The sequence below is a fragment of the Microbacterium rhizomatis genome (assembly GCF_008710745.1).
In the GTDB taxonomy this organism is placed as follows: Bacteria; Actinomycetota; Actinomycetes; order Actinomycetales; family Microbacteriaceae; genus Microbacterium; species Microbacterium rhizomatis.
Genome location: NZ_VYSA01000005.1, coordinates 172,726 through 229,697, shown reverse-complemented (window position 1 = coordinate 229,697; position 56,972 = coordinate 172,726). Strand labels below are relative to the sequence as shown.

The 56,972-nt window shown below is 69.4% G+C and carries 50 protein-coding genes and 2 tRNA genes (2 of these 52 only partly in view); 12 read left to right on the top strand and 40 right to left on the bottom strand.

What is annotated here, in order from left to right; genetic code table 11:
• Positions 1-5 carry the end of a transcription elongation factor GreA gene (greA, locus tag F6B43_RS18130; RefSeq protein ID WP_150450406.1) on the top strand. 487 nt of this gene lie to the left of the window's left edge, so 5 of the gene's 492 nt are visible here — the last part of the coding sequence; its start codon lies off the left edge, out of view; it ends in the stop codon at positions 3-5.
• Between the two features lie 23 nt (positions 6-28).
• Here greA and ilvA read toward each other — a convergent pair whose 3' ends face one another.
• Positions 29-1,249, bottom strand: a complete 1,221-nt coding sequence (gene ilvA / locus F6B43_RS18125; RefSeq protein WP_150450430.1) for a threonine ammonia-lyase — start codon at positions 1,247-1,249, stop codon at positions 29-31.
• A gap of 47 nt (positions 1,250-1,296) precedes the next feature.
• Positions 1,297-2,481, bottom strand: coding sequence for an AI-2E family transporter (locus F6B43_RS18120; RefSeq protein WP_150450405.1), 1,185 nt, complete (start codon positions 2,479-2,481; stop codon positions 1,297-1,299).
• 102 nt (positions 2,482-2,583) lie between these two features.
• On the opposite strand from F6B43_RS18120, the gene F6B43_RS18115 reads away from it, so the two are divergent.
• A complete protein-coding gene (locus F6B43_RS18115) occupies positions 2,584-3,885 on the top strand; it encodes a winged helix-turn-helix domain-containing protein (RefSeq protein WP_150450404.1) in 1,302 nt (433 codons plus the stop codon).
• Positions 3,886-3,897: 12 nt separating this feature from the next.
• Here F6B43_RS18115 and F6B43_RS18110 read toward each other — a convergent pair whose 3' ends face one another.
• The 13 genes from F6B43_RS18110 to F6B43_RS18050 all read right to left on the bottom strand — a co-directional run bounded on the left by F6B43_RS18110 (position 3,898) and on the right by F6B43_RS18050 (position 16,595).
• On the bottom strand, positions 3,898-4,995 hold the full coding sequence (locus F6B43_RS18110) for a DNA glycosylase AlkZ-like family protein (RefSeq protein ID WP_150450403.1): 1,098 nt from the start codon (positions 4,993-4,995) through the stop codon (positions 3,898-3,900).
• 39 nt (positions 4,996-5,034) lie between these two features.
• On the bottom strand, positions 5,035-5,925 hold the full coding sequence (locus F6B43_RS18105; protein WP_150450402.1) for a M48 family metalloprotease: 891 nt from the start codon (positions 5,923-5,925) through the stop codon (positions 5,035-5,037).
• 132 nt (positions 5,926-6,057) lie between these two features.
• On the bottom strand, positions 6,058-6,627 hold the full coding sequence (locus F6B43_RS18100) for a LemA family protein (protein ID WP_150450401.1): 570 nt from the start codon (positions 6,625-6,627) through the stop codon (positions 6,058-6,060).
• Between the two features lie 82 nt (positions 6,628-6,709).
• A complete protein-coding gene (locus F6B43_RS18095; protein WP_150450400.1) occupies positions 6,710-8,023 on the bottom strand; it encodes a D-arabinono-1,4-lactone oxidase in 1,314 nt (437 codons plus the stop codon).
• On the bottom strand, positions 8,020-9,255 hold the full coding sequence (locus tag F6B43_RS18090; RefSeq protein WP_150450399.1) for an alanine racemase: 1,236 nt from the start codon (positions 9,253-9,255) through the stop codon (positions 8,020-8,022). Before F6B43_RS18090 ends, F6B43_RS18095 begins: the two co-directional genes overlap by 4 nt.
• 292 nt (positions 9,256-9,547) lie before the next feature.
• Positions 9,548-9,621: transfer RNA gene (locus tag F6B43_RS18085), tRNA-Leu, on the bottom strand.
• A 54-nt stretch (positions 9,622-9,675) separates the two neighbouring features.
• Positions 9,676-11,115, bottom strand: a complete 1,440-nt coding sequence (locus tag F6B43_RS18080; RefSeq protein WP_150450398.1) for an NAD(P)/FAD-dependent oxidoreductase — start codon at positions 11,113-11,115, stop codon at positions 9,676-9,678.
• A gap of 22 nt (positions 11,116-11,137) precedes the next feature.
• Entirely contained in the window at positions 11,138-12,463 is a 1,326-nt protein-coding gene (locus F6B43_RS18075) for a S8 family serine peptidase (RefSeq protein ID WP_150450397.1), read from the bottom strand.
• Entirely contained in the window at positions 12,460-12,978 is a 519-nt protein-coding gene (locus tag F6B43_RS18070) for a DUF501 domain-containing protein (RefSeq protein ID WP_150450396.1), read from the bottom strand. Before F6B43_RS18070 ends, F6B43_RS18075 begins: the two co-directional genes overlap by 4 nt.
• Positions 12,979-13,051: 73 nt before the next feature.
• Positions 13,052-13,510: an FtsB family cell division protein gene (locus F6B43_RS18065; RefSeq protein ID WP_246160044.1), complete on the bottom strand. Its 459-nt coding sequence runs from the start codon at positions 13,508-13,510 to the stop codon at positions 13,052-13,054.
• Between the two features lie 110 nt (positions 13,511-13,620).
• Positions 13,621-14,901, bottom strand: coding sequence for a phosphopyruvate hydratase (eno, locus tag F6B43_RS18060; RefSeq protein ID WP_150450395.1), 1,281 nt, complete (start codon positions 14,899-14,901; stop codon positions 13,621-13,623).
• Between the two features lie 113 nt (positions 14,902-15,014).
• Entirely contained in the window at positions 15,015-15,728 is a 714-nt protein-coding gene (locus F6B43_RS18055; RefSeq protein WP_150450394.1) for an O-methyltransferase, read from the bottom strand.
• Positions 15,729-15,791: 63 nt separating this feature from the next.
• Positions 15,792-16,595, bottom strand: a complete 804-nt coding sequence (locus F6B43_RS18050; RefSeq protein ID WP_150450393.1) for an SGNH/GDSL hydrolase family protein — start codon at positions 16,593-16,595, stop codon at positions 15,792-15,794.
• 72 nt (positions 16,596-16,667) lie between these two features.
• Between F6B43_RS18050 and F6B43_RS18045 the strand changes: the two genes are divergently transcribed.
• Positions 16,668-17,921 carry an APC family permease gene (locus F6B43_RS18045; protein ID WP_211368203.1) on the top strand — a complete coding sequence of 418 codons (1,254 nt, stop codon included), beginning with the start codon at positions 16,668-16,670 and terminating at the stop codon, positions 17,919-17,921.
• A 7-nt stretch (positions 17,922-17,928) separates the two neighbouring features.
• Here F6B43_RS18045 and hisS read toward each other — a convergent pair whose 3' ends face one another.
• The 3 genes from hisS to F6B43_RS18030 form a co-directional block, all read right to left on the bottom strand.
• A complete protein-coding gene (gene hisS / locus F6B43_RS18040; RefSeq protein ID WP_246160048.1) occupies positions 17,929-19,194 on the bottom strand; it encodes a histidine--tRNA ligase in 1,266 nt (421 codons plus the stop codon).
• A 180-nt stretch (positions 19,195-19,374) separates the two neighbouring features.
• On the bottom strand, positions 19,375-20,031 hold the full coding sequence (locus tag F6B43_RS18035) for a nucleoside triphosphate pyrophosphohydrolase (protein ID WP_150450390.1): 657 nt from the start codon (positions 20,029-20,031) through the stop codon (positions 19,375-19,377).
• Entirely contained in the window at positions 20,028-21,221 is a 1,194-nt protein-coding gene (locus tag F6B43_RS18030) for a Na+/H+ antiporter NhaA (RefSeq protein WP_150450389.1), read from the bottom strand. The genes F6B43_RS18035 and F6B43_RS18030 overlap by 4 nt, the downstream gene beginning before the upstream one ends.
• A gap of 172 nt (positions 21,222-21,393) precedes the next feature.
• Between F6B43_RS18030 and F6B43_RS18025 the strand changes: the two genes are divergently transcribed.
• Entirely contained in the window at positions 21,394-24,075 is a 2,682-nt protein-coding gene (locus F6B43_RS18025; protein WP_150450388.1) for a phosphoenolpyruvate carboxylase, read from the top strand.
• 28 nt (positions 24,076-24,103) lie between these two features.
• Here the strand turns inward: F6B43_RS18025 and F6B43_RS18020 are convergent, their stop codons facing one another.
• Positions 24,104-24,703: a gamma carbonic anhydrase family protein gene (locus tag F6B43_RS18020; RefSeq protein WP_150450387.1), complete on the bottom strand. Its 600-nt coding sequence runs from the start codon at positions 24,701-24,703 to the stop codon at positions 24,104-24,106.
• Between the two features lie 138 nt (positions 24,704-24,841).
• Complete coding sequence (gene mfd / locus F6B43_RS18015) at positions 24,842-28,465, bottom strand: transcription-repair coupling factor (protein WP_170285736.1); 3,624 nt, start codon at positions 28,463-28,465, stop codon at positions 24,842-24,844.
• A gap of 79 nt (positions 28,466-28,544) precedes the next feature.
• On the opposite strand from mfd, the gene F6B43_RS18010 reads away from it, so the two are divergent.
• Entirely contained in the window at positions 28,545-29,363 is an 819-nt protein-coding gene (locus F6B43_RS18010) for a hypothetical protein (protein ID WP_150450386.1), read from the top strand.
• 104 nt (positions 29,364-29,467) lie between these two features.
• On the opposite strand, the gene F6B43_RS18005 is transcribed toward F6B43_RS18010, so the two are convergent.
• The 3 genes from F6B43_RS18005 to F6B43_RS17995 form a co-directional block, all read right to left on the bottom strand.
• On the bottom strand, positions 29,468-30,325 hold the full coding sequence (locus F6B43_RS18005) for an endonuclease domain-containing protein (protein ID WP_150450385.1): 858 nt from the start codon (positions 30,323-30,325) through the stop codon (positions 29,468-29,470).
• 183 nt (positions 30,326-30,508) lie between these two features.
• Positions 30,509-31,093, bottom strand: coding sequence for an aminoacyl-tRNA hydrolase (gene pth / locus F6B43_RS18000; RefSeq protein WP_150450384.1), 585 nt, complete (start codon positions 31,091-31,093; stop codon positions 30,509-30,511).
• Positions 31,094-31,184: 91 nt separating this feature from the next.
• Positions 31,185-31,805: a 50S ribosomal protein L25/general stress protein Ctc gene (locus tag F6B43_RS17995; protein ID WP_150450383.1), complete on the bottom strand. Its 621-nt coding sequence runs from the start codon at positions 31,803-31,805 to the stop codon at positions 31,185-31,187.
• A 276-nt stretch (positions 31,806-32,081) separates the two neighbouring features.
• On the opposite strand from F6B43_RS17995, the gene F6B43_RS20050 reads away from it, so the two are divergent.
• Positions 32,082-32,204 (top strand): hypothetical protein, encoded by a 123-nt coding sequence (locus F6B43_RS20050; protein WP_281349568.1) that lies wholly within the window; start codon positions 32,082-32,084, stop codon positions 32,202-32,204.
• A 242-nt stretch (positions 32,205-32,446) separates the two neighbouring features.
• Here F6B43_RS20050 and F6B43_RS17990 read toward each other — a convergent pair whose 3' ends face one another.
• The gene (locus F6B43_RS17990) at positions 32,447-32,974 is read right to left on the bottom strand and encodes a gluconokinase (RefSeq protein ID WP_246160043.1); all 528 of its coding nucleotides are present in this window, start codon (positions 32,972-32,974) and stop codon (positions 32,447-32,449) included.
• 85 nt (positions 32,975-33,059) lie between these two features.
• The gene (gene uxaC, locus F6B43_RS17985) at positions 33,060-34,460 is read right to left on the bottom strand and encodes a glucuronate isomerase (RefSeq protein WP_150450382.1); all 1,401 of its coding nucleotides are present in this window, start codon (positions 34,458-34,460) and stop codon (positions 33,060-33,062) included.
• Between the two features lie 190 nt (positions 34,461-34,650).
• Here uxaC and gndA point away from each other — a divergent pair, with 190 nt between their 5' ends.
• A complete protein-coding gene (gene gndA / locus F6B43_RS17980) occupies positions 34,651-36,132 on the top strand; it encodes an NADP-dependent phosphogluconate dehydrogenase (protein ID WP_150450381.1) in 1,482 nt (493 codons plus the stop codon).
• 5 nt (positions 36,133-36,137) lie between these two features.
• Here the strand turns inward: gndA and F6B43_RS17975 are convergent, their stop codons facing one another.
• Positions 36,138-37,463, bottom strand: a complete 1,326-nt coding sequence (locus F6B43_RS17975; protein ID WP_150450380.1) for an FAD-binding oxidoreductase — start codon at positions 37,461-37,463, stop codon at positions 36,138-36,140.
• A 72-nt stretch (positions 37,464-37,535) separates the two neighbouring features.
• Between F6B43_RS17975 and F6B43_RS17970 the strand changes: the two genes are divergently transcribed.
• Positions 37,536-38,561, top strand: a complete 1,026-nt coding sequence (locus F6B43_RS17970) for an NAD-dependent epimerase/dehydratase family protein (protein ID WP_150450379.1) — start codon at positions 37,536-37,538, stop codon at positions 38,559-38,561.
• On the opposite strand, the gene F6B43_RS17965 is transcribed toward F6B43_RS17970, so the two are convergent.
• The 3 genes from F6B43_RS17965 to F6B43_RS17955 all read right to left on the bottom strand — a co-directional run bounded on the left by F6B43_RS17965 (position 38,558) and on the right by F6B43_RS17955 (position 41,888).
• Entirely contained in the window at positions 38,558-39,571 is a 1,014-nt protein-coding gene (locus tag F6B43_RS17965; protein ID WP_150450378.1) for a magnesium and cobalt transport protein CorA, read from the bottom strand. The two genes, F6B43_RS17970 and F6B43_RS17965, sit on opposite strands and share 4 nt — an antisense overlap.
• A 102-nt stretch (positions 39,572-39,673) precedes the next feature.
• Positions 39,674-40,405, bottom strand: a complete 732-nt coding sequence (locus F6B43_RS17960; RefSeq protein ID WP_211368200.1) for an ABC transporter ATP-binding protein — start codon at positions 40,403-40,405, stop codon at positions 39,674-39,676.
• A 34-nt stretch (positions 40,406-40,439) separates the two neighbouring features.
• On the bottom strand, positions 40,440-41,888 hold the full coding sequence (locus tag F6B43_RS17955; RefSeq protein WP_150450377.1) for an ABC transporter permease: 1,449 nt from the start codon (positions 41,886-41,888) through the stop codon (positions 40,440-40,442).
• 205 nt (positions 41,889-42,093) lie between these two features.
• On the opposite strand from F6B43_RS17955, the gene F6B43_RS17950 reads away from it, so the two are divergent.
• The 3 genes from F6B43_RS17950 (at position 42,094) to gad (ending at position 46,013) form a co-directional block, all read left to right on the top strand.
• Positions 42,094-42,828 carry a response regulator transcription factor gene (locus F6B43_RS17950; RefSeq protein ID WP_150450376.1) on the top strand — a complete coding sequence of 245 codons (735 nt, stop codon included), beginning with the start codon at positions 42,094-42,096 and terminating at the stop codon, positions 42,826-42,828.
• 53 nt (positions 42,829-42,881) lie between these two features.
• Positions 42,882-44,513 carry a sensor histidine kinase gene (locus tag F6B43_RS17945; protein WP_343030107.1) on the top strand — a complete coding sequence of 544 codons (1,632 nt, stop codon included), beginning with the start codon at positions 42,882-42,884 and terminating at the stop codon, positions 44,511-44,513.
• 87 nt (positions 44,514-44,600) lie between these two features.
• Entirely contained in the window at positions 44,601-46,013 is a 1,413-nt protein-coding gene (gad, locus tag F6B43_RS17940) for a glutamate decarboxylase (RefSeq protein ID WP_150450375.1), read from the top strand.
• A 105-nt stretch (positions 46,014-46,118) separates the two neighbouring features.
• Here gad and F6B43_RS17935 read toward each other — a convergent pair whose 3' ends face one another.
• The 7 genes from F6B43_RS17935 to F6B43_RS17905 all read right to left on the bottom strand — a co-directional run bounded on the left by F6B43_RS17935 (position 46,119) and on the right by F6B43_RS17905 (position 52,443).
• Entirely contained in the window at positions 46,119-46,757 is a 639-nt protein-coding gene (locus tag F6B43_RS17935; protein ID WP_246160042.1) for a hypothetical protein, read from the bottom strand.
• A complete protein-coding gene (locus F6B43_RS17930; protein ID WP_150450374.1) occupies positions 46,757-48,325 on the bottom strand; it encodes an FAD-dependent oxidoreductase in 1,569 nt (522 codons plus the stop codon). The genes F6B43_RS17935 and F6B43_RS17930 overlap by 1 nt, the downstream gene beginning before the upstream one ends.
• Positions 48,322-49,203, bottom strand: a complete 882-nt coding sequence (locus F6B43_RS17925; RefSeq protein WP_150450373.1) for an FAD:protein FMN transferase — start codon at positions 49,201-49,203, stop codon at positions 48,322-48,324. The genes F6B43_RS17930 and F6B43_RS17925 overlap by 4 nt, the downstream gene beginning before the upstream one ends.
• Positions 49,203-49,700, bottom strand: coding sequence for an FMN-binding protein (locus F6B43_RS17920; protein ID WP_150450372.1), 498 nt, complete (start codon positions 49,698-49,700; stop codon positions 49,203-49,205). The genes F6B43_RS17925 and F6B43_RS17920 overlap by 1 nt, the downstream gene beginning before the upstream one ends.
• Positions 49,701-49,867: 167 nt before the next feature.
• A complete protein-coding gene (locus tag F6B43_RS17915; RefSeq protein ID WP_150450371.1) occupies positions 49,868-50,902 on the bottom strand; it encodes a ribose-phosphate diphosphokinase in 1,035 nt (344 codons plus the stop codon).
• Positions 50,877-52,370, bottom strand: coding sequence for a bifunctional UDP-N-acetylglucosamine diphosphorylase/glucosamine-1-phosphate N-acetyltransferase GlmU (gene glmU / locus F6B43_RS17910; protein WP_150450370.1), 1,494 nt, complete (start codon positions 52,368-52,370; stop codon positions 50,877-50,879). Before glmU ends, F6B43_RS17915 begins: the two co-directional genes overlap by 26 nt.
• Before the next feature lies 1 nt (position 52,371).
• Positions 52,372-52,443, bottom strand: a tRNA-Gln gene (locus F6B43_RS17905).
• A 69-nt stretch (positions 52,444-52,512) separates the two neighbouring features.
• Here F6B43_RS17905 and F6B43_RS17900 point away from each other — a divergent pair.
• Entirely contained in the window at positions 52,513-53,010 is a 498-nt protein-coding gene (locus tag F6B43_RS17900) for a MarR family winged helix-turn-helix transcriptional regulator (protein ID WP_150450369.1), read from the top strand.
• Positions 53,011-53,092: 82 nt separating this feature from the next.
• On the opposite strand, the gene F6B43_RS17895 is transcribed toward F6B43_RS17900, so the two are convergent.
• The 4 genes from F6B43_RS17895 to F6B43_RS17880 form a co-directional block, all read right to left on the bottom strand.
• Entirely contained in the window at positions 53,093-54,889 is a 1,797-nt protein-coding gene (locus tag F6B43_RS17895) for an ABC-F family ATP-binding cassette domain-containing protein (RefSeq protein ID WP_150450368.1), read from the bottom strand.
• Positions 54,890-55,009: 120 nt separating this feature from the next.
• The gene (locus F6B43_RS17890; RefSeq protein WP_150450367.1) at positions 55,010-55,924 is read right to left on the bottom strand and encodes an ABC transporter substrate-binding protein; all 915 of its coding nucleotides are present in this window, start codon (positions 55,922-55,924) and stop codon (positions 55,010-55,012) included.
• Between the two features lie 76 nt (positions 55,925-56,000).
• Positions 56,001-56,762: an ABC transporter permease gene (locus F6B43_RS17885; protein WP_150450366.1), complete on the bottom strand. Its 762-nt coding sequence runs from the start codon at positions 56,760-56,762 to the stop codon at positions 56,001-56,003.
• Positions 56,759-56,972 carry the end of an ABC transporter permease gene (locus tag F6B43_RS17880; RefSeq protein ID WP_150450365.1) on the bottom strand. 473 nt of this gene lie beyond the right edge of the window, so the window shows 214 of its 687 coding nt (coding positions 474-687); its start codon lies off the right edge, out of view — the gene reads right to left on this strand; its stop codon occupies positions 56,759-56,761. The genes F6B43_RS17885 and F6B43_RS17880 overlap by 4 nt, the downstream gene beginning before the upstream one ends.

Below are 56,972 nucleotides of genomic sequence, written 5' to 3'. Positions count from 1 at the left end.
AGTAGAGCGCGGTCGGGAGAGCGCGCACTCAGTCGGCGACGACGGTCGGCGCGAATCCGGCATCGATGAGCGTCTGGATGACGTGTGCCCGATGGTCTTCGCCGCGCGTTTCGACACTGAGCTGAAGGATGACCTCGCTGATCTGCAGTCCCTGGCCGTGGCGGGTGTGCAGCACCTCGATGACGTTCGCACCCGCCTGCGCGAGGAGTTCGGACACCCGAGCGAGCTGGCCGGGACGATCGGGCAGCGGGATGGCCAGCGACATGTAGCGGCCGGATGCGGCGAGTCCGTGCGCGACGATGCGTTGAAGCAGCAGCGGATCGATGTTGCCACCCGACAGGATCGAAATGGTCGGGCCGGACGCCCTGATCTTTCCTGCGAGGATCGCGGCCACCCCGACGGCACCAGCGGGCTCCACGACGACTTTCGCGCGCTCGAGCAGAACGAGCAGCGCGCGGGCGATGTCATCTTCTGTGACGGTGACGACCTCGTCGACGAGCTCGTGGATGATGCCGAAGGGGATATCGCCCGGTCGAGCCACGGCGATACCGTCGGCGATCGTCGGACGGGTCGCGACTTCGAGGGGGTGCCCGGCGACCATGGATTGCGGGTAAGCGGCCGAGTTCTCCGCCTGAACCCCGATGATGTGCACGGTGCGCCCGACCGCCGCCGCGCGGGCGCGCGTTGCCGCCGCGACACCGGCGGCAAGGCCCCCTCCGCCGATCCCCACGAGGATCGTGTCGACCTCGGGCAGATCGTCGATGAGCTCCAGACCGAGCGTTCCCTGCCCGATGACGACGTCACGGTGGTCGAACGGATGGATCAGCACCGCCCCGGTGCGCTCGGCGAACTCTGCCGCGAGGCGCAGCGGGGTCTCGACCGTGGCGCCCTCGAGCACGACCTCGGCCCCGTACCCGCGCGTGGCGAGCAGCTTGGGCACGGGCACCCCGAGAGGCATGAAGATCGTCGCCGGGATCCCGAGCTTCTGCGCGGCCAGGGCGACGCCCTGCGCGTGGTTCCCGGCGGATGCGGCCACCACTCCCCTGGCGCGCTCCTCGGCGGTCAGTCGCGACAACCGGTATGTCGCCCCACGGATCTTGAAGGAGCCGGTGCGCTGGAGGTTCTCGAGCTTCAGATAGACGGGCACGCCGAGCACGTCGGACAGGTGCTGCGACTCTTCCAACGGCGTGTGCGAGACGACGCCGTGGAGCAGCGCGGCGGCGTCTTCGAACTCGGCGAGGGTCGGCATCGTCAGGAGCTGTCTTTCGGGTCGCGAGTCATTCGTTGCGGGCAGAGTCACGCGGGGTTCCTTCGGGTGGGAATGGTGTTCCAGATCAAATCGGCCGACGTGGGATCGTCACCGGTGCGCCAGCTCTTGGAGCCGAGATAGACCGCGACGACGTTGACGAAAGCGGCGATCGGGACGGCGAAGAGAGCACCGGGGATTCCGGCGATCATGGCACCCCCGGCGACGACGAGCACGACAGCCAGGGGATGCACCTTGACCGCTGACCCCATCAACAGGGGTTGGAGCACGTGCCCCTCGAGCTGCTGCACACCCAGGACGACCACGAGCATCCACAGCGCGATCCACGGCCCGTTGTACACGAGTGCGAGGAAGACGGCGAGCGCTCCTGTGACCACCGCACCTACGATGGGGATGAACGAGCCGAGGAACACGAGCACTGCCACGGGGATCGCCAGCGGCACGCCGAGCAAGAAGGCACCGAGCCCGATGCCGATGGCGTCGATCGAGGCTACGAGCAGCTGTGTGCGGGTGTAGTTGATCACGGTTTTCCAGCCTGCGCGACCCGCACCGTCGACCGCGGGCCTGGCATCCTTCGGGAAGAGCCTCGTGGTCCATCGCCAGATGCCCGCGCCGTCGGCGAGCAGGCACAGCAGGATGAAGAACGACAGGAGCGTGCCGGTCGCGACGTGCCCGACCGTGGTCCCGATAGCGAGAGCGCCACTCCACAGCTGGGATGCCTGCTGCTGGAGGAACGTCCACCCCTGGGTGAGGAATCCGTCGATCTGGTCCTCGGTCAGGTGCAGCGGTCCGTCGATGAGGTACTGACGGAATTGCGCGACCGCCTCGACGGTCCTGGCCTGGACCGAACCCCATTGCCGGGTGATCTGCCAGACCGCGAGCCACAGCAGACCCCCGACGATCGCGATCGTGCCGATCATGGAGATGACGATCGCGAGCCAGCGGGGGACGCGATGGCGCAGCATCCACGCGAATGCCGGCCAGAGGAGGGCGGAGACGAGGATGCCGATCAACAGCGGGATGACGAGGAGCTTGAGCTGGATCACGAGCCAGATCACGACGCCGGCAGCGGCGGCGACCACAAGCAGTCGCCACGAGAAGGCCGTCGCCAGCCGCAGACCACGCGGAACCGATCCGGCCAGCTCCGATGTCACCGTCCGGTTGCGGATCGCCTCGAGGAAGGCGCCGCGGGGCTTTTCTTCGGAGCCGCTCATCCCGTCAGTTTAGGTCCCGCGTGCGCGTAGCCCGTCCAGGCGGCACGATCGGTGGCGATCCCCGGCCGCGCGAGTGTCGGACGCCGTCTCTAGGCTGAACGGATGAGTCCGAGGGCGAGGCACACACTCAGTTCTGCGGAGGCTCGCCGGGTCGCGCTCGCCGCGCAGGGCTTCGCCCGCGATCGTCCGGCGGCGCCGGGGACGCGTCAGCTCAACGCCGCCATCGCGCGAATGGGCGTGCTGCAGATCGATTCTGTGAACGTGTTCGCGCGATCGCATTACATGCCGCTCTTCTCACGCCTCGGCCCCTACGACACCGCGGCACTCGATCGCCTCCTGTTCACCCGGCGCGCGCCCTACGTCGAGTCGTGGGCTCACGTCGCTGCCTTCATTCCTGCCGAGGACTGGAACCTCTTCCGCTTCCGGATGGACGACAACAGGGCCAAGTACGGCAGCGATCCGGACGGGTGGTTCGCGCAGCACCGCGACATCGTGGAATGGGTGCGCGCCGAGCTCGCGGCCCGCGGGCCGCTGCGCCCGGCCCAGATCGAGCACGACGCGAAGCAGGGCGCGCGGGGGCCGTGGTGGGACTGGGATGTGGTCAAGCACGCTCTCGAGTACCTGTTCCTGTTCGGTGACGTCGCGATCGCCGGCCGACGCGGGTTCGAACGCCGCTACGCACTCGCCGAACACGTCATCCCGCCCTCCGTGCTGGCTGCTCCCGTCGAGCGCTACACCGCGATCCGTGAGCTCATCCGGCGCGCCGCCCGGGCGTACGGTGTGGCGACGGCGTCCGATCTCGCCGACTACTGGCGGATCAAAGACCGGCCGGCCGTCCTCGCGGCCATCTCGGACCTCGTCGACACCGGCGAGCTGACCCCGGTGACGGTCTCGGGCTGGCTGACCGCCGGGCGCCCGGCGAAGGCGTGGCTGCACCGCGACGCGGCGGTCCCCCGACGTGTAGAGGCCACGGCGCTCCTCACGCCGTTCGACCCGGTGGTGTGGTTCCGCAGCCGCGCGGAGCGCCTCTTCGCCTTCGACTACCGGATCGAGATCTACACGCCCGCACCGCAGCGCCGCTATGGCTACTACTCGCTGCCCGTACTGATCGGTGACGACATCGTCGGGCGGGTCGACCTCAAAGCAGATCGGGCCTCATCCACTCTGCGGGTGCAGTCCGCCTGGTGGGAGGCGGGCCGTCCGGCGGATGCTGCGCCCCGCCTCGCCGACGAGGTGCGCGCTGCAGCCCGATGGCAGGGGCTGGACTCCATATCGATCTCGAGGTGGGGCGACGCGGCCGAAGATCTCGCCGACGTGCTGCCCGCAGCATCGCGCCACGAATCCGGACCGGGGGCCGGTACCGACGAGACGGCAGGAGATCAATCGGTGCTCGACGCGCTCTGACCCGCGACCGGGTCAGGCGAGCCCCTCGACCCGGAGCCCCAGCCACTCGCCGAGCGAGCGGATCTCGGTGTCGACCGCGTCGGCTGTCTCGAGGTCGAACGGTGCGTCTTCGTGGATAGCCGCCACCCGCAGCACCCCCGCCTTGCGGTCGGCCGCAGCATCCAGCTTGCCGATCAGGCTGTCCCCGCGGAGGATCGGCAGAGCGAAGTACCCCCAGCGCCGCTGTGCGGCGGGCTTGTACATCTCGACGATGTACTCGAAGCCGAAGAGGTCCTGCGCTCGCACCCGATCGAAGACGAGCCGGTCGAACGGTGAGAGCAGCGCTGTTCGCCCCTCGAACGCCTCCAGCGCCTGAAGGGCCTCGGGGTCGACACGCCACGTGCCCGGGACTCCCTCGACCTCTGCCCGCTCCCCCACCACGCCCACATCGATCGGCTCGACCGGCTGGGCCGCTGCCTTCTCGCGAGCGATCCCCTGCGACCGGAGCCGCTCGCGCGCCCGCAGGAGTTCGGCCTCGGCCACGGTGTAGCGGGGGTCCACCGCCGGATAGACCCGGTCGGCCAGATCCCACACCCGATCGCGCCCACGGCGGCCTGCGATCGCCAGCTCTCCCCTGCGCGCGAGGAACTCCAGCATCTGCGTGACGTTGCGGTTGTTGGTCCAGCCCGTCGACGACCACGGCACCAGACTGCTGTCAGGAATCTCGCGCGCGGTGAGGGGCCCCTCGGCCCCGATGCGCTCCAGGATGTCGCGCCGGAAGCGATCGTTCGCATCGAGCCAGTGACGGTGTTTGCGCCACTCAGGAGGCGGCCACGCCCGCATCGACGGCAGCAGCAATGGCAGCGCGCTCATGGGGCGGTAGAAGCCGTCGAGCTCGAAGACGGTTCGGTCGATCTCGACCGCGCTCTTGAGCTGGCCCGGCTCGTACGCCCAGCCGATACGGCTCCAGAGGATGTGGTCGGCGCTCGGCATGATCGCCGCGGTGGGATCGATGTTGACGATCGTGAGTTCTTCGAGCACTTCGACGACGTCGCCCGGGCGATCAGCGCACAGGCGCTGTGACGCGATCGCGATGCGACGCGCCTCTTGCCTCGTCAGCCGGAGCACCATGCTCAGACGCTACCCCGGGCTGCCGACGCCGGTCCGACGTCAGAACGAGCCGCCCATCTTCTCGAGCCGGGCGATCCGGTCGGGAATCGGCGGGTGGGTCGAGAACATGCGCTCCAGAGCGTTCGGGCGCAGCGGATCGGCGATCCAGAGGTGAGCCATCGAGGTGTTGGCTCGCTGCAGCGGCTTGCCGAACTCGCCGAGCTTGGCCAGCGCCGACGACAACCCCTCGGGGTCGCGCGTCGTCATCGCGCTCGTCGCGTCGGCCAGATACTCCCGCTGTCGCGAGATCGCGGCCTGCACGGCACCGGCGAGAAGGGGCGCCACGAGGGCGGCGACGACTCCGAAGATCATCAGGAACAGCTGCGCCTGCCCGTTGCCGCTGTTCCGCCCCCGGCCACCGAAGAACGCGATGCGCAGCATGAGGTCGGCGAGGATCCCCACCGCCACGACGAGGCCGAAGACGATCAGTGAGACGCGGATGTCGTAGTTGCGGATGTGCCCGAGCTCGTGGCCGAGCACGCCCTCCAGCTCGCGATCGGTCATCAGCTCGAAGAGCCCCGTCGTGACGGTGATCGCCGCTTCCTCCGGCTTGCGGCCCGTGGCGAACGCGTTCGGTGCAGGGTCGTCCACGACGTAGAGCTTCGGCATCGGCGTGCCGGTGGTGATGCAGAGGTTCTCGACGAGGCGGTAGTACCGCGGGGCGTCGGCTTTGCTCACCTCCATCGCGCCGGACAGCGCGATGGCCTCGCGCGCGGCGAAGAAGTACTGGAAGGTCGCGTACCCCGCCGCGAAGATGAGGATGAAGGCGGTGATCCACCAGTTGTTGCCCGCGAGCCATCCGGCGAGCACTCCGATCGCTCCAAGGAGCACGACGAACGCGATCAGGATGAACCACGTGTTGCGCTTGTTGCGCGCTATGGCGCTGTACATCTCACGACCTCGCTCGTCAGGTCTCGATACGCTCGCAGGCCAGCTACGTGCCGGACGCCGTCACCCGGCCGGTTGTCCGAGAGCGAGCCCCAGCGAGCGTGTCGAGACGCGCTCGCCGCGATCCATCGCGACTCAAAACTGGACGCGCGGCGGCTCGCTGATGGCGGCCCCGTCCACGACCTCGAAGAACTCGCGCTCGTGGAATCCGAGATTGCGTGCGAACAGGTTGTTCGGGAACACCTTGATCTTCGTGTTCAGCTCGCGCACCCCGCCGTTGTAGAAGCGTCGCGAGGCCTGGATCTTGTCTTCGGTGTCGACGATCGACTGCTGGAGCTGGAGGAAGTTCTGACTCGCCTGGAGCTGCGGATAGGCCTCGGCTACGGCGAAGAGCGACTTGAGCGCCTGCTGCATGTGACCCTCGGCCACGCCCGCGTCTGCGGGGCTGCCGGCCGTCAGAGTCTCGGCGCGTGCGCGCGTGACGTTCTCGAACACCGCTTTCTCGTGCGCCGCATAGCCTTTGACCGCCTCGATCAGGTTCGGGAGCAGGTCAGCTCGTCGCTTGAGCTGAACGGTGATGTCGCTCCACGCCTCGTCGACGCGGACGTTCAGCTGTACGAGCGAGTTGTACGTCGCCCACAGATAAATCCCGACGATGACGAGGAGCGCCACAACGATCAGAACCGGGATCAGCCATTCCCACATTTGTCTGGACTCCGTTCAAGTTATGTACTCATCCTAGCCACGGGGGCGGGATCGACCAGGGTGAAGGGATGACTCCCAGCCGTTACTCACCGAGGACGCGCTCGAGGTAGCGATTCTGGAATGAGCGGTCCGGGTCGAGCCGGTCGCGGAGAGCGGTGAAGTCGTCGAACCTCGGATAGCGCTGGCGGAGTGTCGCAGCATCCAGGGTGTGCATCTTGCCCCAGTGCGGCCGGCCCCCGAACGAGAGCATGATCTCTTCGACAGCCTCGAAGTACTCGGTGGGGTCTTCGCGCCAGTACCGGTGGACGGCGATGTACCCCGACGCCCTGCCGTGCGCGGTCGACAGCCAGAGGTCGTCGGCCGCGGCGAAACGCACCTCGACGGGGAAGGAGATGCGCCAGCCGCGCGCATCGATGAGGGCGCGCATCGCCTCGAACGCGGGTCGGACGTTCTCGGCGGGAAGCGCGTACTCCATCTCGCGGAAACGCACGGTGCGGCTCTGGGTGAGCACGCGTGTCGAGACCTCGGAGTACTCACGGTCGCCCGTGAGCCTGACCGCGAGGCGCGAGAACGGCGGGACGATGCCGGGAGCGGCCGTGCCGGCGGCGCACACGACGCGGTACACGCCGTTCGAGAGCAGCGACTCGTCGATCCATCTGCCGACGCGCGGAAGAGGCTCGCGCGGAGTGCTGGCGGGCAGGCGGGTGTTCGTCTTGGTGAGTGCGACGTCGGTGTGCGGGAACCAGTAGAACTCGAAGTGATCGGATGCCGCGACCCGGGCATCGAGCGTCGCCAGCACCTCGTCGAGCGGTTCGGGGTGCTCCACCGCGCGCAGCACGAACTGCGCAACGCACTGGATCGTGACCTCGACGAGGATGCCGAGGGCTCCGAGGCCGAGGGCGAGCGCCGGAAGCAGGTCAGCGTTCTCCTCGTCGCCGACGGTCAGGAGCTCGCCGGATGCGGTAACCACCGTCACGCCGACGATCTGGGTCGCGATGCCGCCGAACGCCGCGCCGGTGCCGTGCGTGCCCGTCGAGATCGCCCCCGCGATCGACTGGCGATCGATGTCGCCGAGATTCTGCATCGCGAGGCCGTACGGCGCGAGGAGGGCGGGGATCTGGTGCAGACGCGTGCCCGCCAGGAGCCGCACACGGCTGCGCGCCAGGTCGACATCGACCAGTCCCGCGAGATCGTCGAGCTCGAGGAGCACCCCAGGGGCGACCGCGATGCCCGTGAAGCTGTGTCCGGCACCGACGGCCTTGATGCGCATGCCGCGGCGTGCAGCAGCCTCGACGGCGCGCTGCACGGCCGCGACGCTCGCGGGGTACTCGACCCGCTGCGGGCGCACGGATTCGGAGCGGCCCCAGTTCTGCCACTTTCCCCCCGGACGCGTCACAGGAACGCCTTGCCTTCACCCCGGTACGTGGGGGCCGCACCCACGACTCGATCACCGTCGACGAGCTGGTACGTGTCGACACGCTCGGCGAGCTCGCCGCTCTTCGAGTGGCGGAACCACACCCTGTCGCCCACCTTCAGCCCCCGCGCCGACGCGCCCTGCAGCGGAGTCTGCACCTCTCCGGCGCCCTCGCGCCCGAGGGTCTTCAAGCCCGGCGGCCAGACCGGAAGAGGCTGGCGCGACGCGACAGGAGGCCCGGAGGCGATCCAGCCGCCGCCGAGCACCGTGGCGATGTCGTCGGTGGGCTTGCGCACGACCTCCAGCGCGAAGGCGGCCGCCGGGGCGAGGTCGAAAGCCCGGTAGCCGTCGAACAGGTGCCCGGCGAGCAGCCCGCTGCCGGCCGTGATCTCGGTGACCGCCTGATCGGATGCCGTCAGCTCGAGCGAACCGGTTCCGCCGCCGTTGACGAACTCGAGGGGCGCGATGTCGCGGAGCGCCGCGACGATGGCCGCGCGGCGAGCGAGGAGCTCGAGACCGGAGCGCCGCTGCATCCAGCGCACCATCCCGTCTCCCGAGCCGGTCGCGTCGCCCTGCCCGGCGATCTGCGCTTCGTACATCATGAGGCCCACGAGTCGGAAGCCCGGTCGCGCGGCGATGCCGCGCGCGAGGGCGGCGACCTCGGCGGGATCGTGCACCGGCGACCGGCGCACACCGATGTGGCCGAGACCGGGGGCGCGCCACGATGCGTCGGCGTCGATCGCCAGCCGGATCACTTCGCGGCGGGCGGGTGCCACCACGGCGTCGACGATGTCGAGCTGAGCGAGGTCGTCGACCATCAGCGTGATGCGCTGGGCCGCGACCGCGTCACCCGCGAGCCGCGCGATCGCGGCGCGATCCACGCTCGGGTAACCGAGTACGACGTCTTCGTGCGTCTGGGCGAGCCACAGCGCCTCCGGCAGCGTGAAGGCCAGGATTCCGCTGTAGCCCGGCAGTGCGAGCGTCGCGTCTATGATCTCTCGCGCCCGGACGGACTTGCTGGCGACGCGGATGGGGACGCCGCTCGCTCGTACGGACATGTCGAGGGCGTTGTAGCGCAGTGCCGGCAGGTTGATCGCGGCGACCGGACCCGACAGGTGGGCGACCGCGGCGGTCATGTCGTGCCAGTACGCGAGGGGGTCGGTCCACGGTGTCGTGGCTGGCGTCGCCGAAGCGCGGAGAAGATCGAGGCTCATCGTTGCCCCGGTGCATGTGCACACATGGACCTCAGCCTACGACGGCTGACCGCCAGCGATGGTGGAGGACTCAGGAGTTGCACCTGCGAGGCGCCTAAATTGCGCGTCCCCCGTACCGCCACATCTTATGCGTCGTCGAATCGATGACGCCACCTCAAGGATGCCGCATCCGGCAGGGGGTCCGCCGAACCGCCCCTTTTCTACCCACCCACCCCCTGCGTAGCGCTCGCAAGGGGCCGGTTGGGCGGGATAGGGGCGGGTGGGCGTGGGAAGCGTGATCATGCAGGGGCAGTACCCCCGGTGGGATTCGAACCCACACTCGGGCGATTTTAAGTCGCCTGCCTCTGCCGGTTGGGCTACGGGGGCGAGCTCCGCCGGGCGCGCCGGGGGCTCCGCCCTCAGACTAGCCGCGACCGAGGCTCAGCCCGCGGCGACCTTCGCGGGCGCAGGTGCGGCCGAAGGCGCCGGCGCATCGGCCTTCGGCGCGGCGGCCTCGACCGGTTGTGCCGGCCGGGGCCGAGCGGCGAACTCCTCGAAGACGTAGCGCGGGTTCTGGACCGCCTCGAGGTTCACCAGGTCGCGACCGAGCCAGAAGTTGTTCCACCAGCCCCAGATGACGCGCCACTTGCGCTCCCACGAGGGCATCGCCAGACCGTGGTAGCCGCGGTGCGCGAACCAGGCGATCAGTCCCTTGAGCGCGAGGTTGCCGGACTGGAAGACACCGTTGTAGAGACCGAGACCCGCGACCGCGCCCATGTTCTTGTGGAAGTAGTCGCGGGGTACCTCGCCACGGAGCACCGCGATGAGGTTCTTCGCGAGGAGCTTCGCCTGGCGCACCGCATGCTGCGCATTCGGGACGCAGTAGCCGCCGACTCCGCCACCTGACAGGTCGGGCACCGCCGAGACGTCGCCGGCAGCCCATGCGCCCTCGACGAACTCTTCGGCAGTGCCGACGCGCAGGTCGGCGCGCGTGCGGATGCGGCCGCGCTCTTCGACAGGAAGGTCACCACCACGTACGACCGTCGGGTTGGCCATGACGCCAGCCGTCCAGATGATGAGATCGGTCGGGATGACCTCGCCGGTCGACAGCTCGACGTTGCCGTCCACCGCACCGGTGAGCTGCGTGTCGAGGTGCACGAAGGCGCCACGCTTGGCGAGATCCTTCAGCACCCACTCGCTCGTCTTCAGCGACACCTCGGGCATGATCCGGCCCATGGCCTCGACGAGGTGGAAGTGGGTGTCGTCGAACGTGATCTGCGGGTAGCTCTTGACCAGCGACGACGCGAGGGAACGCAGCTCGGCGAACACCTCGATGCCGGCGAATCCGCCGCCGACGACGACGACGGTGAGGAGGCGATCGCGGTCAGGACCCGGAGGGAGGGTCGAGGCCTTGTCGAAGTTCGACATGAGGCGGTCGCGGATGGCAACGGCCTCTTCGATCGTCTTGAGGCCGATCGCGTTGTCAGCGATGCCCGGGATCGGGAAGGTACGCGACACAGCGCCCGCGGTGACGACGATCTGGTCGTACTGGAGCTCGTACGGCTCGCCCGCGATCGGTGTGATGGTGGCGGTCTTGTCTGCGTGACGGATGCCGGTGACCTTCGCCGCGACGACCGTCGTCTTCTTCAGGTGACGGCGAAGAGCGACGACGGAGTGCCGCGCCTCGATGGAGCCGGCCGCGACCTCGGGAAGGAACGGCTGGTAGGTCATGTAGGGAAGCGGGTCGACGATCGTGACCTCGGCCTCACCCTTGCGGAGGAGCTTCTCGAGCTTCCATGCGGTGTAGAAACCCGCGTAACCGCCACCCACGATCAGGATCCGGGGTGCGGAGGTGACGGAGCTTGGGACGTTGCTTGTCACGATGGGGAGATCTCCTTGCGGGTCATGGGCTCGGCCCGCGGGGAGCGCGGGCCGATCTGACGCGTCGGACAGCAGCAGTGACGCCGAGCGCCACCAGTATAGCGGTGAGGGTCACCCCGAAGAGCGGCAGCGACCCGTACAGCAACGTCTCGGTCGAGGGCGTGAGAGCCGAGCCCGGGCGCGTCACCGAATCGGCGTTCGGGAGCGGCGCGACCGTCACCGGCCCGACGGTCGGTTCGGGTGCGGGCTGCACCTCCGCCCGGCGGTAGAGCCGGATCCAGTCGCGCAGGCTGCCCATCGGATTGGTCGCCACGGCCGGGATGCTCGCGTTCACGGCGGTCGCAGCATCCACGAGTCCGTACCCGTAGAGCGGGTCGGGTACCGCCGTCGCGCCTGTGGCGGGCTTGGCCGTGCGGATGATCTGGTTGATGACGCTGTTGGCGTCCATCTCGGGATGCGCGGACCGCACCAGTGCGGCGATCCCCGCAACGATCGGGGCGGCGCCGCTGGTGCCGTTCCACTGCACCAGCTTGCCGTCGGCAGATACGCCGATGAGGCTTTCGCTGGGCGCGGAGACGCCGATCGTGATGCCCTGCGTGGACGCCTCGACGCTCGCCTTGCCCTGACGATCCACGCCCGCGACGGTCAGCACACCCGGGATCGTCGCCGGGGCACCGACGCGGTTGGTGCCGCTCCCGCGGTTTCCCGCCGCGGCGATGACGACGACATCGTGATCGTAGGCGTACAGGAACGCGCTGTCCCAGCTCGGATCCCAGTCGGGCGTGTTCGTGGTGAGCGAGAGATTGATCACTTTCGCCCCGTGATCCACCGCCCAGCGCATCGCGTCGGCGATCTGCGACGTGAACGGCACCTTCGCCGCCGTCCCGAACCCGACCGAGATCGACAGCAGTTCGGCCTCGGGGGCGACACCGATCATCCCCGCATCCGGCCCCGTGCCGCGCCCGGCCGCGAGCGAGGCGACCCAGCTGCCGTGATTCGCGTCGACCGCACCCACGGGGGTCCGTCCGTCCGCAGAACCGGTGCCCGAGACGTCGGTCCCGCCGACGACGGCGCCGTCGAACTCGACAGGGCCCCTCCCGATTCCGGTGTCGATGATCGCGATCCGCACACCGGCGCCTTTGCTGGTCGCCCACGCGCTGCGGACGCCGTAGGCGTCGAGCCAGTACTCGGCCTCGCGGACCGGATCATCCGTCGTGCGGACGGCGGTCGTGGATGCCGGGGCCGCCGCCCCACCGGTCGGTGGCGCCGCGGTCGCACCGGTCAGGAGCGCCGCAACGACTCCGATGGCGACGAGCGCAGCGCCCGCTCGAGCGGGGTCCCTCGTCATCCCGCCACCCCGGGTTCGACGCAGACGCAGCGCGACGCAGACCAGGTGGAGCGGGCGAGCGCCAGGTCGCCGATCGGGTTGACACCCGGACCCGCGGCGAGTGAGTGTGCGGCGAGCGCATGAAGGCATTTCACCCTCGTGGGCATGCCTCCCGCCGAGATGCCCTCGATCTCGGCGACCTCGCCGAACAGGGCACGGTCGCGAAGATACGACTCGTGGGCACGGGCGTACGCCTCGGCGATCTCAGGGTCCTCCGCGAGCTGGTCCGACAGCTCCTTCATGATGTGGTCGGCTTCGAGCACCGACATCGCCGAGGTCGCCGCAGGATGCGTCAGGTAGTAGAAGGTCGGAAACGGCGTCCCGTCGGGCAGGCGAGGAACCGTCGCCACGACCGTCGGATTTCCGCACACGCATCGCGACGCCACGCCGACCACCCCCCGCGCGGGCCGCCCGAGCTGTGCACGCAGCACGGCGAGGTCGGCGTCAGTCACGGGCGCGAACGGCGGAGTGGTCACTCCGCCAGGCTACCGGCGACGGCTGGACCCCATCTGGACGCGCGACACGAACGACGCGCTCGCAGATCGGCGGTCACCCCGACGGGGCGGGCGAGGGATCGAGGATGCCGATGGTCGGCGCCTTCACCGTCTGAGCCACTCCAGCCTCGGTGACCGAGCGCACGAGCTGGGCCATCCAGTCGGTCCGAGTCTGTTCGACCGTGCTGCTGACGGGAGCGGCGTCCTGAGGGACCTGCGACGCGGCGAGGTCATTGTCGACCAGGTAGACGACTTCGCCCGGCTTCACGTAATAGAGGCGCTCCCGTGCCTGGGTCGTGATGTACGCCGGATCCTTCCAGCGGTCGCGCTGCAATTGCAGCGCGGCGATATCTGCCTGGCTGACCTCGACCGCCTGCGTCAGCGCCGTGATCTGCTGGCGCTGGTCGAGGTAGGTGCCGATCGTCGGGACCAGGACGAAGGCGGCGAGGACCACCAGGCCCATCATGATCGCCATGAAGCCCGACAGGCGGATGCCGCCGAGCCAGCCTCGCACGTCGACGGGACGACGGGGAGGTCGCCGAGAAGGTGACGGGGATGGTGCGCGCTGCGCACGCTGAGGGGGAGCCGTCTTCCTCGCCACGGCTCCCCCTCTTCGTCGTCCTGCTAAGCCTTGAACCTCGGGAACGCCCCGCGACCTGCGAAGACCGCAGCGTCGCCGAGCTCCTCCTCGATGCGCAGAAGCTGATTGTATTTCGCGACGCGCTCGCTGCGGGCAGGCGCACCGGTCTTGATCTGACCCGCGTTCACCGCGACCGCCAGATCGGCGATCGTGGTGTCTTCGGTCTCGCCCGAACGGTGCGAGAGCATCGACCGGTAGCCGTTCTGGGTGGCGAGCGAGATCGCGTCGAGGGTCTCGGACAGGGTGCCGATCTGGTTGACCTTGACGAGCAGGGCGTTGGCGACGCCGAGGTCGATGCCGCGCTGCAGGCGGGTGGGGTTGGTCACGAACAGGTCGTCCCCGACGAGCTGCACCTTCGTGCCGAGGGCGTCGGTGAGCGCTTTCCATGCGTCCCAGTCGTCCTCCGCCAGCGCATCCTCGATCGTGACGATCGGGTAGTTGGCGACGAGGTCGGCGAAGTAGTCGGTCAGCTGATCGGCTGACCACGACTTGCCCTCGACGGTGTACACGCCGTTGTCGAAGAACTCGGTGGCCGCGACGTCGAGCCCCACGGCGATCTCCGAACCGGGGGTGAAGCCCGCCTTCTCGATGGCCTTCATCAGGAAGTCGAGACCCTCACGGTTGCTGGGCAGGTCCGGCGCGAACCCGCCCTCGTCGCCCAGGCCCGTCGCGAAGCCCGCGCTCTTCAGCTCGCCCTTCAGGACGTGGTAGACCTCGGTGCCCCAGCGGAGCGACTCCGAGAAGGTCTCGGCGCCGATCGGCGCCAGGAAGTACTCCTGGAAGTCGATGCCGTTGTCGGCGTGCGATCCGCCGTTGATGACGTTGAAGAGCGGCACGGGCAGCACGTGCGCGTTCGGGCCGCCGAGGTAGCGGAAGAGGGGAAGATCGGCGCTGTCGGCAGCGGCCTTCGCGACAGCGAGGCTCACCCCCAGGATGGCGTTCGCGCCGACGCGCTTCTTGTTCTCGGTGCCGTCGACCTCGATGAGGATCTCGTCCACGATGCGCTGCTCGCTCGCCTCGACGCCCTCGAGGGCGGGGCCGAGCTCGTCGACGACGGCGTCGACGGCCTTCAGGACGCCCTTTCCGCCGTAGCGGGTCTTGTCGCCGTCGCGCAGCTCGTAGGCCTCGAAGGCACCGGTGGATGCGCCGGAGGGGACGGCGGCCCGCTGCACGATTCCATCGTCCAGGAGCACCTCCACTTCGACGGTCGGGTTTCCACGCGAATCCAAGATCTCGCGCGCGTTGACAGCCTCGATAAGTGCCACAGGGGACTCCTTGTGTGGTGGAGGGTGGATCGGGAGCGTCGTCGGTCCGCCGTCAGTCTATCGACGCGGATGCCTCGTCACAGGGCGGGCGGATGCTGCGGCCGCGACAGCGTTCAACGACCGCCCGCGGTGGCGGCAGCATCCGTGACGATCGCGATCGCGACGCCGTCCCAGCCTTTGAGGTCGAGGGTCTGGAGGGCCGTCGCATCGAACCGCGGATCGCGTGCGAGCATCTCGAGCCCGCGCTGGGTGCCGATGACGTGGGACGCGGTCGTCGCGGGGTTGGCGACCTCTCCCCCTCGACCGATGTTGTCGACGACGACGACGGTGCCCGGCCGGCCCAGGCGCGCCGCCCAGTCGAGGTAGACGGTGTTCGATTCCTTGTCGGCATCGATGAACACCAGATCGAACGGCGCGATCGCTCCATCGCGGATCGGCTGTTCCAGGGTGGGGAGCACATGCTCTCCGCGGCCGATCCGGATCTCGACCTTCGCTCCGACCCCGGCGTTGTCGACGTTCTGCCGGGCGATCGCGGCGATCGCCGGCTCGGCCTCGATCGTCACGACGTGCCCGTCGTCGGGGATGCCGCGCGCCAGCCAGATCGTCGAGTAGGCGCCGAGCGTCCCGATCTCCAGCACCCTGCGAGCCCCCGAGATGCGTGCAAGGAGATTCAGGAGCTTGCCCGACACCGGCGAGACCTCGATCGCCGGGAGCCCGGCGGCGTTCTGCGCGTGCACGGCCGCGTCGAGGGCATCGTCGTGGCCGACCAGGGTGTCGGTGAGGTATGCGTCGACGCGACGCCAGGCGTCAGGATGAGGGTCGGTCATATCCCCAGCAAACCGGCCGGCCCGCTCCGCGTCAATGCGTCCCGCCTCGTCGCGCGGCACCGCTCAGCGAGGTCGCCGCTCGATCGCCGCAGCGACGGCGGGGAGCAGTGCTTCCGCCGTCCGCCGGTAACCCAGGGCACTCGGGTGGAAGCGGTCGAGGCTGAACATCTCGTCGGGATGGGAGATGAACACGGCACCGACGGCACGGCGGAGGTCGACCGGGTGAGCGCCGGCGCGCAGGGCCGCCTCGGCCTGCGCCGCGGCGAGCTGCCGCGAGAGGCGGGCGCCGAGCGATCGCAGCGGCTGGGGCACAGGGCGCAGTGCGCCCAGATCGGGGCACGTCCCCACCACGACGGCCGCGCTGCGCTTCTGCAGACGGCCGATCGCGCGTTCGAGGTGTGCGATCGAGGTCGATACCGGGATCCGGTGCGTGATGTCGTTGCCGCCCACCACGATCACGGCGACATCGGGGCGGTAGTCGGCGGGAAGGGCATCGAGCTGCGCGCCGAGCATCGAGGTCTCCGACCCGACGACGGCCGCCGTGCGCAGACGCACCGGCCGATGCGTGCGCTTTGCGAGGCCCTTCGCGAGACGGCCACCCAACGTGTCTTTGCGACGATCGGCCCCGAGGCCCGCCGCGATCGAGTCACCGACCATGAGCAGCTCGATGGGCTCGCCCTCGTGCGTGCGGCTCCACACCCTGTCGGCAAACGGCGCCTGCTCGCCCAGCGGTTTGCCGATGCGCCGTCGGGCTATCGCGGCCTGGCGCCGCAGGATCGATCCCGCGGCCAGCGCAGCGATCCCGACGGCGGCAGCCGCTGCTGCACCGCCCACGGTGAAGCGGACGGCGACGCTCGAGCGGGACATGGCTCGATTGCATCGCTCCGGGGTGAACATCGCACGACGAACCGGTGACGGATGCGTTCATCTTCCGGCGGTATGGTGCCCGTCGTGACCTCCCCCGCCCTGCAGCGCCGCCTCGGCCTCGGCGACGCCGTCTTCATCGGCCTGGGGTCGATGGTCGGCGCGGGGGTCTTCGCGGTGTGGGGGCCGGCGACTCAAGCGGCCGGTGGGTGGCTCCTGCTCGGGCTCGCGATCGCCGCGCTCGTCGCGTACTGCAATGCCACCGCGTCGGGCCAGCTGGCCGCGGCCCACCCGACGTCGGGGGGCACGTACGCGTACGGGCGTGCCGAGCTCGGCGAGTGGTGGGGCTTTGTCGCCGGCTGGTGCTTCATCATCGGCAAGCTCGCCAGCTGCGCGGCCATGGCCCTGATCTTCGCGGCCTATGCCGCCCCGCCCGGGTGGGAGCGCCCGGTCGGGATCCTGGCCGTTGCCGCACTGGTGGGCGTCAACCTGCTGGGCGTGACCCGCACGGCACAGCTCACCCGCGTGATCGTCGTCGTCGCCCTCGTCGGCCTGGCCCTGGTCGTGGCGGGCGGCATCTCGATCGCAGGCTCTGCCCACCCTGCCGGGCTGGCCATGGGCTCTCCCTACGGCGTCCTGCAATCGGCCGGGCTGCTCTTCTTCGCGTTCGCGGGCTACGCGCGCATCGCGACCATGGGTGAGGAGGTGAAGGATCCGCGCCGCACCATTCCCCGCGCGATCGTGCTCGCGTTCGTCTGCGCCGTGGTGATCTACACGGTCGTGGGGGCCGTCGTGCTCACCACGCTCGGTGCGGCGACGGCGACCTCGGCCGCACCGCTCGCCGACGTCGTCGACGCAGCCGGATGGACATGGGCGCTGCCGATCGTCAGGATCTCAGCGGCGGCCGCATCCCTCGGCGCTCTTCTCGCCCTCATCGCCGGCATCGGACGCACGAGCCTGGCGATGGCGCGCGAGGGCGATCTGCCCCGCTTCCTCTCGGCGGTGCATCCGCGCTCGCACGTCCCGCACCGTGCCGAGCTGGCGACGGGCATCATCGTCATCGCGGCCGTCGCCCTGGTCGATCTCCGCGGCGTGATCGGCTTCTCGTCGTTCGGCGTCCTGCTCTACTACCTCGTCGCGAACCTCGCGGCGTTCCGCCAGGGAGGTGAGGTGCGCCGCTACCCGCGCGTCCTCCAGGTGGCCGGAGCGATCGGATGCCTCGTCCTCGCGTTCTCGCTGCCGTGGCAGAGCGCCGTGGCGGGCGTGGCCGTCGTCCTGGTCGGGATCGTCGTGCGCGCCGCACGCCTTCACTTCACGCGAGCGGCTTGACCTCACTTCACGCGAGCGGCTTGACCTCGAGCTCAGCGCGCGTCGTGTCGGTTCTGACGGCCGCGAACGAGGTGAACCCGTCGGACATCGCCCGCTCGAGGAGCGCCTTCAGGTTCTTGGGGCGCCGCTCCAACCTCACCCGGATACCCTCCGACACGAGCTGGCTCTTCAGCGCCAGCAGGTCGCCGAGAGCGACGTCGGCGTCGTGGATGAGGACGACGGATGCCGCAGCATCCGCCTCGCTCGTCTCGAGCAGGTCGACGAGGCGTTCGAACCCGATCGAGAAGCCGACGGCCGGAACGTCCGTGCCGAGGAACCGCCCGATCATGCCGTCGTACCGGCCGCCGCCGCCGAGTGAATACGGCACCGACGGGTGGGCCAGCTCGAAGATCGTGCCCGTGTAGTACCCCATCCCCCGCACGAGGAACGGGTCGAACACCAGGGGCGGCCCGTCGGGAACCGCGGCGGGCTGCGTCGCGGCGACCGCCTCACCGATCGCGACGAGGTCGGCGATGACGTCGTCGGGCACGCCGTCGGGGAGGGCATTGCGGATCTGGCGCTCGCCGAACGGGAGGTGCTCGAGCGCCTGAGGGCGATTCATGAACGCCTCGAACGCGTCCACCGCAGCCGTCTGAACCCCGCGTTCGCGCAGCTCGCCGACGATTCCGGCCGGGCCGATCTTGTCGAGCTTGTCGATCGTGATGAGCACACCGGGCCGTTCGGCCGCGGCGAAGCCGAACGCGTCGAGCATCGCATCGAGGGCGCGCCGGTCGTTGATCCGCACGGTCGCATTCTCGAGCCCGAGGGCGCCCACGGCGTCGAGCGTGGCGACGATGAGCTCAGCCTCTGCGCGGGTCGAGGCGTCCCCGATGATGTCGATGTCGCACTGCACGAACTGGCGGTAGCGGCCCTTCTGGGGGCGCTCGGCCCGCCAGACGGGCGCGGCCTGGACGGAGCGGAACACGCCGGGCAGCTCGGCGCGGTGACTCGCGTAGAACCTCGCGAGCGGCACGGTGAGGTCGTACCTCAGCCCGAGGTCTGCGAGCGCTGCGGGGTCAGCGGCCGCTTCGCGCACGGCGTCTGCGTCGAGGCCGCGCCGCAGCACGTTGTAGGCGAGCTTCTCGTTGTCGCCGCCGATGCCGGCGTGAAGGCGGTCGTAGTCCTCCATGACGGGCGTCTCGATCTCGTCGAAGCCGTGCGCACGATAGCGATCGCGGATGATGCTCAGCACCCGCTCGCGGCGGGCCTTCTCGGCGGGGAGGAAGTCGCGCATGCCGCGCGGCGGGTTCACGGATGCCACCTGTCCATCCTCTCAGTTCGCTCCGGCCGGCGCGGAACCGGTGTGTGTGCCGACGGTCCGGGTCGCACGAGTACAGGAAGACTCATCAGCGCAGGCCGATTCGCCGCCGAAACGTCCTGCCTCCGAGCGTTCTCCTGCAGCCGTGCGGCGGACTCAGGGTGTCTCTGCGCTGCGGATCTCACCCTCGAGGCCGCGCACGCGCTCGCGCAGGGCGCGCTCGGCGTCCCACCCGTGCGTGCGAGCCGTGGCGACGAGCGCCAGCAGGGCATCGCCCAGCTCGGCCTCTGACGCAGGATCCTGCGGCTTCGCGGATGCGGCAACCCCCACCTGGGCCGCCTTGCCGAGCATCTTCTGCGCGAGCGCGAGCGACGGCATGTGCTCCGACACCCCGTCGAGCACGCTCGTGCGGTCGTGCTTCTCGGCCGCCTTCGCGGCGTTCCACAGCACGAGCACCTGTTCGGGCGTGGTGGCGACGGCATCGCCGAAGACGTGGGGATGCCGGCGCACCATCTTCTCCGTCAGCCCGCGGGCGACGTCGTCGATGTCGAACGGATCCGACTCGTCGCGCGACGCGATCTCGGCGTGGAAGAGCACCTGCCAGAGCAGGTCGCCGAGCTCTTCGCGGAGCTCGGCACGGTCGCCGGTCTCGACCGCGTCGATCAGTTCGGCGCTCTCCTCGACGAGGTAGGGCACGAGCGCACGATGATCGATCTGCTGCGTCCACACGCATCGATCGCGCACCTGCTGCATCGCTCGGGCGGCGCCGCGCAGCGGATCGATGTCCGCGCGCAGCGGATCGATGTCGGTCATGCCCTTCCCTCCTGTGCGGCGCCCGACGTCGTCACGGCGGGTGCCCGATTCTCCAGAGCGCGGTGGTGACGCGCGCGCCACGAGACGAGGACTCCCGCGAGCACGACGGAGGCGACCGAACCGCCGATCACGCCGAGGACCGCCTCATCCCGCACGAGCCGGTCGCCCGCGAAAGCCAGCTCGGACAGCAGCAGCGACACCGTGAAACCGATACCGCCGAGGGCGCCCGCGGCCAGCAGATCACCGAGCGCGATCCTGGTGTTCGCCGCACCGGCGATGACACGCTGGCCGATCCAGCCGGCGCCCGCGATGCCGATGAGCTTGCCCACCGGAAGCGCGATGAGGATGCCCCAGAACGCCGGCGACAGCCCCGACTCCCCCACGGAGGGGATCGGCACGAGGGCCGCGGAGAACGCGAAGACGGGCAGGATCACCCCGTTGATCCAGGGCTCGATCGCATGCCGCACCCGGAGCGCCGGCGACTGGGCCATGGCCAGTCCCAGTGCCACACCGGCGATCGTCGCGTGCACGCCCGACGCCAGGACCAGCACCCAGGTCGCGCCGGCGAGCACCACGAGCAGGGGGATGATGATCGCGCGAGCGCGGGTGTCGAGCATCCTGCTCAGGATCGCGAACGCGATGACGGCGATGACCGCCATCGCGAGGAGGCCGAAGTTCACATCGGTCGCGAAGAGGACCGCGATGAAGATGATGCCGACGATGTCGTCGAGGATGGCGAGGGCGAGAAGGAAGACGCGCACCGCAGGCGGCAGCCCGCGGCCGAAGACCGCGAGCACGCCGAGCGCGAAGGCGATGTCGGTGGCGGTGGGGATCGGCCATCCCGACTCCAGACCGCTGCCTGCCGTGATCGCGAGATAGATCGCGATCGGAACGATCACTCCCCCCGCGGCCGCGATGGCCGGCTGTACGGCTTTGCGAAAGCTGCGCAGCTCGCCGCGGGTGAGTTCGAACTGCAACTCGATCGACACCGAGAAGAAGAAGACCGCGAGCAGGCCGTCAGAGACCCAATGCGCGAGCGAGAGGTCGACTGCCGTGCCCGCGACCCCGACATGCAACTGCATGAAGCCGATGACGTCGGCACCGATCGGCGTGTTCGCCACGACGATGCCCGCGATGGCCGCGATAAGCAGCAGAAGAGCGGGAAATCGGGCCGAGCGCAGCAATGTCATGTGTCCTCCGTCGCGTCTGAGGCGATCGCTTCGGATCGCGCCGCCGACCAGACTTCCCGGCACACCAGGCGCGCACGAGGTTGCGCAGCACCGGATTCGATCCTAGCGACGGGCGCCATCGCGGCGGGTAACACGTCACTTCCGTGAAACACCGCGGCGATACCGTTGAACCATGCGCGAACTCACCCAGACCGAAGCGATCGACCTCGTCGGAAGGTTCGAAGCCGGCCAGGAGATTCCGGAGCAGATGCGCGCCGATGTACGGATGCTGGGCTCGCTGCTCGGTCGTGTGCTGCGGGAGAGCGGCTCTCCCGGCCTGTTCGACGACGTCGAGCGGCTGCGCACCGCGACGATCCAGGCCTACACGGACGAGACTCCCGAAGCGTTCGAGCGAGCCGCGCACATCGCCGACTCGCTCTCGATCCATCGGGCGGACGAGGTCGCACGCGCATTCACGTGCTACTTCCACCTCGTCAATCTCGCGGAGGAGCATCAGCGCGTCCGGGTCCTGCGGGAGCGCGACGGCCGGCCCGACCGCGAGTCGGCGGGCGACTCGGTCGCGGCGGCGTTCGTGCGCCTCGCCGCCGAGGTGGGCGATGACACGGCGCTGAAGAACCTGCGGGCTCTGCGCTTTCATCCCGTCTTCACCGCGCACCCGACCGAAGCGCGCCGCAAGGCCGTCTCGGCCAGCATCCGACGGCTCTCCGTGCTGTTGGAGGAGCACGACGCGTCGCTGCGCTCAGGTGCAGACGAGCGCCGTGCGCAGCGGCGGATGATCGAAGAGATCGACACCCTCTGGCGGACGGCACCCCTCCGCAGCGAGAAGCCCTCGCCGACCGACGAGGTGCGCGCCGTGATGGCGGTCTTCGACGACACCCTCTACACCGCGGTGCCGCACGTGTACCGCCGCGTGGACGATGCGCTCCAGGGACCGGCTGCGGGCGGCCGCGCCCCGATCGTGCAGCCGTTCGTGCGGGTCGGATCATGGGTCGGCGGGGATCGCGACGGCAACCCGTTCGTCACGGCATCCGTCACCCGCAAGGCGGCCGCGATCGCGAGCGAGCACGTGCTGCTGGGGCTCGAGCGAACCGCCAATCGGGTCGGTCGCGGGCTGACGCTGGATGCGTCGACCACTCCCCCGAGCGAGGCGCTGACGGCGCTATGGCAGCGCCTCAGGGCGGCAGACGAAGACGCCGCCACCGAGATCGCCAAGAGGTCGCCGGACGAACCCCACCGGCGCATCCTCCTTCTGCTCGCGCGCAAGATCGCGGCCACACTCGCCCGAAACGCCGACCTCGGGTATGCCGACCCCGAAGACCTTCTGGCCGATCTGCGCATCGTTCAGGACTCGCTGGTGCGAGCCGGGGCCGCTCGTCAGGCCTACGGGCATCTGCAGCAGCTCATCTGGCAGGTCGAGACGTATGGGTTCCACCTCACCGAGCTGGAGGTCCGTCAGCATTCCGCCGTGCACGCGAAGGTGCTGGCCGAACTGGAAGAGCTCGACCGCAATGGCGGAGGGGAACGCAGCGAGCTCGCTGAAGAGGTGCTCGACGTCTTCCGCGCCGTGGGCTTCATCCAGAAGCGCTTCGGCCCGCGCGCAGCGGGTCGCTACATCGTCTCCTTCACGCAATCGGCCGACGACCTCGCGAACGTCCACAGGCTCGCCCGCTACGCCGCCGGCCCCGACGGCGTCCCGCCGGTGCTGGATGTCATCCCGCTGTTCGAGACCTTCGCCGACCTGCAGGCCGGACCGCGGATCCTCGCCGAGATCGTCGAGCACCCCGAGTTCGCCGCGCGCCTGGATGCCACCGGCCGGCGCCTCGAAGTCATGCTCGGGTACTCGGACTCGTCGAAGGACGTGGGGCCTGTTGCCGCGAACCTCGCCCTGTATGAGGCGCAGGCCGCGATCGCCGCCTGGGCGGACCAGAACAAGATCGAGCTCACCCTCTTCCATGGTCGCGGCGGTGCGCTCGGGCGCGGCGGTGGACCCGCCAATTCGGCGATCCTCGCCCAGCCTCCGCACTCCGTGGACGGGCGCTTCAAGCTCACCGAGCAGGGCGAGGTGATCTTCGCCCGATACGGCGATCCCGCCATCGCGATGCGTCACATCGACCAGGTCGCCGCGGCGGTGCTGCTGGCGTCAGCCCCATCGATCGAAGAGCGCAACAGCGACGCCGCGGAGCGGTACGCCGACGTCGCCGCGGCGATGGACACGGCATCCCGCGAACGCTTCTTCTCGCTCGTCAAAGCGCCCGGCTTCGCCTCCTGGTTCGCCCGCGTCACCCCGATGGAAGAGGTGGGCCTGCTCGCGCTCGGGTCGCGCCCCGCGCGACGCGGCCTCTCGGTCGAGTCGCTCGAAGACCTCCGCGCCATCCCCTGGGTGTTCGCGTGGACGCAGGCCCGTATCAATCTCGCGGGCTGGTTCGGGCTCGGGACGGCACTGGATGCTGTCGGCGACCCGGAGCGCCTCACCCGCGCCTACTCGGACTGGCCCCTGTTCCGGACGATGATCGACAACGTCGCGATGAGCCTGGCGAAGGCCGACGCGCGGATCGCGCGACGGTACCTCGACCTCGGCGATCGCGATGACCTCGCCGACCTCGTGATGAATGAGATGGAGCTGACCCGATCCTGGGTCATCCGCGTGACCGGCGGCGGAGAGGTACTCGACAACAAGCCGGTGCTGCAGCGCGCCGTCAAGATGCGCAGCCCCTACGTCGACGCGCTGTCGCTGCTCCAGCTGCGGGCTCTGCGTGCGCTGCGAGACGAGTCCGGCGCGGGCGATCCGGAGCAGCAGCGGCTGCTGCTCCTGTCGGTGAGCGGCGTCGCCGCGGGCCTGCAGAACACCGGGTGAGCTGGGGCGGCCGGTCTTGCTCGAAGGGTCAGTCGAGCGCTCGGTCGTCGGCGTGCCGCGCGAGGCTGCGCCCGTAGCGCTCGGTGAGCTGCACCATGAGGTCGGGCGTCTCGCGGTCGAGGCCGAAGACGTAGCCGGGAAAATCGAGCTCTTTCTGCGCGGCCCAGATCTCGTCGTGCCGATCCGATGAAAGCAGCTGGACGGGGTCGCCGACGGCCACCCAGCCGATCGGGACCACGGTCTCGGGCGCGAGATGGGTCCGCAGGTGCACGACGGCGTTGATGCGGACTTCGCAGCGGTCGCCGATACGTGCGCCGTTGAACACCCGCGTGCCGGTGGCGAGGAAGACTTCGTCGCCGATCGTCGCACCTGACACGCTCGCCATCGGACCCACGAGCGTGTGATCGCCGATGTGCACGGGGTTGGCGGTCGTCGCACGGATGAGTGCATTCTCCATGACGATGACGTTGGAGCCGAGCGTGATCGCGCCGCCCTCGGCCGTGATCACCGCACCGTGCAGCACCTGACAGTCGGCACCGATCATGACGTCGCCGCTGATCACGGCCGTCGGAGCGATCACCGCGCCGGGATGAATGCGGGGCTGCGCCCCGAGGTGCTCGAACCGCATGGATCCTCCTCGATCACCCACAGCGTACTGCGCGGCCTCGGATGCGCCGGGCACGTCCGCCAGAACGCCCCCGCCCACCCCGTGCCCGCCACCTGGCGGACATGAGCAGCGCGGGCGGCGCCCGGGCTGCGACAGGGCTCAGACCTCGGGTACGGCGACCACGGGAGCCGGCGGCGGCGCCGGGAACAGCTGGTCGAGCAGCTGCGACACCCAGGCGATGAGCGCGGCGTCCTCCACAGCATCCCCTCCCTGCGTCGGAAGCGGCAGGACGAGCGCGTCTCCGCCGGCGAGGAGCTTCGCCTTCGGATACAGGCGCTGCAGGCGCACGCGCAGCGAGTCGGGAAGATGCGCGGGTGCGATCCGGAGGTTCGGACCCATCGCGACGACGTCGGCCAGCCCCGCGACGGCGGCGCGGCGGCGCAGCCGCGCGACGGCGAGCAGACCCTCGACCTCTCGCGGCGGCTCGCCGTAGCGGTCGCGCAGCTCGTCGGTCACGAGGTCGATCGCGTCGTCCTTCGCGGTGGCGGATGCCGCGGCCGAGAGTTTCTGGTAAGCCTCGAGCCGCAGGCGCTCGCTGTCGATGTACTCCTCGGGGATCCGCGCATCGACCGGCAGCTCCAGGCGCAGCTCGGTCTGGGTCTCCACCTCGTCGCCGCGGAAGGCCGAGACGGCCTCGCCGATCATCCGCAGGTACAGGTCGAAGCCGACGCCCGCGATGTGGCCGGCCTGCTCGGCCCCCAGCATGTTGCCGGCCCCACGGATCTCGAGGTCTTTCAGGGCCACCTGCATGCCGCTGCCGAGGTCGTTGTTGACGGCGATCGTCTCGAGGCGGTCGGCGGCGAGCTCGGAGAGGGGTTTGACCTCGTCGTAGAGGAAGTATGCGTACGCGCGCTCTCGGGCACGGCCCACGCGTCCGCGCAGCTGGTGCAGCTGCGAGAGCCCGTACTTGTCGGCCCGGTCGATGATGATCGTGTTCGCGTTGGAGATGTCGAGACCCGTCTCGATGATCGTCGTCGACACGAGCACGTCGGCGCGGCGCTCCCAGAAGTCGTCGACGACGTTCTCGAGCGCATGCTCGCCCATCTGGCCGTGCGCGACGGCGATGCGCGCCTCGGGCACGAGCTCGGCGAGCTCTGCCGCGACGCGCTGGATCGACTGGACGCGATTGTGCACGTAGAACACCTGCCCCTCGCGCAGCAGCTCACGACGGATCGCCGCGGCCACCTGCTTGTCGTTGCGAGGGCCCACATACGTGAGGATCGGATGCCGGTCTTCGGGCGGGGTCTGCAGCGTCGACATCTCGCGGATGCCCGTGACGGCCATCTCGAGGGTGCGCGGGATGGGCGTCGCACTCATCGCGAGGATGTCGACATTGGTCTTGAGCTTCTTCAGCGCGTCTTTGTGCTCGACGCCGAACCGCTGCTCCTCGTCGATGATCAGAAGACCGAGGTCTTTGAAGATGACCTTCTCGGTGAGGATGCGGTGCGTTCCGATCACCATGTCGACGGTGCCGTCGGTGAGGCCGGCGAGCGTCGCCTTCGCCTCCTTGTCGGTCTGGAAGCGCGAGAGCGACCTGACCTGCACCGGGAACCCGGCGAACCGCTCGGTGAAGGTCTCGACGTGCTGCTTGACCAGAAGGGTGGTGGGTACGAGCATCGCGACCTGCTTGCCGTCCTGGATGGCTTTGAACGCGGCGCGCACAGCGACCTCGGTCTTCCCGAAGCCGACGTCGCCCGACAGCAGCCGGTCCATCGGGATCGGCTTCTCCATGTCGGCCTTGATCTCGTCGATCGTCTGCAGCTGGTCGGGCGTCTCGGCGAACGGGAACGCCTCTTCGAGCTCGCGCTGCCAGGGCGTGTCGGGCCCGAACGCGTGCCCCTTGGCGGCCATCCGCGCGGAGTAGAGCTTCACGAGCTCGACCGCGATGTCGCGCACGGCCCTGCGGGCGCGCCCCTTGGCCTGCGCCCAGTCGCTCCCACCCATCTTCGACAGGGTCGGCGCCTCTCCTCCGACATAGCGTGAGAGCAGGTCGAGCTGGTCGGTCGGCACGAACAGCTTGTCGCCGGGGTACCCGCGCTTCGACGGCGCGTATTCGAGTACCAGGTACTCGCGGATCGTCTTGACCGCGTTCCGGCCGCCGCTGGAGACCTCGCGCTGGGTGAGCTCGACGAACTTGCCGATGCCGTGCGTGGAGTGCACGACGAAGTCGCCGGTCTTCAACTGCAGCGGATCGACTACGTTGCGACGACGGGAGGCGAGCTTCTTGATGACGCGGGAGTCGCCGCCGATCGTGCGGCCGTAGAACTCGGTCTCGGTGAGGACGGCGAGCTTCGCGTCGGCGACCTCGAAGCCGCGCTCGAGCGTCGAGACCACGATGTGGGCCACCCCGGGCTCGGGCGGTGTCAGCACCGAATCGACGACCCGCGCCGCGATACCGCGCTCGGCCAGCACTGCCTGCGCGCGTTCGACCAGACCGACCCCCGAGGCGGCGACGATGACGCTCCACCCCTCGGCCAGGAGCGTGCCGATGTGGGCCGTCGCGCCGTCGACGTTGCCCTGGAAGGACGGCACGCCCATGCCTGGCACACGCACCGCCGCAGAGGCTTGGAGCGCGACGTCGATGTCTGCGTCGAGGAGGCCTTCGGCCGCGGCATCCGCCGCACCGGAATCGAACCCGCTCAGGGTCCACCACACGTCGCCGCGCGCCTCGGCGGCTTCGCGGAGCACCGGGAGGGTGACGAAGTCGCCCGCACCGAGGTCGACCGGCGTCTGCGCACCGGACGTCGCCGCGCTCCATGCCGCCTCGAGGAACTCGCGGTTGGTATCGCTCAGCGTGACGGCCCTCGTGACGGCGCGCTCCGGATCGATGAGGGCTACGGCGGTGCCCTCCGGCAGGTAGTCCACGAGCGTGACCACCCGGTCGACCAGGGCCGGGGTGAGGGATTCCATGCCCTCGACCGGGATGCCCTCCGCCATCTTCTCGAGCATGCCGCGGATGCCGGGGAAGTCGCCTTTGAGCCGTTCGGCGCGTGCGCGCACCGCCTCGGTGAGGAGGAGCTCGCGGCTCGCGTCGAGCAGGACGTTCGCGACTTCTTCGGGAAGCGAGCGCTGATCCGCGACGGAGAACGGCCGGATCTGCTCGACCTCGTCGCCGAAGAACTCGATGCGATACGGGTGGTCGGCGATCGGTGGGAAAACGTCGAGGATGCCGCCCCGCACCGCGAACTCACCCCGTCGCGACACCATGTCGACACGGTGGTAGGCGAGTTCCACGAGCCGCTCGATGACCGCGCCCAGGTCGTGCCCGCGGCCACCGACGGTCAGCGAGACCGGCGCCAGATCGATGAGGCCCGCGGCCAGCGGCTGGAGAGCGGCGCGCACCGATGCCGTGACGACCATCGGGACAGTCCCGTCGGATGCGGCGATCGCGCGCAGAACGGCAAGTCGCTGCCCCACGGTCTCGGGGCTGGGGCTGAGCCGCTCGTGCGGAAGGGTCTCCCACGCCGGGAACTGCATGACCTTCGCCCCCGGAAGGACCGCGGACAGCGCGGGGCCCAGTGCTTCGGCGCGCCGGCCGGTCGGAGCGATGACCAGGAGGACGCCACCACGACCCGCGGCGCGCCGGCGCTCCAGCAGCGCAGCGAGAAGCGGCGCATCCAGCCCGTCGACGAGGGAGAAATCGGCGTCCGCGGCGGCGGCGGACACGGCGTCCTGAAAGGACTCGGCCCGCTCGAGGGCGCGCACGATCCCGGGAACTGTCACCGGAAGAGTCTACGGGCGCCCGCCGACACCCCGCCGCGATCCGCGGTGCGCGAAACGCCCGCATCCCTAGGATGAGAGCGTGAGCGAGCCAGAGCAGCGCCATCCGACCTACGGTCCCCCGCCCGCGGCCGCATTCGACCAGCCGTCGGGCCCCCCGGCTCCGTTGCCCCCCGGAGCGGCAGAGCCGCTCGCACCCGGCCCGGCCCAGCCGCAGGGCTACCCCGCACCACAGGGCTACCCGACCGCGCCACAGGGCTACCCGACCGCGCCACTCCCCCCGGGAGCGCCATACCCGGTCGCCGCTGGCCCGGGCGAGCCGCAGGGCTACCCCGCACCACAGGGCTACCCGACCGCGCCACAGGGCTACCCGACCGCGCCACAGGGCTACCCGACCGCGCCACAGGGCTACCCGACCGCGCCATATGGATACCCGGCGCCCGCAGAACCCCAGGCTTTTGCCGCCCCCTACGCCGCGCCGGCAGCCGGCTCCCTGCCCACTCCCCCGGGGCCGCGCGGTTCGGCACTCGGGGTCGGTGCCCTCATCGCCGCCATCGTCGCTTTCGTTCTCGCGCCGATGCTCGCCGCGATCGCCGGCTACAGCATCGGCGTAGGTGTCGGGCATGAGGTGGCCATGCGGCCGAGCTCCGCCGACTTCGACCTGAGCCTGCTGAGTCCTGTCCGGGGCTGGGTGCTCACGGGCGAGATCGCGTTCTGGGTGGGCACCGTGCTGGGCGTCTGGGCCCTCGTGCAGGGCATCATCGCGCTCGTGAAGAATCGCGGGCGCGGAGCGGCGATCGCTGCGGTGATCATCGCCGTCCTCGGGCCCGTCGCCTTCGGCGTCGCCCTGAACATCGCCGTGGTGGCGGGCATCGGCGCCGGGGCGACGCTCGGCAACTGAGCCCCGGTCCCGCACCGCGCGGCGCCCGCGTCGGATGATTCGCCGAACGTCGGAGGATTTCCCGCCGATCCTCCGACATAGCCTCGATCCTCCGACGGAGAGGATCATCGGACTGCGCGCACGTTCGCCATATGCAGGCCGGCGGCGATCGCGCGCGCGACCATGCGCTCAACGCCGCCCCAATCGTGAACGATCTGTGCATAGGTGAAGCGCATCACCGTGTAGCCACGCAGCCGCAGCTCGGCATCGTGACGCACATCTCGCCCGCGATCGGCCGCCGTCGAGTGGAACACATGTCCGTCGACCTGCACGACGAGGCTTCGGCCGATCAAGAAGTCCACACGACGCCCGGCCAGAGGCGCCTGCTGACGAATCGGCACTCCCCAGGAGCTCAACCTGATGAGGAACATCGACTCGAGTCCGGAGTCCGAAAGGTCCGAGGATTCCTCGGCGAGCCGGGCCGCTGCCTTCGTCCTCCACCTGACGTGCCGCAGCGCATCAAGCGACAGCCGTTCGGTCGAGATCGCCGACTCCCACACCACTCGGGCCGGTTCGGGCGGCAGACAGCCGGCGATGTGCGCGAGCGCGTCCTCGATCGATTCGCTGATGCTGTGGGGGGATGCCGGTGCCACCGGCTTCGTCCAGTGCACGACGTCGCCCTCCGCGATCTCGCCTGGTCGTGCGTGGGGAAGGATGCTGATGTGCCGGGCGGCGTCGACGGAGTCCGGCATCCACCACCCGCGTTCCTGCGCGAGCGTGACGCACGCCACCCTGCCACCCGCCCGCGCGGCCGCCACCGCATCCGCAGACGCGTTGCCTACTGCCAGCCACGTGCGACGGATCGGCTCGACCGCGCCCGCCCGCACCGCTGCACGCACGGCGCGATCGGTCCAGCGCGCTTCCCGAACGACCTGGCGATGCACGATGCCGCCGCGGCCGGCGATCCAGTCTTCGAGTTGCACACCTGGAGAATGCCCCCTCCATGAGGCTCACGCCGTCCGCGCAGCGTGGTCCTGTGCACAACCGACGGGTGACGCCTGCTGGGGAGGAATCTGGTCGGTCGGATGATTCGCCGAAGGTCGGAGGATTTCCCTCCGATCCTCCGACATCGGCTCGATCCTCCGACGAATCAGACGCCGACCAACTCAGGGCCGCGGGGCGTGGTGCTTCTGCTGCGCGGCGACCAGGCCATCGCCGACGAGCTGTTCGACGGCATCGGCCGCGTCCCCCACGAGGATCGGCAGGTTCGCGCGCTCCCCCGCGCCGAACGGGTCGAGCACCCAGTCCGCCGGATCCTGCCGGCCCACCGGCCGGCCGATTCCCACCCGCACGCGGGCGAAGTCCGGGGTGCCGAGTGCTTTGGCGACGTCGCGCACTCCGTTGTGGCCGCCGTTGCCGCCCCCGATCTTCAGCTTGATCGTGTCGAACGGGATGTCGAGCTCGTCGTGCACGATGACGATGTGGTCGGCATCCACGCCATAGAACTTCGCCAACCCGGATACCGGGCCGCCCGACACGTTCATGAACGAGTTCGGCTTCGCCAGGACGAGCTTCGGACCGCCGGGACGGAGCCAGGTCTCGGCCACGCGCGCGTTCGCCTTATGTGCGCGGAAGGTCTCGCCGCGGCGGCGGGCGATCTCGTCGATCACCTGCTGGCCGACATTGTGCCGCGTCGGCTCGTAGCGCGGCCCCGGGTTGCCCAGGCCGACGATGAGCCAGGTGTCCGGCATCCCGACTCCTTCCCTGCTTCGTCTCGGGGACGACGAAGCCCGCCCCCACAATAGGCGAGGACGGGCTCGTCGAACGTCGAACGTCGAACGACTACTCGGCGGCGGCCTCTTCGGATTCCTCCGCCTGCTCGGCGGCGACGGCGGCATCGGCTTCGGCGATCTCGTCGGCCTCGCTGGAAGGCGCGGAGATCGCGATGACGAGCGTGTCGGCGTCCACGACGAGCGAGGCGCCGGCCGGCAGCACGAGCTGCGAGGCCAGGATGTGGGTGCCCTCTTCGAGGCCCTCGATGTCGACCTCGATGCGCTCAGGGATGTTGGTCGCCTCGACCTCGAGCAGAACGGTGTTCGCGTCCTGCGCGACGATCGTGCCGGGGGCCGACTCGCCGGTGATCGTGACGGGCACGTCGACCTGGATCTTCTCGCCCTTCTTCACGACGAGGAGGTCGATGTGCTCGATGATCTGGTGCACCGGGTCCTTCTGGACGTCCTTCACCAGGGTCAGCTCGTGCGAGCCGGCGACGTCGAGCTCGAGCACGGCGTTCGCCTTGCGGATCAGCAGGGCGACCTGGTGACCCGGGAGGGCGACGTGCTTCGGCTCAGCGCCGTGGCCGTAGATGACGGCCGGGATCTTGCCCGCGGCGCGAAGGCGACGGGCGTAGCCCTTGCCGAAGTTCTCACGCAGCTCGGCGTGGACCTTGTTGTCTTCCGACATGATGATTCTCCTTGCGGGCACACGGGCCCAAGATGGGGGTCTGGGTTCGACTCGAACGCGAGCGCGTGAGGAAAGCCGTGAGCCTGCATCACCGCGTCGATCACGGATGCCGCATCCGCCGTTGTGGCGGCACGAGCTATCCCTCGCCGAAGTTCAATCACCGAGCTTACCAGTGATGGCGGCCTGCCCCATGCCGGACGCCCCCGAGCGATGGAGGGCCCGGCTGCATCCCCGCTACGATGAGTACGCACCCCGTCCCGCACCGGAGGATCACTGATGGACAGCAAGCTCGCCTCGGACATCCTGCTCGGCGTCATCGGCCTCATCGCCGCGCTCGGCCTGGTCGGCACCGTGTTCGCGTTCTGGTCGATGGGGCGCGCGGCCTACCGCAAGGACTGACCGACCGCAAGGACGCGGATGCCGGAGACCGCCGCCTCCTGCATGATCCCGATCGCGATCAGGTCGTTGAACCCGACGACCGCGCTGATACGCCAGGCGATGACTCCTGGGGTACGCGCGCGTGCCCCCGTGAGACGGTCGGGAGATTGACGCCCGCGAGCGGCGCGACGTCGTAGATCGTGACACGGCCGGACCGGGAGCGCTTCGCCACATCCCCGGCGTCCGCCGTCGCGGGCGTCGCCCTATGACCGGCCGTCCGCGCACACGGCGGCAACGGCGCCGGCACAGACCTGATCGATCGGCGCGACGACGTCGATCCGGACGCCGCGCTCATCCGCCTGCAGCGGCTCGAGGAGGGCGAGCTGCGAATCGAGCAGCGCGGCCGGCATGAAATGCCCGGTGCGCGCCGCCGCCCGGGCATGGAGCACATCGGGTGCGCCGTCCAGGAAGACGAAGAACGCATCGGGCGCTGCCACGCGGATCCGGTCGCGGTAAGCGCGGGTGAGCGCCGAGCAGGCGATCACGATGCCCGGGGGCGGCGCCGCCGCGAGCGTCGCTCCGACCCGATCGAGCCACGGCCACCGGTCGCCGTCCTCGAGCGGGACGCCGGCCGCCATCTTGGCGATGTTGGCGGCAGGGTGCAGCTCGTCGGCGTCCACGAACGAGAACCCTGAAGCCGCAGCGATGCAGGTGGCCACCGTGGATTTTCCGACCGCCGACACCCCCATCACCACGACGCGGGCGGGGGGCGAGGGCTGCGGGCCGCTCACCGGTCGTGCACCGTTGCGTCGGCGACGCGGTCGCACGGCAGGGTGAACGACTGCTCGAGCATGCGATTCGTGCGATCACCGCCGCTCACAGCTTGAACACCTCACGCGGAATCGCGTCGACGAGGTCCTGCATGATGCGTTGCGCTCTGGCGGGGCGGACGCGCCCTTCCTCGACGAGCCGGGCGAGGAACGCAGCGTCGCTCCGCCGCGCCATGTCGTGACGCGCCGGGATCGACAGGAACGCACGCGTGTCGTCGATGAAGCCGCTCGATCGGTAGAAGCCGGCGGTTTCGACCGTTGCCGCGCGGAAGCGCGCGATCGCATCGGGCGCGTCGATGAACCACCACGGCGCGCCGATGTAGACGCTCGGGTAGAAGCCCGCAAGCGGAGCGATCTCCCTCGAGAACGCGGTCTCATCGATGGTGAAGAGCACGAGGTGGAAATCGCGCACCAGACCGAAGCTCTCCAGGAGGGCGTGCAGGTTGCGCACATACTCCACACGCGTGGGAATATCGCTCCCACTGTCCGGCCCGAACCGCCCGTGGGTCACAGTCGAGTGGTTGCGGTGCACGCCCGCATGAATCGTCATGACCAAGCCGTCCTGCACGCTCATCCGTGCCATCTGCCACAGCATGTGGCCGCGGAACTCCCTCGCGGACCCCGCGTCCAGCTCGCCTCGCAGCGCCCCCTGGAAGAGCCGCTCCGCCGCATCCGCGTCGAGCCGGGTCGTGTACGGCTCGACCACACCGTGATCGGCCGACACCGCACCCCGGGCGATGAAATGAGCGCGACGGGCCTCGAGCGCGCGGAGGTACGAGCCGAAGTCCGCGCGGCCGCCCCCCGCCGCCTCGATCAGCCGGTGCACCCGAGTAGCGAAGCCCAACGACTCGGGGTCGAGGTAGGCATCCGGACGGAAGGTCGGCACCACGCGCCCGGAGACGGCGCCGTCACGTGCGAGCCTCGCGTGATCGTCGAGGTCGTCCAGGGGATCGTCGGTCGTGGCGAGGACGGCGATGCGGAATCGGTCGAAGAGGGCGCGCGGGCGGAATTCCGTGCGCTGCAGTGCCGCGTCGATCCTGTCGTAGACCTCATCGGCGTTCTCCGGACCGAGCTCGTCGACGATCCCGAAGAGATCCTCGAACTCTCGCTCGAGCCAGTAGCCCGAGGCCGTGCCCGCGAAGCGGTGCCAGTGCGCGGCGAGCAGGCGCCACGCCGACCGCGGATCGAAATCGGCGCCCCCCACGCCGAGAGCCTCGAGACAGACCCCGCCGGCATGCAGCAGACGCGTCACATAGTGGTCGTGCGAGAGCAGAAGCGCGGCCGGATCGGTGAAGGGCTCATTGTCGGCCAGCAGACCCGGTGCGACGTGGCCGTGAGGCGAGATGATCGGCTTATCGGCCACGGCGGCATACAGCTCGGCCGCCCGTGCGCGGGTCGCCGGGTCTGCGGGGAAGAGCGCGGTGCGCGACGCCATCGTGGGGTTCATGTCTGCTCAGCTCACGGGCGTTCGGGATCGGAGGGTGCGCCGCGGCGGCGGCTCCGAATCGACTGTACGCAGGGGAGCAGAACGACGGCAACCGGGTGCCCGATGCAACCGGTTCCGAGCCGGTACGCTGGCCAGCGGGCGATCTGCACTCGCGTCCCACCCCCACTTCCCTCTCTGGAGCACACTCACCATGGCGGAAACCAGCACGTCCGGCACCACTCCCACCGCGAACATCGGCGTCGTGGGTCTCGCGGTGATGGGCTCGAACCTCGCCCGCAATCTCGCGAGTCGCGAGGGCAACACCGTTGCGATCTTCAACCGCAGCCACGACAAGACCGAACACCTGGTCGCCGAGCATCCCGAAGCGAACTTCGTGCCGGCGTCCTCGTACGAAGAGTTCGCCGCGTCGCTGCAGAAGCCGCGAGCGGCGATCATCATGGTCAAGGCGGGCGCGGGAACGGATGCGGTCATCAACGCGCTCGTTGACGCGTTCGAGCCGGGCGACATCATCGTCGACGGCGGCAACGCCCTGTTCACCGACACGATCCGCCGCGAGAAGGCGGTGCGAGAGACCGGCATCAACTTCGTCGGCGCCGGCATCTCGGGCGGCGAGGAGGGCGCCCTGCTCGGCCCGTCCATCATGCCCGGCGGCTCGGACGAGTCCTGGGTCACGCTCGGGCCGATCCTGAAGTCGATCGCCGCCGTCGCCGAGGGGGAACCGTGTGTGACCCACATCGGCCACGACGGTGCCGGCCACTTCGTCAAGATGGTGCACAACGGCATCGAGTACGCCGACATGCAGCTGATCGCCGAGGCGTACGACCTCATCCGCCGCGGCACCGGCAAGTCGCCCGCAGAGATCGCCGACGTGTTCGCCGAGTGGAACAAGGGCGAACTCGAGTCCTACCTCATCGAGATCACCGCCGAAGTGCTGCGCCAGGTGGATGCCGCGACCGGCGCGCCGCTCGTCGATGTCATCGTCGACCAGGCCGGCGCCAAGGGCACCGGCGCGTGGACCGTGCAGACCGCGCTCACCCTCGGCGTGCCCGTCTCCGGGATCGCCGAAGCCGTCTTCGCGCGCTCCCTGTCCAGCCACCCAGAGCAGCGCTCGGTGTCGCGCGGGCTTCCCGGCCCCGAGGCCGACGCGCAGGGAGGGTGGACGGTCGATGACCCCGACGCGTTCATCGAGAAGATCCGGCTCGCGCTGTACGCATCGAAGATCGTCGCCTACTCGCAGGGATTCGACGAGATCCGCGCCGGCGCCGCCGAATACGGCTGGACGATCGACCTGGGCGCCGTCTCGAAGATCTGGCGCGGGGGCTGCATCATCCGCGCCCAGTTCCTCAACCGCATCGCCGAGGCATACGACCAGACCCCCGATCTGCCCGTCCTGCTCAGCGCGCCCTACTTCGTCGAGGCATTGCAGCGGGCGCAGCACGCCTGGCGCGATGTCGTGGCCACCTCGGCGCGCGTCGGCATCCCCGCCCCGGCGTTCTCGTCATCCCTCGCGTACTACGACGGGCTGCGCGCCGACCGCCTCCCCGCGGCGCTCGTGCAGGGACAGCGAGACTTCTTCGGAGCGCACACCTACAAGCGCATCGACAAACCCGGCACCTTCCACACGCTGTGGTCGGGCGACCGCACCGAGGTCGAGGCGGAAGACACGCACTGAGCCGGTCAGACCGGACGGATGTTGAAGTTGCGTGAGAAGACGTTCTGCGGGTCCCAGAGGTGCTTGACGGCCGACAAGCGCGACAGGGTCGCCGGCGGGTACATGCGCGCGAGCAGTGTCTGATCGGTTGTCGCGGTGAAGTTGCCGTAAAGCGCGAGTCCGCTCTGTGCGATCCTCGCCCAGCCGGACTCGGCAGCGACGCGCTCGTCGTCGGTCAGGACGCCGGGGATATCGAAAGCGCCCTCCATGACGAACCAGGTCGCCCGGCGGGCCGGGAATGCGGTCGCCTCCTGGGCGACGTCGCCGAACGCCCCGCCGAGCGAGCGCAGGAAGAGCACGGATGCAGGGTGGGCCTCGTGGAACGACACCACGGCCTCGATGAGGTCGTCGTCGAGCGCCGCCGCCAGGATGTTGTCGCCGATGAACCCGGGCACGGGCTGTGAGGGATCGGCCGCGGGCATGTCGAGCAGGATCTCGGGATACGCACGAACGCCGGACTCGAGCACCGTGACCCCGTCGAGCTCGACGAGCGGGGCGAGGACCGCCCGCGCGGCGCCTTCGTCATCGCCGATCCAGAGTGCGCTCAGAGTGGCCCCCGCCGGGGCACTCGGATCCATCGCCGGCACGTCCATGAAGGTGACCGTCAGGTCGCGCGGAGCATTCGCCATGACATCCCTCATCGTTGCGAGGACCGGCCGTGCGTCGCCCGACAGCTGCAGGACGGTCCACACCACCGAACTCAGCTCGTGCGCGCGGAAGTCGAACCGCGTCACAACCCCGAAGTTGCCGCCACCCCCGCGGAGCGCCCAGAACAGCTCGGGCTGCGAGTGCGCGTCGACCTCGACGAGATCGCCCGACGCGGTCACGAGCTGGACCCCGATGAGCTGATCGGCCGCGAGACCCCACGCCCGCACCATCCAGCCGATTCCACCCCCGAGGGTGAGTCCGCCGACACCGACCGACGCCGTATCGCCGGAGCTCAGGCCGAGCCCACGTGTGGCGAGGGTGCGGGCGACCTTCCCCCACGTCGCTCCCCCGCCGACGTGCACGGCGGGAGCGTCGACCTGCACGTCGGCGAGCGTCGACAGATCGACGACGACACCGCCCGGCAGTGCGCCCCACGCACTGTGCCCGCCCCCGCGCACGCCTACGGACAGACCCCCGGCAGCCGCATACCGCACCGCGGCCTGCACATCGCCGACCGTGCGCGCCCGCACGACGAGCTCGGGCCTGCCGATTCCGGAATGATACGCACGCGCGGCATCCCACCCCTCGTCGCCCGGGGCGACCACATCGCCCACCACCGATCCACGCAGATCCCCGACGTTCATGCGCGGCACATTACCGCGCACCGGCGACACCGTGCCGCCTCCCGCCGAGCGAGGGGGGCTATCGTCAAACGCATGGCAGGCAGGCGCATCCTCTACATCGGCGGCACCGGCGCGATCAGTACGTCGTGCGTGGCCCGCTCGCTCGCTCGGGGCGATGAGGTGACCGTGCTCAACCGCGGCACCGGGCGCCGCCCGATCGCAGAGGGAGCCGAGAGCGTGATCGGCGACATCCGCGAGCCGCGGTCCGTCCGCGATGCCCTCGGCGATCGCGAGTTCGACGCCGTCGCAGAGTTCACCGCCTTCACGCCGGAGCACGTCCGCACCGACCTCGATCTCTTCGGCGGGAGAACCGGCCAGTACGTGTTCATCAGCTCTGCCTCGGCCTACCAGAAGCCCCCTCGACGCCTCCCGATCACCGAATCCACGCCGCTCCGCAACCCGTTCTGGCAGTACGCCCGCGACAAGATCGCGTGCGAAGACCTTCTCGTCGCCGCGTACCGGGAGCGGGGCCTGCCGATCACGATCGTGCGCCCGTCGCACACGTACGATCACACGCTGTTCCCGAACAGGGGCGGCTGGACCGACGTCGTGCGGCTGCGCGCGGGGAAGCCCGTCGTGATCCACGGCGACGGCACGAGTCTGTGGACGCTCACCCACAGCGATGACTTCGCGGTGGCCTTCGCGGCACTCCTCGCGAACCCGCTCACCATCGGCGAGGCCTTCACGATCACCGGCGATCACGTACCGACCTGGAATCAGATCTACAGCTGGCTTGCCGAGGCGGCAGGCGCAGCATCCCCGGAGTTCGTGCACATCGCCTCTGAGACGATCGCCCGCATCGATCCCGATCAGGGGCCGAGCCTGCTCGGCGACAAGGCGCACTCGGCCGTGTTCGACAACGCCAAGATCACAGCGCTCGTGCCGGAGTTCCGCACGACCATCACGTTCGACGAAGGCGCGCGGCGCCTGATCGAGCACTACGACAGCCACCCCGACGCGCAGCGGTTCGACCCCGAGGGCGACGCGATGACCGATCGCCTCATCGCCGCTGCGGGTCCGGATGCGGCGGCCGCCCGCTTCGCGGAGCCGGAGGGCTAGAGCCAGCCCCGGCGTTTGAAGATCGTGTAGAGCGTCAGGCTCGTGGCGAGCATGAGCCCGAGCGCCATCGGATAGCCGAACTCCCAGTGCAGCTCGGGCATGTTCTCGAAGTTCATGCCGTAGATCGTGCCCACCAGGGTCGGGGCGAACAGGATCGCGGCCCACCCCGAGACCTTCTTGACCTGGTCGTTCTGCTCGAGACCGAACTCCGTCATTCGCCGCATCTCTTCGTTCTGCGTCTGGGCGACGAGGGTGGAGTGGACCAGGAGCGCGTTCTCGAGGATCGCGCGGAACGAGTCAGCCCGCTGGACGGCGAGCTCGGCGTGATCGAGCACGTCGCGAAGGCCGCGACGCAGCTCGAGCTCGATCGGATGCTCGTCGTCGCCACGCAGCGTCTGGAGCATCGGGACGAGGGGTTTGACCGCGCGCTGGAACTCGATGACCTCACGCGAGAGGCCGAAGATGCGCCGAGAAACATCGGGGTCGCGGTTGAAGAGCTGGTCTTCGATCTCGTCGATGTCGTTCTCGAGCCCGGCGATCACCGGCGCGTACCCGTCGACGACCTCGTCGAGGATCGCGTACAGGATCGCCTGCGGCCCGAGCCGGAGCAGATCCGGCGAGGACTCCATCCGCCTGCGCACCTTGCCGAGATCGGGCGACTCGGCGTGGCGGATCGTCACGACGAAGTCGGGACCGGCGAACACGTGCACCTCGCCGAACTCGACCTCCTCGACGTCGTCGACGTACCTCGCGGGCCGCAGTACCGCGAACAGCGTGTCGCCGTAGCGGTCGAGCTTCGCGCGCTGGTGCCCGAGGAGGGTGTCTTCGACCGCCAGCGGATGCAGCCCGAACTCGGTCGCGATCTCGCGCACTTCGTTCTCGGACGGCCGGTACAGGCCGATCCAGGCCAGCCCATGGCGCTCGCGCATGACCTCGAAGGTGTCGGTCAGGCTCGCCGGATCGGGTGTGCGATGACCGTCCGCGTACACCGCGAGATCGACCAGGGGCATGAGCGACCGCCTTTCGGAGGATGCCGCGGCCGCGGCATCCGCGCTCACTCTAAGTGACGCGGATGACGCGGCCGTACGACACTCGATGCCCGTCGCGGATCGTCAGCGCTCCAGTTCGCTGACGACCCCCTGCTTCAGTCGCAGCCGGCGGTGCGCCATGCGGGCGACGTGGCTGTCGTGGGTGACCACGATGAGGGTGAGTCCCGTCGCGTTCAGCGCGGCGAGCACCGCCATGATCTCGTCGCGCGTGTGCTCGTCGAGGTTGCCGGTGGGCTCGTCGGCCAGCAGTACACGCGGCTTCTTCACGATCGCCCGGGCGATCGCGACGCGCTGCTGCTGCCCGCCGGACAGCTCTGCGGGCCTGTGGTCGTGCCGATCCGCCAGCTGCACCTGCTCGAGCGCCTCGATGGCCCTCGCACGCCGGTCGGCTGCGGGGATGCCCAGCGGCTCGAGCGCCATCTCGACGTTCTCGAGGGCCGTGAGCGTCGGAATGAGGTTGAAACCCTGGAACACGAACCCGATCTCCTTCGCCCGCAGGCGTCCGAGTTCGGCCGACGAGGCGTTCGACAGCTCGGTGCCGCCCAGCGAGATCGTGCCCGCCGTCGGTTTGTCCAGCGCGCCGAGAAGCTGGAGGAGCGTGGACTTGCCGCCTCCGGTCGGCCCCTGGATCGCGACGAAGTCACCCTCGCGCAGCTCCAGGTCGACTCCCGCGAGCGCGTTCACCGCGCGCCCCTTCTGGGTATAGCGTTTCGTGATCCCGGCCAGCCGGTAGATGAGTCCGCCGGCCCCGGGCTCGGCCGACGGCGGGATCGCCGCATCCGTGATGGTGTTCATGTCGTCTCCAGTCGTTGGTTCTCGGATGCTCGGGTCAATTGACCGAGCGGAGGGCTTCTGCGGGACTGAGCCGGGCAGCGCGCCAGCCGCCGAAAGCTCCGGCGACGAGCCCGCCGAGGATCGCGAGTCCGATCGCGGCCACGATGATCCACAGGCTGAGGGGGGCGTGGAGCACCACATCCGCCGCCGCGGACTGGGCGAAGGCGCCGCGACCACCACCGCCGCCGAACCCGCCCGCGCCGCCCGGGCCGCCCGGCCGGCCCGTCGTCGCCGATGCGGTCGAGATCGTGGGCGAGATGATGTTGATCACCCAGATGCCGACCAGCCCGATGATCAGTCCGACGGCTCCCCCGATGACACCCTGCACCATCGATTCGCCCGCGACCTGCCCGACGACGCGTCCGTTCGACCAGCCGATCGCCTTCAGGGTGCCGAACTCACGCGTACGTCGCGAGACGCCCGAGATCGTGAAGAGCACCGCGAGCAGCACCGCCACGGCGAGCACGATGATCGAGAGCCACGTGCCGAGGTTCGAGATGAGCGAGGATGCGCTCGACAGCGAGCTCGAAACGCTGGAGGCGAGCTCGGCCTCGGAGCTGACGGTGGCGTCCGGCAGGGCCGCCTGGAGGGCCGACTGCACGCTGTCGATCGCGCTCGAGGACGACGCCTGCACGTACACCGTCGAGATCACGTCGCCCGCGCCGGAGATCGACTGGGCGACATCCAGCGGAATGTAGACATTTGCGGCCGTGTCGGCGGTGTTGGCCGAGGATGTGACGATCCCCACGACCTCCATCGTGGTTCCGCCGACGTCGATCGTGCTTCCGACGGCAAGGCTGTTGGTCGACGCGTAGGTCGAGTCGACCACCGCGACGTTCTGCCCGTTGTCATCCGTCGTGAGCGCCCGGCCGTCGGACAGCGTCACCGACGCGAGCGGCCCGATCGCGCTGTCACCGGGATCGATACCGAGCACGGTGAACGTGTTGAGGTTGAATCGGCTTCCCCCCGCGCCGTCCGCGCCGCCCTGGGGCGGTGCGCCCTCACCGGGGGCCGCCTGGCCCTGGGTGGGGAGCTCTCCGGAGAACGTGATGTGCGTCAGGCTCAGCGCTCCGGAAGCCGCACCCACGCCGTCCACCCCGGTCACGGTGTCCAGGGTGGACGCGTCGAGCGTCGCCCGCTGGCGCTCCACCATCAGTCGCGACTGGTTCACGGTCGTCGTGCCTCCCGCGCTGGTGCCGCCGTCTCGCGGAACGTCGAACTGCGCCCCACCCCCTTGGCCGGGCGTGGTCGCCGCGCCCGTGACCGTGAGGTCGGTGCCCACGCCGTAGACCGATTCGAGGGTCTGAGCCTGCGCGTCGCGCACGCCGGCGGCGAGCGAGTTCACGATGATCACGAGAGCGATCGCGATGGCGAGCCCGACGGCCACGATCGCCGTCTGCCGCTTGCGTCCGGCGAGTTCGCGCCGGAGATATGTCCAGTACATGTGTCCCCTTTTCGGCGGCAGAGGGCCGACCGTCATCGACACGCTAAGGACGCCTCTCATGTGCCGGTTCTGAGCCACTTATGCACCACATATGCGAGGCCTGGCGGAGCATCCGCCTCTTGGCGCACGCTCTCGAGGGCGGACTCACAGCAAGCCCATAGCCGCTTCCATAGCCGGCACATAGGTGCGGGGTCACAATTGACCCATGACCGCCCCTGCCACAGCCTCAGCCCTTCAGCGCCCAGACGGCACACCCCTGCGGGTGCTGGTGGTCGACGACGAGCAGATGCTGACCGACCTGCTGTCGATGGCGCTGCGCATGGAGGGGTGGGACGTCCGTGCCGCCGCCTCGGGGTTCCAAGCTCTGCAGGCCGCGCGCGATTTCGATCCCGACGCGATGGTGCTCGACATCATGATGCCCGACCTTGACGGCATGGCTGTGCTGCAGCGGTTGCGTCAGTCCGGCAACGACGTCCCCGTGCTCTTCTTGACGGCCAAGGACGCCGTCAGCGACCGGGTGGCCGGCCTCACCGCCGGGGGTGACGATTACGTCACGAAGCCCTTCAGCCTCGAAGAGGTCGTCGCGCGGCTGCGCGGGCTCATGCGCCGTGCCGGCACGGCTCTCGCGAGCGACTCGGAGCCGATCCTGCACGTCGGAGATCTGTCGCTGAACGAAGACAGCCACGAAGTGATCCGCGGCGGGGTGGAGCTCGAACTCACCGCGACGGAGTTCGAGCTGCTCCGCTACCTCATGCGCAATCAGCGCCGTGTGGTCTCGAAGGCCCAGATCCTCGACCGCGTCTGGAACTACGACTTCGGCGGCCGCTCGAGCGTCGTGGAGCTGTACATCTCGTACCTGCGCAAGAAGATCGATCAGGGCAACGAGCCGCTCATCCACACCGTGCGCGGGGTCGGCTACATGATCAAGGCGCCCCAATGACGGTGGCACGGCGACGGTGGCACTGTGCATGGTGACGCCGTGAGGGCGCGACCGTGACGGCAGCCTCCTCGACGGAGGGACCGCCGCGTCGCCGGCAGCGCGTCTGGAGTCTGCAGGCGCGGCTCATGCTCGCCGTCATCGGCGTCGTCTCGCTCATCCTCGTGATCGTCGCGCTCGCCACGAGCGCGATCCTCGGCAACGTGCTGCAGGAGAACCTCGACGCCCGGCTGTCGAATACGACTCTGCAACAGGTCGGGCCGCCGCTCGCGCGGCCGCAGTTCCCGACCTCTGACGACCGGTCGGCCTTCACGGTGCTCCAGCAGGGCCGACAGGCGCCGGGAGTGCTGCTCATCGTCCAATCGCCCACGGGTGTGCTGGACGGCGCCGTCGTGGACAGCCAGAGCGCCGTCGTCGCCCTGACGGACGATCAGGTGCATCAGATCGTCGAAGCCGTCAGCGGGGGCGGCGCGGCCACAGCGTCGGTCGAAGGCCACGGGTCGTACCGGCTCCAGACGTTCACCGCCGGAAACTACATCGGCATCGTGGGCCTCCCCCTCACCGAGGTCAATGCGACGATCGCGCAGATCCTCACAACCGTGCTGGCCGTCACCGCCGGCGGACTGATCGTGCTCGCGCTCGTGATCGCCCTCGTCATCCGCGTGAGCCTGCGACCGCTTCGTGCCGTCGCCGACACCGCGACGCGCGTGGCAGCCGTTCCGATGTCGCAGGGCGCGGTCTCGATCGCCGAACGCGTTCCCGACGACCAGGCAGACGATCGCACCGAGATCGGTCGCGTCGGAGCCGCTCTGAACACACTGCTCGACCATGTCGACGCATCACTCGACGAGCGCCAGCTCAACGAGGAGCGGATGCGGCGGTTCGTCGCCGACGCGAGTCACGAGCTGCGCACGCCGCTGGCCTCGATCCGGGGGTATTCGGAGCTGTCGCTGCGGGATCCGACGCTCAGCGAAACGAGCGAGTCGGCGTTGGAGCGCATCCAGGCCCAGTCGATCCGGATGACGAGCCTCGTGGAGGACCTCCTCCTTCTCGCCCGGCTCGATGAGGGGCAGGAACTCGTCTACGGCTCGGTCGACCTCACCAAGCTCGCGATCGAGGCGGTGGACGACGCCCGACCGGCCGGGCTGGATCACAACTGGGTCATCGACGTCGGCGACCAGCCGATCGTGATCGCGGGCGACACCGCCCGGCTGCACCAGGTTGCCGTCAACCTGCTCGCCAATGCCCGGACGCACACGCCGGCCGGCACGACGGTGACGGTCACCCTCTCTCGCGAAGACGGCCACGCCTCCCTCCGCGTGCACGACGACGGGCCGGGGGTCGACCCGGACGTCGCCCCCGAGCTCTTCGAGCGGTTCGCGCGAGCCGACCGGTCGCGTGCGCGCAAGACCGGCGGCACCGGGCTCGGGCTCTCGATCGCCCGCGCGATCGTCGAAGCCCACCACGGCACACTCTCGGTGCAGAGCGTGCCGGGCGACACGACGTTCACGGTCACCCTGCCCGCGCGGCCAGCCGATCCCGCCAGCCCCATCGATGACGAGCCGACGGTCGAAGCCGCCGACGCCGAAGCAGCCGACACCGATCCGACCGAGTCGACGGCTGACACCGAGCGGCCAGGCGGGCCGGCAGGCGACGCTCACGACGAGACTGTCGTGCCTCGCGGGTGATCCGGCGCGCCCGCGGTTGACCTGGTGGATGAGCCCTTCCAGACTGGGCTCATCCGAGCACTGCGACTCGGCTGCCGGAGGACCGACATGCCCGCAACCCCATCGACCTCGCCGACCTCGAACCTGGGGGCCGATCCGGGTCAGAACCAGCTGAATCCGATCTTCGCGCGGCCCGGAGAAGCGACCGACTTCGCGCTGGATCGCATGCCGCAGAGCGAGTCGCTCCCCGAAACGGCGTATCAGATCGTCCACGACGAGGCGATGCTCGACGGCAACTCCCGGCTCAACCTCGCGACCTTCGTCGGGACGTGGATGGACTCGTACGCGTCGAAGATCTATGCCGAGTCGGCCGACAAGAACATGATCGACAAAGACGAGTACCCGCAGACGGCGGCGATCGAGACGCGGTGCTGGACGATGATCGCCAGCCTGTGGAACGCGCCCGATCCGGCCGGAGCGATCGGCACCTCCACGATCGGATCGTCGGAGGCGTGCATGCTCGGCGGACTCGCCCTCAAGCGGCGATGGCAGCTCGCGCGCCGCGCGGCCGGCAAATCGACCGAGAAGCCCAACCTCATCCTCTCCAGCGCGGTGCAGGTGTGCTGGGAGAAGTTCTGCAATTACTGGGACGTCGAGCCCCGCTACGTGCCGATCAGCGACGAGCACAAGGTGCTCGACGGGTTCGAGCTCGAGAAGTACGTGGACGAGAACACGATCGGCGTCGTCGCGATCATGGGGGTGACCTACACGGGGATGTACGAGCCCGTCGCCGAGATCGCGGCCGCCCTCGACCGCATCCAGGAGAGCACGGGCCTGGACATCCCGATTCACGTCGACGGAGCCTCGGGCGGGATGATCGCCCCCTTCCTCCAGCCCGATCTGGTGTGGGACTTCCGCCTGGAACGCGTGGCCTCGATCAGCACGTCGGCGCACAAGTACGGCCTCGTCTACCCGGGCCTGGGCTGGGTGGTCTGGCGCACCGTCGACGACCTCCCCAAGGAGCTCGTCTTCGACGTCACGTACCTCGGCGGCCATATGCCGAGTTTCGCCCTGAACTTCTCCCGTCCAGGCGCACAGGTGCTGCTGCAGTACTACCTGTTCCTGCGTCTCGGGTGGGACGGGTATTACAAGGTGCAGAAGGCCTCGCAGGACGTCGCGGTGTTCCTCGCGACGGAGATCGGCAAGATGCCCGCGTTCCAGCTGTGGAACGACGGCACTGACATCCCGGTGTTCGCGTGGCAGCTGACCCAGGGCTACACCGACAAGTGGAATCTCTACCACCTGTCCGAACGCCTGCGCCTGAAGGGCTGGCTGATCCCCGCCTACCCGATGCCCGACAACCTCACCGACATGGTCGTGCAGCGCGTCGTCGTCCGCAACGGTCTCAGCCGGAACCTCGCGGAGAGCCTGCTGGCCGACATCGTAGAGGCGGTCGCCTATCTCGACGCGCTGGAGTCGCCCATGCCGACCGAGGGCCTCGTCACCTCCTTCACGCACTGACGCGTCCACGCGCCGGGCGCGACATCGAGGAGGGCGCTCCTGCGTGGCAGGAGGACGCATGTATCCCGGCTATTTGACGCGATTCGGAGCCGGCGGCGCCGAGCGTCAGCGGCCGGGGGCCTCGGCGGCGGCTTCGCGCCTGCTGAGGACTGCGGCCGCGAAGAAGCAGGCCGCACCTGTCAGTGTGCCGAAGTTCGCCCAGAACATGCTCACGAGGTCGCCGGTGGAGGGGATCACGTACGCGCCCACGGCGGATATGCCGAAGAGGACGCAGCCGGCCAGCCCGATCCAGCTGCACCGCCAGGTGCGTGCCCGCGGGTCCCACAGCCGGTCGCGGTCCGTGGTGGCGATGACCGCGAGCACGCCTGAGACGAGGAAGGCGACCGACCCGAACGCGTCGGGGCGCCAGCCGCTCCCCACCTTCGTCGCGGGGTCCAGCGCCGTCGCGAGCACGGCGGCGGTGCTGACGTTGAACGCGATGGTCCCCACGGACTGGACGGCCGCCGACCACCAGTCCAGCCGATCGGCGGTGCCGGTGTCGCGCCCGGGCACACGGCGACCGCTGAGCGCGAGCTGGATCGCCCCGCCGAGGGTGAAGAAGATCGAGCTGACGAAGAAGGTCAGCGCGTCGGCGACGGGGCCGACCGCGCTGGCGTAGAAGGGCACCGCCCCGAGCATGAACAGGAGCGACCCGACCCCGAACGCCCAGGCCTCGCGGCGCAGGCGGAGGCTGCGCTCGGTCATCAGTAGCCGCTGAAGGCGTCGGTCGTGAGCGAACGCGCGCGCTCGAGGGCGGGCGCCAGATCGGCGATGAGACCGGGCGGACCCGAGATGAACGCGTGACGCGCCGAGATGTCGGGCACGACCTTGAGCAGGCCGTCGGCGTTCAGGCGAACCCCCTGCGCCCAGAACCAGTGACGAGGCAGGTCTGCGGGCCGATCGCGGGTGAAGACGACGACCGGGACGCCGGATGCCTCGAGCTCTTCCCGGAACGCCAGTTCGGCCGCCGACGTCGCGACGTAGACGAGCACGACGTCGCGGTCCTCGGCGGCGAGCCGCATATGGTTCAGCTGCGATACGAAAGGCGTCACGCCGATGCCGGCGGCGACCATGAGCAAGGGGACCGTCGACTTCTTCGGGAGGACGAAGTCGCCCCAGATGCCGGTGACCGCCAATTGACCGCCGTCGGGCACGGCGGCGAGCGCCTTCTTGTAGCTGCTCTGCGCCTTGGCGGACGCGGGGCTCTCGCGGAAGGCGATGCGCAGATTCGGGAGATCCTCCGGGGCCGAGGCGATGCTGAACTCGCGACGCGTGCCGCGCGCGTCGGGATGCGGATGCGGCACCTCGAGCTCGAGATACTGCCCCGGCAGGAAGCGCAACGGCCGGCGCGCACGGAACGTCAGCTCCTGCACCGAGTCGGTGCGCATCGCTCGGCTCACCAGCACCAGCTCGACGGCGGTGCGCAGGGCGAAGGCGAAGGCGATGGCGTTGCCGATCAGCAGCGCGCGCTCCTGACCGAGGCTGATGACGCCCAGGTCGATCGGCCAGCCCGCGAGGGCTCCGACCACGATCGCAACGGTGAACTGCTGCCAGCGGCGCGGCGGAAGGGTCAGCGGCTCGGACAGCATGAACGCACCGAGGAACAGGAACGGCGACGACCAGAGCACCTGCCAGAACAGCGTCAGACCGTCGATCTCCAGACCCGCGGATTGGTACTGGGCCGACGTCCGCACGAGCGCCACCGCGACGGCCACAACGAGGAAGACGAGGATCACGCGCACCTTCTCGGTCCGCCACAGGACGGCCAGGCCCGCGAGGATCACCGGGGCGGCCATCGCGGGCGTGCCGACCCACCACGCGGGCGTGCCGAGCGAGGGCACCCAGATCGCCGCGATGGCGAGCACGGCAGCCCCCACGGCGGCGGGATTGAAGATATGACGCCCCTGCCAGGCCAGCACGTATTTCGAGAGCGATGCGACGGCCCCGGCGAGCGCGATCCCTGCCAGAGCGATCGGCTCGAGAGTCGGTCGCAGCACGAAGAGCAGGATGAACGCGGTGATGAGCGACGATTCGATGCGCCACGGCCGCCTCAGCACGCGCTGGGTCGCAGCATCCACCGCCACGCACACGACCGAGAGCACGGCGATCGTGACGACGAGCTCGAGGGGCTCAGGCGAGACCAGTGAGAAGAAGGACAGCACGAGGGCCACGACCGCCAGCGCCCCGAGGGCGACATAGACGAGCCGGTACATCGAGACGCGACCGAGCACCGCGAACACGCGGTTCCAGAGCGAGGTGAGGGATCCGATCACACGAACAACTCTGCCTTACTCCCGTGCGACCACTCCACGCGGCCGTCTGTCGTCATCCGCACCCACTCCGCGCCCCACTCTGCGGCGAGCGCCTCGCCGCCGTCGAAGAACAGGGCGGTGGCGATCGCGTCGGCGTGCATCGCCGTCGGGGCCACAGCCCACGTCGCGGCGACCGCCCGCACCGGCGCGCCCGTGCGGGCATCGAGCACGTGGTGCAGCCCGTCGCCCCACGCGCGCCGGTTCACCGCCGAGGCGCAGAGCGCGGCATCCGTCACCTCCCACACGCCGATCGCCCTGCGTGTGTCGTACGGATGCTCGAGCCCGACGCGCACGCCGGTTCCGCGAACCGCGAGGTCGCCGCTCGCATCGACGACGATGTCGCCGTCGATGAACGACGCGACGATCCCGGTCACCCGATCGACGAGCCTGCCCTTCCCCAATGCCCCCACATCGATGGTCGCCGGCTCGTCCAGCGCGAGCGTGCCCTCCGCCCACGTGAGGCGGTCACGCCAGTCAGCGGGGGCGACGAGGGCCCCGCCGTCGACGAACGAGTAGGCCGCGTCGTAGCCTCGGCTCGCGAGCGCGGCACCGACGAGCGGATTCACCGCGCCGGAGGTCGCGTCGTCGAGCGCGGCGTAGGCGTCGAGCATGTCGGCCGCGTCGGCGGGTGCGGTCACCGCGCCGGCGTCACGAGCGAGGCGCGAGACGACGGAGTCGGCGCGGAAGCGCGACCACTCCGCATCGAACTCGTCGATGCAGGACTGGATCGCGCTGCGCGCGTCCGGCCCCAGAGGGTCTGACGACTCGATCTCCCATGCGGTGCCGATCGCCTCGAACCGCCAGCTCGCTCGCGCAGGAGCAGAAGCGGTGGCCGGCATCACGCCGCCGCTTCGGCCTTGATCTGATCGATGGCCTCATTGAATCCGCCGCTGGTGAGCGACGAGCCGGCGACGCGACTCACCGAGATCTCGTCGATCGGCTTGCCGACCACGACCTCCGAGATCCCGCCGACGAACTGCGACTGATACTGCTTCGATTCCGCCTTCTGCGGTTCGCCCACGACGTCCACCGCGGTGATGACGTCGTCCGCGATCGTGACGGTCACGGTGATCGATTCGACGGACTCTGGGGTCGCGTACGACCCCTCGGCGGTGTAAGTGCCGTCCTTGTAGGTGGACGCGCTGACAGCCGTTCCGGCGGTCGCGGCCGCCGACGGCGAGGAGGCGGACGAGGCGGAGGTCGCGGGTGCCGCGCTGCTGGCGGCGCCCCCTGTCGTGGTCGAGGCCGCGCAGCCGGCGAGTGCCAGCATCCCTGCGACTCCTGCGACGGCGGCCCCGGTGCGGACGGGGCGGGGTACTGCGGTGGTGCGGATCATGATGGTCCTCCTTCTGCGGTGCCCGAATGGCATGTGCGACGTGTGTCCACGCTAACGACACGGATTCTCCGTGAGGTCGGTTCAGGCTATGAGGTCGCTATGACCGCGCTCCTCCGCAGACCGCGGTGCTGCGCCGCGTCGCCGGCACGACCCGCATGCGTGCAGGGCTATGCCGCTCCATCGAACATGCTCGTGACCGAGCCGTCTTCGAAGACCTCGTGGATGGCGCGGGCCAGGAGCGGCGCGATCGGGAGGATCGTGAGCGAGCCGAACCGCTTCTGCTCGGGGATCGGAACGGTGTCCGTCACGACGACCTCGTCGATCGCCGACGACTGCAGCCGCGCCGTCGCCGGATCGCTGAAGATCGCGTGCGTTGCGGCGACGATCACGCGTTCGGCGCCGTTCTTCTTGAGCGCCTCGGCGGCCTTGACGATCGTGCCGCCGGTGTCGATCATGTCGTCCACGAGCAGGCACACCCGGCCCTCGACGTGACCGACGATCTCGTTGACGCTCACCTGGTTGGCGACGTTCGGGTCACGGCGCTTGTGGATGATCGCCAGGGGTGCGCCGAGGCTGTCGGACCACTGGTCGGCGACGCGCACGCGCCCGGTGTCGGGTGAGACGACGGTCAGCTTGTCGCGGTCGGCGGGGGTGAGCGTCCGCTGGAAGTACTCCAGGAGCACCGGCTTGGCGAAGAGGTGGTCGACCGGTCCGTCGAAGAAGCCCTGGATCTGCGCGGCGTGGAGGTCGACGCTCATCACGCGGTCGGCGCCGGCGGTCTTGAGCAGGTCGGCGACCAGGCGCGCGCTGATGGGCTCGCGGCCACGGCTCTTCTTGTCCTGCCGCGAATACGGGTAATACGGCGCGACGACGGTGATCCGCTTGGCCGACGCGCGCTTGGCGGCATCGAGCATGATCAGCGTCTCCATGAGCCACTCGTTGACCGGAGGGCCGAAGCTCTGGATGAGGAAGAAGTCGCACCCGCGGATCGATACCTCGAATCGCGTCAGGATCTCGCCCGATGCGAACGTGCGGTACTCGGTCGGCACGAGCTGGGTGCCCAGCGACGCGGCGACGTCGGCCGAGAGCGTCGGATGCGAGCGACCGGATGCGACCACGAGCCGCTTCTTGGTCTTGGCGACGAGGCCGGGGGCGATGTCGTGATCGCGGTCGAGTTCAACCGTCTTGCTCTTGCGCGCCATCGTCCGCCTTCTGTGCGGACCGTGACCTCGTCGCGGCTGCTGCCGCATCGGTGCCCGGTCTGTTCGTCTCGACCCACCCCTCGACGTTGCGCTGAGGGGCCACGCTGAGGGCCAGGGCGCCGGCGGGCACATCCTTGCGGATCACCGCTCCGGCCCCGGTCTTCGCGCCTTCTCCGATCCTAACGGGCGCCACGAACACGTTGTGCGAGCCCGAGTGGACGTGGTCGCCGATCTCGGTGCGGTGCTTGGTCACATCGTCGTAGTTCGCGGTGATGGCTCCGGCGCCGAGATTGACGCCGACACCGATCGTCGTATCGCCGATGTACGAAAGGTGCGGCACCTTGCTGCCTTCGCCGATCGTGGAGTTCTTCGTCTCCACGAACGTGCCGATCTTGCCCTTCGCCCCCAGATAGGTCCCCGGGCGCAGGTAGGCGAACGGGCCGACCGTGGCTGAAGCGCCGATCACGGCGAGGGTGGCATCCGTCCGCGTCACGATCGCGTCCTCGCCGACCTCGCAGTCCACCAGGCTCGTGTCGGGGCCGATCGTGGCGCCCTCCGCGATGCTCGTGGAGCGCAGGATGTGCGTGTTCGGCAGCACCGTCACATCGGGGGCGAGAGAAGCCGTGACATCGATCCATGTCGTTGCCGGATCGAGGATCGTCGCACCCTCGAGCTGCCACCGGCGGACGGTGCGCGCATTGAGAAGCCGCGCCGCCTCGGCCAGCTGCACCCGGTCGTTGACACCGAGGGCGGATGCGGCATCCCCCACGGGCGTCGCGGTGACGCCCAATCGCGAGTCGCGCAGCAGACCGACCACGTCTGTCAGGTATTTCTCGCCCTGCGCGTTCGCCGTGCCGACCAGCGCCAGATGCGTGCGGAGGGTCGCCGCGCGGAAGACGTAGACGCCTGCGTTGATCTCGGTCCCCGCGGCCTCCTCGTCGGTCGCATCCTTCTGCTCGACGATCCTGTGCACGTGCCCGCCGGCGTCGCGGATAACCCGGCCGTAGCCGGTCGCGTCCTCTAGGTGCGCGCTGAGGAGCGTGACGGCGGCGGCACTCGCTCGGTGAGCACTCACGAGCGCGTCGAGGGTGTCGGTGTCCAGCAGCGGGACATCGCCGCTGAGGACGAGCACGTCGCCGTCGAAATCGGACAGGGCGGCCAGGGCCACCTCCACCGCGCGCCCGGTACCGGGGACCTCGTCCTGGTCGACGACGAGGGCTGCCGGGGCGACGTCGAGCACCGCGCCGGCGACGAGGTCGCGTTCGTGTCGCACCACCACGACGACCCGCGCGGGCGCGAGAGTGGCCGACGTCTCCAGGACATGGCCGATCAGGGAGCGGCCGCCGATGCGATGCAGCACCTTGGGGGTGCGCGACCTCATCCGTGTGCCTTGACCTGCGGCCAGGATGATCACCGCCAGACCCGCGTCGGTCGGTCTGGTCTCGTTGTCATCGGTGATGTCGGGCATGCTCCGCCGCCAGGATTCGAACCTGGACTTAACAGCTCCAAAGGCTGTCGTGCTGCCGTTACACCACGGCGGACCGCGCCATCCGGCGCGTGCACAAGTCTGCCAGACCAGCGCGGCGCCGCCGCCGGTCGATAATGGGAGGATGGCGCACGACACCGACGAAGTGGACCGCATCGTCGGTGCGTGGGTCACGCAGCGACCCGACCTCGACTTCTCGCCCCTCGAGGTCCTCTCGCGCGTCGATCGCCTGTCCCGCCACCTCGATCGCGCGCGGAAGGACGCGTTCCGCCGCAGCGACCTCGAATCCTGGGAGTGGGACGTCCTGTCGGCGCTCCGCCGCGCGGGTGAGCCGTTCCAGCTCAGCCCCAAGCAGCTTCTGCAGCAGACCCTGGTCTCGAGCGGCACCATGACCAACCGGATCGACCGGCTGTACGACCGCGGACTCGTGCGGCGCGAAGCCGACCCGGACGACGGGCGCAGCATCCTGGTCACACTCACGACCGACGGCAGGACGCGGGTGGATGCTGCCATCACACGTCTCGTCGATGCCGAGGCCGTACTGCTGGACGAACTCTCGCGGAGCGACCGCGATCGCCTGGCCGGGCTGCTCCGCAAGCTGAGCCTGGGCTTCGACCTCTGACCACCCGCGGGTCGCGCCCCCGGAACCTTCGGACCGCCGTCTTCGGTTCCGTGGCCGCGTCTCGCGGGTGGTCAGAGGGCGGTCAGACCAGGTCTGACAGCTCCAGCCACCGCTCCTCGAGCTGGGCGACCTCGGACTCCAGGTCCTGCAGCTTGGCGGACTGCGCGGCGACGCCTGCGTAGTCGTTCTGATCGTGCTCTGCTATCGCGATGTGCGCCGCGTCGATGAGCGCCGTCAGCTTGGTCAGGCGTCGCTCGATCGCCGAGACCTCTTTCTGCGCAGCCCGCAGGTCGGCGCCGCTGAGCCCGGGGGCGGGAGTGGCGGCCGCCGCGGTGGCGGATGCCGCGGCATCCCGCTTCTCTTCCTGACGATGCCGCAGGCGGAGGTATTCGTCGACACCCCCGGGGAGGTGGCGGAGGCGCCCGTCGAGGATCGCGTACTGCTGGTCGGTCACGCGTTCGATGAAGTAGCGGTCGTGGGAGACGACGAGGAGGGTCCCGGGCCACGAATCGAGCAGGTCTTCGATCGCCGCGAGCATGTCGGTGTCGAGATCGTTCGTCGGCTCGTCCAGGATCAGCACGTTGGGCTGATCGAGGAGGACGAGGAGGAGCTGCAGCCGCCGCTTCTGGCCGCCGGAGAGGTCTTTCACGGGTGTGGAGAGCTGGGCGCTCGTGAAACCCATCCGCTCGAGGAGCTGCCCCGGTGTGAGTTCCTGCACTTTGGACCCGGTGCCGAACGAGTACGTCGTGCGCAGCCGTTCCAGCACGACCCGGACCGGGCTGTTCAGGTGCTGCTCCAGCTCATCGAGGCGCTGGGTGAGGGTGGCGACCTTCACCGTCGTCCCGCGCTTGACCCGCCCGCCCGTCGGCTGCACCGTGCCGGCGACCAGGCCGAGCAGTGTCGATTTCCCGGCGCCGTTGACCCCGAGGATGCCTGTGCGCTCCCCCGGCGCGATCCGCCACTCGATGTCGGTGAGCACGGGGCGATCGTCGTAGCTCACCGAGGCGTCGAGGAGGTCGACGACATCTTTGCCGAGGCGAGCGACCGCGAGGGAGCGCAGCGCGACGGGGTCGCGGATCTCGGGCACATCGGCGATCAGCGCGTTGGCGGCGTCGATCCGGAACTGGGGCTTGGCCGTGCGGGCGGGGGCGCCGCGGCGCAGCCACGCGAGCTCCTTGCGCGCGAGGTTCTGCCGTTTCGCCTCGGACGATGCCGCCATCCGGTCGCGCTCGACCCGCTGCAGGATGTATGCGGCGTATCCGCCGTCGAACGGCTCGACGATGCGGTCGTGCACCTCCCACGTCTTCGTGCTGACCTCGTCGAGGAACCACCGGTCGTGCGTGACGACCAGCAGCGCGCCGGATGCCGGAGCCCACCGCCTCTTGAGATGCTCCGCGAGCCACGCGATGGCCTCGACGTCGAGATGGTTGGTGGGCTCGTCGAGCATCAGCACGTCGTCGTCACCGACCAGGAGCCGCGCGAGCGCGACCCGGCGGCGCTGGCCGCCCGAGAGGCCCGCGATCGGAGCATCCCAGTCGATCTCGCCCAGAAGGCCCGCGGTGACGTCGCGCACGCGGGGATCCCCCGCCCAGACGTGCTCGGCGAGATCGCCGACGACCGCGGATGCCACGGTGTCGGCGTCGTCCAGCGTGTCGCCCTGATCGAGCACGCCGACCCGCACACCGCGGCGCACCGTGACGCGCCCCGCGTCAGGTTCGAGCCGGCCGGCGAGCATCGCCAGGAGGCTCGACTTGCCGTCGCCGTTGCGCCCCACGACACCGATGCGGTCGCCCTCGTCGATACCGAGCGAGACCGAGTCGAAGATGATGCGGGTGGGGAATTCGAGTTGCAGGGCCTCGGCCCCGAGAAGATGCGCCATGTCCTTTCCAGGTTAGGCGACCCGGAGCGACCGCGAGACTGCAACCGAGGCCCGAGACGATGGGGAAGTCCCGCCGTCTCGGGCCGGTTGCAGTCTCGCGGGTGGTGAGGTCAGGTCAGGTCAGTTGAGACCGTTGTCCGAAAGCCACTGCTTGGCGATGTCGGCCGGCGACTTCTTGTCGACGGTGCTCTGCACGTTGAGGGCGACGAGTCCCTCGGGGGTCAGCTTGGCGCTCACCTTGTTGATCACGCCGGAGATCTCGTCCGCGATGTCCTTGTTCACGAGCGGCACCACGTTGGATGCGAGGAACAGCCCGTCCGGGTCGGACAGCGTCACGAGGTCCTGCGTCTTGATCCGCGGGTCGGCGGTGTAGACGTTCGCGATGTTGATCGTGCCTGCGACGAGGTCTTCGACTGTCGTGTCACCGGTCGCCGAGAAAGCCACATCGACGCCGTACTTGGACTTCAGACCCGTCGGTCCGTACGGGCGATCGGCCAGCTCGGCGTTGCCGCCGAGCGTGAGCGGCACGGTGACCTTCGACAGATCGGCGATCGTCTTGAGCCCGTACTGGTCGGCGAAGGCCTTGGTGACCGTGTACGAGTCCTGGTCGGTCGCCGTGGACTGATCCAGCACCGTCAGGTTGTCGGGCAGTGCGGTCTTAAGCGCGGCGAAGACGTCGTCCGCGGTGCGTGCTGTCGTGTCGGGCGAGTAGAACTGCAGCAGGTTGCCCGTGTACTCGGGGAAGAGCGAGATGGCTCCGCTCTCGATCGTGGGCATGTACGCATCGCGCTGACCGATGTTGAACTGGCGGTCGACCGTGTGGCCGGCGCCCTCGAGGGCCTGGGCGTAGATCTCGGCGATGATCTCGTTCGAGTAGTACGCCTGTGAACCGATGACGATCGTGCTCGACGAACCGGCCGATGCGGACGATCCCGAATCGAGCGGATTGCTCGAAGCGCAACCGGCGAGCAGCAGAGCCGCTCCGGCGACCGCGGCGGCAGCTGTGAGCAGCCGCGTCTTTTTCGCTGTGAACATGAGGATTGATTCCTTTTCTTCGGTGGTGCGGATTGGGTGGTGCGGGCTCTGGTGGGGCGGGCTGTGAGGACGGGTTTCAGGCGGTCGAGACCGACGCAGGTTCAGGGCGGGGCTGACGGACGGATGCGGCATCCGCAGTGGCCTTCGAACCGCGACGCCGCCCCGACGTGTCGCGACGGACGCCGCGTGGAACGGCGAAGCGCTGAGCAACGGCGAACAGCGCGTCCAGCACGAGGGCGAGCGCCGCGACCAGGAGCGCCCCGCCGAGCACCATGTCGTATCGGCGGAGCGGGATGCCGGCGATGATGTACTGCCCGAGACCGCCGAGGTTGACGTACGCCGCGATCGTGACGGTGGCTACGACCTGAAGCGTGGCCGCGCGGAGTCCGGCGACCAGGAGCGGAAGTCCCAGCGGCACCTCGATGCGCCACAGGATCTGCCACTCGGTCATGCCGACGGCGCGGCCGGCGTCGATCACACGCCGATCGATCGCCTCGAATCCGCTGTAGGCACCGGCGAGGATCGAGGGGATGGCCAGCAGCACGAAGGTGATGATCGCCGCTTCGGGCTTGTGCAGCACTCCGAGCAGCAGCACCAGGAGAAAGAGCAGTCCGAACGACGGGATCGCCCTGGCCGCACCTGAGATGCCCACGGCGATGTCGCGCCCGCGACCGGTGTGACCGATCAGCCATCCCGCGGGCACGGCGATCGCCGCCGCGATCAGCACGGAGCCGAACGTGTACACGAGGTGCTGGACGAGAGCGGTCGGGATCGGCTCGACCGACGCCGACTTATCGGTCGAGAAGATCCACGCAATCGCTTCGAGGAAGAGGTTCATGTCGTGGCACCCACTTCGAGCGCGAGCCGGACGCGCCGGCGCCCCCGGCGCGGTGCCCGCGACCATGGAAGGAGCGCCCGGCCTGCGAGGACGAGGACCAGATCGAGCACGAGGGCGATGACCATGACCGCGACGATGCCCGACAGCACCTCTTCGATGATGCGACGCTGCAACCCGTTGGTGAACAGGTAGCCGAGGTTCGTCACGCCG

Excerpts from the sequence above, each read along its gene's own strand:
- ilvA (WP_150450430.1), bottom strand. The coding sequence starts at position 1,249 with ATGCCGACCCTCGCCGAGTTCGAAGACGCCGCCGCGCTGCTCCACGGC.
- F6B43_RS18120 (WP_150450405.1), bottom strand. The coding sequence starts at position 2,481 with ATGAGCGGCTCCGAAGAAAAGCCCCGCGGCGCCTTCCTCGAGGCGATC.
- F6B43_RS18115 (WP_150450404.1), top strand. The coding sequence starts at position 2,584 with ATGAGTCCGAGGGCGAGGCACACACTCAGTTCTGCGGAGGCTCGCCGG.
- F6B43_RS18110 (WP_150450403.1), bottom strand. The coding sequence starts at position 4,995 with ATGGTGCTCCGGCTGACGAGGCAAGAGGCGCGTCGCATCGCGATCGCG.
- F6B43_RS18105 (WP_150450402.1), bottom strand. The coding sequence starts at position 5,925 with ATGTACAGCGCCATAGCGCGCAACAAGCGCAACACGTGGTTCATCCTG.
- F6B43_RS18100 (WP_150450401.1), bottom strand. The coding sequence starts at position 6,627 with ATGTGGGAATGGCTGATCCCGGTTCTGATCGTTGTGGCGCTCCTCGTC.
- F6B43_RS18090 (WP_150450399.1), bottom strand. The coding sequence starts at position 9,255 with ATGAGCCTCGATCTTCTCCGCGCTTCGGCGACGCCAGCCACGACACCG.
- F6B43_RS18075 (WP_150450397.1), bottom strand. The coding sequence starts at position 12,463 with ATGACGAGGGACCCCGCTCGAGCGGGCGCTGCGCTCGTCGCCATCGGA.
- F6B43_RS18055 (WP_150450394.1), bottom strand. The coding sequence starts at position 15,728 with ATGACCGACCCTCATCCTGACGCCTGGCGTCGCGTCGACGCATACCTC.
- F6B43_RS18050 (WP_150450393.1), bottom strand. The coding sequence starts at position 16,595 with ATGTCCCGCTCGAGCGTCGCCGTCCGCTTCACCGTGGGCGGTGCAGCA.
- F6B43_RS18045 (WP_211368203.1), top strand. The coding sequence starts at position 16,668 with ATGGTGCCCGTCGTGACCTCCCCCGCCCTGCAGCGCCGCCTCGGCCTC.
- hisS (WP_246160048.1), bottom strand. The coding sequence starts at position 19,194 with ATGCGCGACTTCCTCCCCGCCGAGAAGGCCCGCCGCGAGCGGGTGCTG.
- F6B43_RS18035 (WP_150450390.1), bottom strand. The coding sequence starts at position 20,031 with ATGACCGACATCGATCCGCTGCGCGCGGACATCGATCCGCTGCGCGGC.
- F6B43_RS18030 (WP_150450389.1), bottom strand. The coding sequence starts at position 21,221 with ATGACATTGCTGCGCTCGGCCCGATTTCCCGCTCTTCTGCTGCTTATC.
- F6B43_RS18025 (WP_150450388.1), top strand. The coding sequence starts at position 21,394 with ATGCGCGAACTCACCCAGACCGAAGCGATCGACCTCGTCGGAAGGTTC.
- F6B43_RS18020 (WP_150450387.1), bottom strand. The coding sequence starts at position 24,703 with ATGCGGTTCGAGCACCTCGGGGCGCAGCCCCGCATTCATCCCGGCGCG.
- pth (WP_150450384.1), bottom strand. The coding sequence starts at position 31,093 with ATGCCGGACACCTGGCTCATCGTCGGCCTGGGCAACCCGGGGCCGCGC.
- F6B43_RS17995 (WP_150450383.1), bottom strand. The coding sequence starts at position 31,805 with ATGTCGGAAGACAACAAGGTCCACGCCGAGCTGCGTGAGAACTTCGGC.
- F6B43_RS20050 (WP_281349568.1), top strand. The coding sequence starts at position 32,082 with ATGGACAGCAAGCTCGCCTCGGACATCCTGCTCGGCGTCATCGGCCTC.
- uxaC (WP_150450382.1), bottom strand. The coding sequence starts at position 34,460 with ATGAACCCCACGATGGCGTCGCGCACCGCGCTCTTCCCCGCAGACCCG.
- gndA (WP_150450381.1), top strand. The coding sequence starts at position 34,651 with ATGGCGGAAACCAGCACGTCCGGCACCACTCCCACCGCGAACATCGGC.
- F6B43_RS17975 (WP_150450380.1), bottom strand. The coding sequence starts at position 37,463 with ATGAACGTCGGGGATCTGCGTGGATCGGTGGTGGGCGATGTGGTCGCC.
- F6B43_RS17970 (WP_150450379.1), top strand. The coding sequence starts at position 37,536 with ATGGCAGGCAGGCGCATCCTCTACATCGGCGGCACCGGCGCGATCAGT.
- F6B43_RS17965 (WP_150450378.1), bottom strand. The coding sequence starts at position 39,571 with ATGCCCCTGGTCGATCTCGCGGTGTACGCGGACGGTCATCGCACACCC.
- F6B43_RS17960 (WP_211368200.1), bottom strand. The coding sequence starts at position 40,405 with ATGAACACCATCACGGATGCGGCGATCCCGCCGTCGGCCGAGCCCGGG.
- F6B43_RS17955 (WP_150450377.1), bottom strand. The coding sequence starts at position 41,888 with ATGTACTGGACATATCTCCGGCGCGAACTCGCCGGACGCAAGCGGCAG.
- F6B43_RS17950 (WP_150450376.1), top strand. The coding sequence starts at position 42,094 with ATGACCGCCCCTGCCACAGCCTCAGCCCTTCAGCGCCCAGACGGCACA.
- gad (WP_150450375.1), top strand. The coding sequence starts at position 44,601 with ATGCCCGCAACCCCATCGACCTCGCCGACCTCGAACCTGGGGGCCGAT.
- F6B43_RS17935 (WP_246160042.1), bottom strand. The coding sequence starts at position 46,757 with ATGACCGAGCGCAGCCTCCGCCTGCGCCGCGAGGCCTGGGCGTTCGGG.
- F6B43_RS17925 (WP_150450373.1), bottom strand. The coding sequence starts at position 49,203 with ATGCCGGCCACCGCTTCTGCTCCTGCGCGAGCGAGCTGGCGGTTCGAG.
- F6B43_RS17920 (WP_150450372.1), bottom strand. The coding sequence starts at position 49,700 with ATGATCCGCACCACCGCAGTACCCCGCCCCGTCCGCACCGGGGCCGCC.
- F6B43_RS17915 (WP_150450371.1), bottom strand. The coding sequence starts at position 50,902 with ATGGCGCGCAAGAGCAAGACGGTTGAACTCGACCGCGATCACGACATC.
- glmU (WP_150450370.1), bottom strand. The coding sequence starts at position 52,370 with ATGCCCGACATCACCGATGACAACGAGACCAGACCGACCGACGCGGGT.
- F6B43_RS17900 (WP_150450369.1), top strand. The coding sequence starts at position 52,513 with ATGGCGCACGACACCGACGAAGTGGACCGCATCGTCGGTGCGTGGGTC.
- F6B43_RS17895 (WP_150450368.1), bottom strand. The coding sequence starts at position 54,889 with ATGGCGCATCTTCTCGGGGCCGAGGCCCTGCAACTCGAATTCCCCACC.
- F6B43_RS17890 (WP_150450367.1), bottom strand. The coding sequence starts at position 55,924 with ATGTTCACAGCGAAAAAGACGCGGCTGCTCACAGCTGCCGCCGCGGTC.
- F6B43_RS17885 (WP_150450366.1), bottom strand. The coding sequence starts at position 56,762 with ATGAACCTCTTCCTCGAAGCGATTGCGTGGATCTTCTCGACCGATAAG.